Source organism: Methylomonas defluvii (assembly GCF_033949435.1).
In the GTDB taxonomy this organism is placed as follows: domain Bacteria; phylum Pseudomonadota; class Gammaproteobacteria; order Methylococcales; family Methylomonadaceae; genus Methylomonas; species Methylomonas defluvii.
Genome location: NZ_JAXARY010000001.1, coordinates 460616 through 518286 on the forward strand (window position 1 = coordinate 460616; position 57671 = coordinate 518286).

Below are 57671 nucleotides of genomic sequence, written 5' to 3' on the forward strand. Positions count from 1 at the left end.
AGAAGCGGTGATGGCGGTTTACAAGGAAATGGCTGCAGCCGGCAAGTTGGATGAGGCTGCGCCGCAAGAAGAGCGGGCGACGGCATAGCCCAATATTTCCTCTCCGGCCGGAGAGGGTAGGGCGAGGTGAATCAAAAAGCTTTTGCTTATTCAATTCTCCTCACCCCAGCCCTCTCTATCAGGAGAGGGAGATTGTTAGAACTGATTAACCATCGAATACAAAGGTAACGTCATGGCCTTACAAATCATTGAATCCTGCGTCAACTGTTATGCCTGCGAGCCGTTGTGCCCCAGCAAAGCCATCTACATGTCGGAAAAAGCCGGGCATTTCAGGATCAACCCGAAAAAATGCACCGAATGCGAGGGCGATTATAAAGACACGCAATGCGCCAGCATTTGCCCGATTGAAGGCGCGATTCTCGACGCACTGGGTGTGCCTATCAACCCGCCCGGCTCGCTGACCGGTATCCCGCCCGAAAAAATGGCCGAGGCGATGGCGGAACTACAAGCCCATTAACGGCTATGGCCACCGTGCATTTCTATGAAAAGCCGGGCTGCTTGAACAATACCCGGCAAAAGCAATTGCTGAGTGCCGCCGGCCATTTGCTGGTGGTTTACGATCTATTGCAGCAGCCGTGGGGCAGGGAACCGGGCAAGTTGCGCTCGTTTTTCGGCGACATGCCGGTGGCGGATTGGTTTAACCGCAGCGCGCCGGCTGTCAAACAAGGGTTGGTCGATCCGAATGCCGTCAGTGCAGACGAAGCAATCGCGCTGATGGTGGCGCAGCCGTTGTTGATTCGGCGGCCTTTGATGGAGGTCAACGAACAGCGCGTCTGCGGGTTCGACCAACAACAGGTCGATGCCTGGTTGGGCTTGGCTGCCTTGGCTTCGCAAAAGGATTTGGAAACCTGTCCCAAGCAGTCACGCTCTGAGGCCTGCAAGCCATGAACAGCGTCAGATTGGAGAGCGAAGACGGCGTACCGCTGGCGGTGGCCTTGTCGGAGCGCGTGCATTGGGTCGGTGCGCTGGATCCGAATTTGCGCACTTTCGACATCATCCTGAAGACCGCCAACGGCACCAGCTATAACGCTTATGTGATTCGCGGCAGCGAAGGTGTGGCGGTGATCGATACCGTCAAGGAAGGCTTTGCCAACGCCTTTTTCGCCCGCCTGGAAAGCGTTGCAGACTATTCGGAAATCAAAGTCATCGTCCTCAATCATTTGGAACCCGATCATACCGGCGCCTTGCCGGAGTTGATGAAACGGGCGCCGCACGCGCAGCTGTTCATTTCCCAAAAAGCTCAGTCCATGCTCAAAGGCCTGCTGAAGCAGGACGAGTTGAGCTTTACCCCAGTGCTGACCGGCGACAAGGTCTCGCTGGGCGACCGAAGTCTGGAGTTTTTGCACACCCCGTATTTGCATTGGCCGGACACGCAATGCACCTACGCGCCGGAAGAAGCGATGCTGTTTTCCGGCGACGTGTTTGGCTGCCATTTTTGCGATAACCGCTTGTACAACGACAAAGTCGGCGATTTCCGCTTTTCCTTCGAATATTACTACGCCCACATCATGCGGCCGTTCAAGGAATACGTGGTCAGGGCCTTGGAGTTGATCGAACCCTTGCCGTTGAAATTGATTGCACCGACCCACGGCCCGATTTTGCGCGACCGCCCGCAGCATTACATCCAGCGTTATAGGCAGTTATCCAGCCCTGCTTTGCATAACGAACTGCGGCCCAATCAAAAAACCCTGCTGATTTTTTACATTAGCTCTTACGGCAATACCCGGCGCATGGCGGAAGCGATATATCAAGGCGCGATGCAAGTCGAGGATGTGCGCGTATCGCTTTACGACCTGGAGGGTGGCGAGGTGGCGCCGTTTGTCGATTTGATCGAAGAGGCCGACGGTTTGGTGTTGGGTACGCCGACCATCAACGGCGATGCGGTCAAGCCGATATGGGATCTGCTCTCGTCGCTCGCGGTGGTAAATCTGAAAAACAAACTCGGCGGCGTGTTCGGTTCTTACGGCTGGACCGGCGAAGGCGTGCGCCTAGTGGAAGACCGCTTGCGCGGCTTGAAGTTGCGGGTGCCGATTCAAGGCCTGCGCGTCAAGCTGATTCCCACTGACGACGAGATACACGAGTGCAAAGCCTTTGGCCTTGAGTTGGCCCAGGAGCTTACCGGGGCCAGAGAGTCGCGGGTGATTAATTTTGCGGACCTGTAAACCGGATTAAACAGACGCTTGCTATTGAGTCTACAGCGGTATTCGTAGGCTAAACCGATCCACGGACGCATCGGTGAACTCATCGGCCGCAAGGCCGGTGAAAATCAGGAATCGTTTCGATTCCAAACCGGTTGGTCCTCAGATTAGAGGCTGCCGAGATGACTTTTAATACCTTATGGAGTTTTTACAATGGCCAAAGCGACCATTACATTTGAAGATATAAACGTGACGGTTACCGTCCCCGCCGGCACCCGGGTGATTGAGGTGTCCGAGAAAGTAGGTTCCGGCATTACTTACGGTTGCCGGGAAGGCGATTGCGGAACCTGCATCATGAAAGTGACTGCCGGTTGGAACAACTTGACCGAGCCGTCCGTACTGGAAGACAAAATTTTGCGGGAAAACATGGCCGGCAAACACAACCGTCTGGCTTGCCAAGCGCAAGTATTGGGCGGCGAAATTTCCCTTAAACCAGTTTAAAAGACGCAAAAGGAGTAACACATGGCATTAGTCACATTTACCAGTCCCGAATATCGGGATAAAACCGTTTACGCCGTTGCCGGCAGTCACACCCAGACTATTTTGAAGCTGGCATTGGAAAACAAGATCCCCATCAATTTCGAATGCGAAGATGGCGAATGCGGCACTTGCGTGGTCCGCGTCACCAGCATCGATAAAAAGCTGGAGCGCATGGGTGGCACGATGACCGAGAAGGAAAAAGCCCTGCTGAAACAAATCGGTAAAGTCACTACCGAACAGTTGGAGCAAATGATCGTCGACGACCTGCCGCCGGAATGGCGTCTGGCTTGTCAGATGATCGTTAGGGATGAAGATATTCGCGTCGAATATTAAGCGTCTGCGTCATCGTTAATAAGGCCGGAGAATCGAGTATGAGTTGCACACTTAGCATGGCATCGAATGATAGGGTAGAGCCCTTGGTTATGAAGTCGCGGCAACACATTTATGAGGATCTACTGGCCTGTGCCGACCAGTCGCCCAACAGCGTCTGGTTGGCGCAAATTATCGCCAGTTGGTGTGTCGGCGACGGCGTGCTTCCCGATAGCTTGGGCTTGAATCCAGAACAATTTCAGCGGTTGTTAGACCGCTACTTTCCCGGCTATTCCTTGGCGCCGAAAGCTTTTTCCGGTAGCAGTCTGGATTACAGCCGCATGTTGGAAAAACAGGATTTGGAAGTCCTGCTTGCGCAATTCGCCGCCAATCCCGGCGCGGAAACCGAATGGCTGATCGCGCTGATCGTCGCCGCCTGTTTGGGTAGCGATCATTTGTGGCAGGATTTGGGCTTATGGTCGCGCAGCGATTTGTCGGCCATGCTGGGCTACAACTTTCCGGAATTGCTGGTGCGCAACAGCAAAGACATGAAATGGAAAAAGTTTTTGTACAAACAACTCTGCGAAGCGGAAGGCTTATACGTTTGCCGGGCGCCGTCCTGCGAGGTTTGTAAGGATTACCAGCAGTGCTTTGGGCCGGAAGACTAAACGTTTTCGTTTGTTGGCATCCCCCGTTTTGATGTCAGTCAGCTTGGTTTCCTTGAGCCGATGATTTTAGATCACATCAAGCCCAAAATCCGATAAGCCCCTTTCGTATTTAAAACCACAGTAACCGGCGCGTTGGATTTGTTTTCCCAATACCAGCCGTGCGAGCCTTCAAAGGGCGCGCTTAACGAGCCGCTGGATTGGCTATCGGTCGTTTCTTTGTAACTTTTGAAATAGCCGGTTTTATCGCCTTGCGGCTCGCCGTGAAAATCAAAATATAGCGCCGCGCCGTTAGTGGACCACGAATATTCCAGGTTTGCGCCTTTGGCGAGATGAAATTTGTATTCCAGTCCTTCGCCAGCCGGCACCACGATTTTTACCGTATCCTGCCATTGCGAGGGCGCTGCCGGTTGCGCGGCGCTCACCGCCTGCACCGGCTCCGAGCAAGCGCTGCCTGTTTCACTTGGCGACGCCAAGCTAGTTAAACCGGTCATTTGCCCAAACCCGGTCGGATCTATGCCGTATTCAGCGGGCAACACCGCAGTGATCAGCACAACGCCCGCCAATAGCGTTGCCGACAGGCTGGCGATGGTCAGCGATTTAGTTGATTGGACTGGCGGATTGCGGTCTTGCATCGAGTTATCCATGGATGATGTAGCCCGTGATTTGGTAGCCGAACAGAATCAAGCCTCCGGACATTAACAGGGTGTTGGTGGCCGTGGAAAAGGTGTAATAACTGCGGTGGCGGCGCCAAAAGTCCAGCGCGATCAAGATAAACAGCAGGGCCAGAAATTGGCCGATTTCCACGCCCACATTAAACGCCAACAAGTTTTTCCAGAGCCCGGCTGCGGGTAGTGAAAAATCCTGCAATTTGGTCGCCAGGCCAAAGCCGTGAAACAGGCCAAAAATCATCACTGCCCATTTGGTATTGGGCTGAAACCCCAATAGGCGTTGAAAACCGCCCAGGTTGTCGAAGCCTTTATACACAATCGACAAGCCGATAATGGCGTCGATGAGAAACGGATTGACCGAGATGCTGCTTAACACGCCGAACAGCAGCGTCAAGCTATGTCCCAAGGTAAACAGGCTGACATAGACCAGCACGTCGCAAGTGCGGAATAAAAAGAAAATCACCCCCACCAAAAACAACAAATGATCGTAGCCGGTGACCATGTGCTTGGCGCCGATGTACAAAAACGGCCCGATGGCAACGCCTTGGTTGGCCAGCAAAAACCGTTCGGTATTGGCATCGACGCCGTGGGCGTAGACGGCGGGGCTGAGCAGCGTCAATAACGATAAACAGCCGATAACACAGGCATTGCGTGATATTGCGGAAAACATGTTTAAAGGGTTGGGTTTAATGTGGCAATGATTCCGCGCTGATACATACCAGCGCGAAGGCGGCAGAATACCCCGATTAAGCCGCTCGTGGAAAGGGGCGGCCTCTAAGATTAACTTCCGATACGGTTACTTCTTGGGTATGGCCGGATGCCGATTGCCCAAGTGATCGATGTCGTCCAAGCTCATAATAGGCGAATACATTAGATCGTTGATATCGCTGGAGCGTTCCCAACCCAAAACCATTTGACCGATGGCACGTTTGGTCATTTTCACGAAGCGCGATTCGAGATGCTGGCGGCTACCAGGCGAATTTTCGGGTTCCGGATGCATGCGCGCAGCCGAAACCACCGAACAGCGGCAGACCTTGTCGTGGAAGGAAAACTGGAAACGAAAATTCCGGGCGCGGCTGTTGATGTCGCGGTTGGTCAGAAATATGAAATAGGTGTTGCTGTCCGCTTCAGGCAAACGCTGTATCACGGTTTTCGCTTGCTCGAAGATGTCTTCCGCTGCGAATTGTTGACTGCCCGGCATCGGCATCAGGCCTTGTGGGCCCATCGCCACCGTGCCTTTAACACACAGGCCGAGCTCCTTACTCAAATCCCTGCCGATTTGCGCTGCAACATCTTCCGAGAAATCATTCAACGGAATCAGATAAACATTCACGGGACCGGTTTTTTCAGCCGCTGCTGGCGGGTAGAGCGAGGCGGTTGATAGGGATTTTGGCGTTGGCGCCGGGTCGACTGCGGCTAATGGCTGGGTATATCGAGAGCTTGTTGTGCAGGCGGCGAAAGTAGCCAACAAAATTATTGCTATTGATAAATGTTTCATTCGGATTGTCCTGAGCTCATATAAGTTGAATAGGATGAACGAAAATTAGTCAATAGACGCAGGATGATGTTTGGAGCCCAGACTAAGCCACTGCCTGAGGCGCTTGCTTAGGTGTTCAGCCTGATGAGTTTACCCAGTTGTCTACTTGCAACCCCGGTACTCGCACAAATTCTCGTTCGTTGTTGGTGACCAAAATCCAGCCTTCCGCTCTGGCGTGAGCCGCCAACCATAAATCGTTATTGCCGATGGGCTGCCCGATCTTTTGCAGCGCCGCACGTATCTGTCCGTAATGCTCGCCAGCTGCTTCCGGCAAGCCATACACCGGAATCAAACCGGTAAGTTCGTTAATGCCGGCTAACGCCCTTTCCCTGGCCTGACTTTTCTCCGCGCCGAAACGCAACTCGCCCAAGGTTATTACAGACATTGCCAATTCATCGGCTGCATGGCGAGCAAAACGCTCGCGCACCGCGGGCGGACTGTATTTGGCAATATAAATGCAGATATTGGTATCGAGCAGATAGTGAGCGCTCATCAAAGCGCCTCACGATCCTGGGGCGGCGCATCTTCGCGACCATCGCTCATAAAGTCGTCGGGCAATGCGGCTAAGGCGTCGAATATTAGAGCGGCGTTGGCGGGCGTTTCCCGCAATACGATTTCATCGCCCCGGCGGAAAATTTCCACTCGGTCAGTATTGAAGCGAAATTCCTTGGGTAGCCGCACTGCCTGGCTATTGCCGGATTGGAAAATACGGGCATAGGTCATAGGGGCACTCCATATGTAAAATGTAGTTACGTGAAGTATATACGTTTTCCGGTTGGTGTAAATGACCTGGATGAGTTTGGCTGAGCTCACGGCTAACTTCTTTGACGGATCAAAATGTCTCGCAAACTGACCGGCTGCACCTTTCCGATTTCCATGGCCGCGAACGTGATGGCTGGGATTCACGACAAATCACCGACGCACTTGTCTGTGATTTGAAGCAAATGCAAATAGAACATGGTTTGCGTCCAGACCTTATATTTTTCACTGGCGATTTGGTTTTCGGGGCAGTTTCGGGCGAAAGCATGGACGACCAATACCTGCTAGTCCGTGATTTTCTGGACGCTATTCGCAAGGCTTTTATTCCAGAAATTCCAATTCGCAGTCTTTATTTGGTACCTGGCAATCATGATGTAGATCGAAACGAAATTACTCCAGATCAAACAGCATGGATACGCCAACCAAATCTCAAACTCGACGATGTAATTACGATGATGAGGGATGAAAAAAATAAGCAATGGCAAAGGTTTATGGAAAGGCTGTTGAATTATCGGAACTTTCTTACCAGTTATAACCTTTTACATCTTTTACCTGGCAATCCTCACTTGATTTGGACTGATGCTTTGGAGATACACAATACTCGTGTTGGTATCGCTGGATTAAACTCCGCTTGGTCCCTGGGCGGATTCAAAATTGCGTTGAGATTAGCAGGTAGTCCAGAAATGCTTCCGTATATTCCGGCCAAAAAAATAAAGTTTTTGAGTATCAAACTAACCTGACCGGCCCCGGAATTTTGCAACCAGCGCATCGGCAGTTAAAAGCGTTATGCCTTCTACGTTGGCTTACGCAGCCAGGATACGGCCGAACGGGTCTTTGTGGATGGGTGGTAGACTTTCGATGAAAACCGCGTGATCGCTGCCGATGGGGATTTCGGTATAGCCGTTGTCCAGCAAACCGCGCCACAGCACTCTTGCGTCTACTTGAAAATCGTCACGGCCGATGCCGCGTTTGATGGCGATTTCCCAGAGGCTGGCGGCGCTGAAAAATAGCTGGTTTTGCATATCTTCCAGCATTCGGCGAGCTTGTTCAGGGAGCAAATCTGGCGAGCCAGCCGCCCAAAGCAGCAGATGGGTATCAAGCAGTAGTTTCATCGTCCGCGCCGAATAACTGTCCAATCTCTTCACTGCCCATTCTGTCGAAATCGTCAGGCACTTTGATATATCCGCTCAGGAACCCCAAACGTCGCATTTGATCGCCCGTTGGGCTGTCCAGCGCGGAAACCTTGACGAGCTGTTTACCCGCCTTGGCAATCACGAACGGTTCGCCTTTGGCGGCTTGTTCAACCAATCGAGATAAGTGAGTTTTTGCTTCGTGGATGTTGACGGTTTGCACGATGAGCTCCAGTAAACCAAGTTAACTTAGTTTAGCCTGTGATGAGTCTGTGTTGCTTGTCGTTAGAGGAGCCTGGAAAATGTATTAATCAGCCAGGATGCGCTGCAAACAACTCAGCGCATCCATTCCCAAACAAACCTACTCGTCGTCCTGGCAGCCAAAATGATATTGGTAATCCGCGATTGCGCGTTTGATGACTTCATGTGCTTCTTCGCGGCCGTAGACATGGGTAATTTCGCAGACACTTTTTTCGCTGGGTAAATGTTTGTAGGTCAGGAAGTAATGCTTCAAGCGATTGATGTACGATTCCGGGCAGTCGGAGACGTCGCGCCATTGCCGGTAGAATTCGTCGCCTTTCATCACTGCGATGATCTTGTCGTCGGCCTCGCCACCGTCCAGTAAACGGAAGCCGCCGATGGGAATGGCTTGTAACAGGATGTCGCCGTGAGTCACGCTACGTTCGCTTAATACACAAATATCCAATGGGTCGCCGTCGCCCTTGCTGACCGGTTTGCCGGATCGCGCGGCAGCGTATTCGGCGATTTTTTCTGCGCAATAACTGCGCGGAATAAAGCCGTAAAGAGTAGGGATCATGTTGGAGAATTTTTGCGGCCGGTCGATTTTCAAATAGCCGCTGTCTTTGTCGATTTCGTATTTCACCGTGTCGGACGGTACGATTTCTATGAAGGCGGTGACGATGTCCGGGGTGTTGTCGCCGGGCGAGATACCATGCCAGGGGTGGGCTTTGTGTTTTATATTCATCTAAGATTCAGTAGCTTTGGGGAATAAGGTTATAGGGATATTTACCAGGATGGGGGCAATCCGCAAGACAATCAAGCTTAATACTAGTATCTGATTGGGCTTGCGCTACACGCCGTTGCATGTGGTTATCGACATTACTCTTCGCTGGCCACTGTCGCCGGTTTGAGTTTCATGTCTTTATTCAGCCGTTGCAGGCGCTTGATCATTTCTTTTTTCATCTGTTCGCGGCCTATCGAGTGCTTCAGGCTACTGCCCATGCCCGCAACTTGATCGGTGGAGCTGCGGATGGAATAAAACACCAGCGTGCCGTCTTTATAAGGTAGGCCGCCGGCGACCACGTGGCTGGAGTTGTAGGAGTGGCCGACGTAAAACTGCCGGGAAACTATAAGGCCGCCGCCTTCGCCGATGGCGATTACCCGGTGATTAAGCACGGCGGTGGGACGGTCTTCCACGCGCCGATTCAACCATAAAAATTGTTCGCTGGTATTGGCCGGCAACGCGGCAGGGTAGTTTAACCAGGCTTGTTGCAATTCCGGAAAGTAACGCGCCCAGGCTTTGCTGTTCACGGCGTCGTTGCGCAGTTCCGCGGCCGGGTCGGCTGTGCCGCCATCTCGGCTGTAAGGGGCAATCCCGGCCAAGCCGCTTTTTTTATAGGCTTGCAGGCGTTGCAGTAAAAATTCGCGGTATTTTTGATTGGCGGTTTTCAGCAAGGTTTTGTTGTCGGCATCTTCCAGCCCGGCTTGCAGGCTTTTCAAGCTGTCCAGTTCGGCTTTGGACAGGTTGAATTCGTCACCCGGTTCCGCTTCCAGAAAGGCCTTGGCTTCGTCCAGTTGCTTTTCGGTAAAAGCAAACTTCTTAAAACTATCGACGCTGGCGTTATCGCCCAGCATGCCGGTGGCGACGATGTCGCTCTCGCCGGCATTGAGTTTGCCCTTTTTGATGTAGTCGGCCAGTTGTGGCAAGCCTACCGGTATGATCATCGCTACGCCAATCGCGAGTTCTTTTTGGCTGGTTTCGCTGACGTCGTAACCGACGATTTCGCCGCGTTCCAATGGCGGGATTTGCGCGGCGCTGATGCCGAAGTTCTGTAGCGCTTGCTGTGGGCTGGGGGCGTCTTGAGCGCATGCCGGTTGCTGAATTAGCGCAGCGGCGCTCAGTAAAATAATCGGAAAAGACAGTTTGTGGATCAGCATAAAAGCTCCGTTTCAAATAGGTATTCTGATAAAAGTATGAGGCTTTCGGCCGCAGATTGCCGAAAGCGTTCATTCTGAAAACGTGTGTGCATCGCCGCCTGCCGTTTATTTGTCCGAACCGAACAATTTAGAAATACTGGAATCGCCGCGTCCGGCTGGTTTTGCCGGTGTTGTTGCCCTTGAGGCGGACGCCGGCTGCTGATTTTTCGTATCGAACAGCCGCACAAACTCAGCAGCAGGCAGTGGTTTGGAAAACAGATAGCCTTGGCCGTAGTCGCAGCCGGCGGCAGTCAGCAACTCCAGTTGCTGCGCGGTTTCGATGCCTTCGGCTATCACTTTCAAGCCCAGTTTATGCGCCATCACAATAATCGCTTCGCACAGCGCCAGGTCGCTGGAATCGGCTTCCAGATTGCGTACGAAACTCTGGTCTATCTTCAGATAATCGATGTCGAATTTTTTTAGATAAGACAGTGACGAATAGCCGGTGCCGAAATCGTCAATAGCCACCTGGATGCCGGCATCTCGGTAAGCAAATAAATGGTCGCGGACAATATTGTCGACATCCAGCAATAGGCTTTCAGTAATTTCGATGACGACACATTGGCCGGATAAGCCCAGCTCATGCAAATAGTCTATCCATTTGCTGTCGCCCAGATTGCTGCGGGTAAATTGCACCGGCGATTTGTTAATACCCAGTTGCAAATCCGGGAGAAATTGGGCACGCCATTCGGCAACCTGTTTTGCCGCCATCCGAAATACCCAGTCGCCAATCTCCACTATCAGGCCGGTCTCTTCCGCCAACGGAATAAATTCCGCCGGGCTGATCATGCCGCGCGTGGGATGTTGCCAGCGGATCAGTGCTTCGGCTTTATGCATTTTGCGGCTGCTCAGTTCGATTATCGGTTGATAGAACAGGCAAAACTCTTGATTGGTCAGCGCTTGGCGCAGGTCGCTGGTCAGACGCATCCGGTTTTGCGCGGTTTGCTCCATCTCGCTGGTGAAGAAATTGTAGCGGTTGCGGCCTTGTTGCTTGGCGGAATACATGGCCTGATCGGCGTTTTTGATTAATTGTTCGGCTTCCTGTGCGTCTTGCGGATAGAAGGTGATGCCGATGCTGACCGAAATGTAAGCTAATTCATCGCCCAAGCGAAATGGTTCGGCAAGCTGGTGCAGGATGGCTTGCGCGACCCGGTCTATATTGGTTTCCGAGTCCAACTCGCCCAGGATGATAGTGAACTCGTCGCCACCGAGCCGAGCCACCGTATCCACATTGCGTACGCAAGCCAAAATGCGCCGGGCGGTTTCTTTTAGCAAAACGTCGCCCATGCCGTGGCCCAGGGTGTCGTTAATTTCCTTGAAACGGTCCAGATCCAGCAGCATGACCGCCAGACTGTTTTTGTCGCGCTGGGCTTTTTTGATTTCCTGGTTCAATCGATCCTGGAACATGCGCCGGTTGGCCAAATCGGTAAGCGGGTCGAAATTGGCTTGGCGCCAGATGGTTTGTTCGACATGTTTTTGCTCGGTAATTTCCGAGAACATCGCCACCCGGCGCTCTACTTCGCCGTGTTCGCCGTAGATGGTGTTGATCACTAGCCATTCTTGGTAAATATCGCCGTTTTTGCGTTTATTCCAAATTTCGCCTTGCCAGTGGCCGGTTTGTAACAGCGAGTGCCACATGGTTTGATAAAAATCCGGATCGTGGCGGCCCGATTTTAGAATGTCTGTGGACTTCCCTATCGCGTCTTCCGCGGTATAGCCGGTCAGGCGGGTAAACGCTTCGTTAATCGCGATGATGCGGTTGTCGGTGTCCGCGACCATCACCGCTTCGCCGATGGCTTGGTAAATCATCGCCATCAACTGCATTTCATGTTCTAGCCGCTTCCGTTCACTGATGTCCAAAACGGATACGAGTATGTAACGCCGGTTGTCTATATCGATAGGTGTCAAACTGATTTCGACCGGAAATTCCGTGCCGTCGCCGCGTATTGCGGTTAGGGAGCGGCTGGCGCTCATAGGCCGGGCTTTATTCTCTTGTAAAAATCGCGCGCGCTGTTCCGGGTGTTTGGCGCGGGCCCGTTCCGGTACCAGCGCTTCGACACTCAGACCTATCAACTCATCCAGCGTGTAGATAAATGCTTTCGCGGCGGGCGGGTTGGCGAGTTTGATGAGGCCGTTTTCGCCAACTAAAAACGTGGCTTCCGGCGAACCATCGACAATCTTGGACAATTGCAGCCATTGCAGCTGTTTGCGTTCGGTAATGTCGGTTTGGGTGCCGATCATCCGCAAAGCCTTGCCCTGGGCATCGCGGCTGATCACCAGACCGCGCGTTAAAATCCAGCGCCATTGGTTATCGCCGTGCTTTACCCGGTGTTCGTTGCTGAAGCGTGAGCTGCGATTTTCCAGATGCGTTTGCAAGTCGGCCATCATCCGGGCGCTGTCTTCCGGGTGTATCGTGGCTTCCCAATTCCGGTAATCGTTGTCTCTGTCTTGTTCGCTGAAATTCAGAATCTCCATGCAGCGTGGCGACAGAAACACTTTACCGTTGGTCAAATCCCAATCCCAGACGCCGTCACCGCCACTTTCCAGCGCAAATTTCCAGCGCAATTCGCTTTCCTGCAATAATTTTTCCGATAGCTTGCGCTCGCTGATGTCCGTGGAAATGCCGCATACCGCGTAGATTTCGCCTTGCCCATTACGTAGCGGAAACTTATGCGACAAATACGTATGAATATTACCGTCATGATGGGTGATCTTTTCTTCAAAAATCTGTGCCTGGCCGCTATTAGCGACCTCTAAATCGTTTTTCCACAGGAGTTCGGTGTCGTCGCCCGGAAATAAGTCGATATCCCGTTTGCCTCTGACAGTCTTATTGTCAACCGCGAACAGTTTTTCAAATTGGCGGTTGATCAGCAGGTATTGGCCTTGCAGATCTTTGCTGTAAATCACCGTGGGGGTATTGTCCAGGATGCTTTGAAACCGCAATTCGCTGACCGACAGGGATTTGCCGAACTCGACGTTTAAGGATTCGTCTTTGACCAGTTCGATAACGCCGACAATCCGCTCCTGGTCGTCGCGTATGGGCATTTGCATCGAACTGATCCAGCGGCCGTCGCCTGCGGTAAACGGGGTTTGATAGACCGTTTCGCCTTGCAACGCCTTTTGAATGCCGTCAGGAATTGGCGTTTGCGCCAGCCAGGGAAATATTTCAACAGGGTATTTTCCCAGGCAAGCGGCTTGCGGCCATCCCGTCAGGGTTTCCATATAACGGTTCCAGAGTTCGATACGGCCCTGCAGATCGTAAACAATCACGCCTTCCTGAACTGAACGCAGAATGTGTTTGTTGAAATCGCCTAGGGCTTTGCTGAATTGTTCCGAGCGCTGGTAGCGCTCGATAGCCAGCGCCAGGGAAATGCCGACGCTGGACAGCACCAGCAAAAACGACCATTGCAGCAATAGGCCGGTCTCACTGCTGTCGGCTGCAAAAAAGCCTACCTGAAAAATTGCACCGAATATGCTTTGCAGCATGACCATGCTGATTAGTAACAAGGTGCCATGCAAGCCAAAGTAGAGTGCGCCGTAAACCAGAAAAGCGAACATATAAAATGCTTTGTCGTAGTGGTCAAGATGCCACGGCCACTCCAGGAAAATCATTTGTCCCGCCAGAAACGCCGTTGTGACATAAAGTAACGCGCGCCAAACTTGATATGGGTTCCAGTCAAAACTTGGCGGCTGCCGCCAGACCAAAATAAGCGGCGTGACAATCGCAATACCCAAGACGTCGCCCATCCACCAATGCGCTAGACTGATCGGCCATTGCTGCGCCGTTATGGCGTTGAAATGTAACAGAATTAAGGAACCCGCTATGGCCGCAACGACCGAAGCCAAGGCGCCGGCAAACAGGATGCGTAAGTAGTCTTGCGGCTGTTGCAGTTTGCGAATCTCGCCCAGCAGATAGCAGCCGACAAGTGCTTCCACGGTATTGCCGCAAGCGATAGGCAAGGCTTGCTCCAGCGGGTTGCCTGCCCACAAATTGCCAAGTAATGCGCCCAGGAACACGCCGGGCCAGAGTTTTTTACCGCCGAGCAGCAAGGCTGCCAGTGCGATGCCGCTAGGCGGCCAGATGACGGATATTACGTGATTGGCGGCGAAAAACATCAACACCAGTTTGGCAACCAGCGCGTAGGCGACAGCCAAGCCGAAAACGTGGACTAGTGCTGCGGTGGAAAAGGTCGAAAAACGGCGCAAGAGATTACCTTGATGTATTGAAAGCAGGTGAAGGGACAAGCCCAATATCTTGGTTTATCTCACGAAATGCAAGGTTTTGTCACGGGCTAAGTACGGGGATTTTCGGGCATTCCTAACGGATGAAACGTGGTTTTATGCGGGTGATTTTCTTCGGTATCCGCTTAGGGTTACGCGCCCAGGTTTTCCACTTCCACCGCCACTTTCAATTCGTGGTTCTGGCCGCCGAAAATCACCCCTTTCAATGGCGTAACATCGCTATAGTCCCGACCCCAGGCGACGATGATGTGCCTGTCCCCCGGCAATTGGTTGTTGGTAGGGTCAAAGTCCATCCAGCCCAGATCCGGTAAATACACCGAGAACCAGGCGTGCGAAGCGTCGGCGCCCACCAGTTTTTTCTTGCCGGGCGGCGGCAGGGTTTCGATATAACCGCTGACGTAGCGGGCCGCCAGGCCTTGCGAGCGTATGCAACCTATGGCCAAATGGGCGAAATCCTGGCAGACGCCGCGCCGATGTTCCAGTACGGTGGTCAGCGGGGTGGCCAGGTTGGTGAATTCCGGGTCGAAGGTAAAATCGCGGTGAATGCGTTGCATCAGATCGTGTATCGCTTCAATCAGTGCCTTGCCGGGTGTGAATGAGGTTTGCGCGTAAGCGGCCAGCTCGGCGTCGGCGGCGATGAACGGCGAATCCAAGGCAAATTGCCGTGCCTCCAGTAGTGGTTCGCTTCTGTCGTTCCAGAGCGCTTCCTTGACCAGTTCCCAGCTCATGCCGTGGCTGAAATCCAACTGCACCGGTTGCGGAAAAATCTGTACTTCGCTGCTGGCGGTGACCACAAACTCCCGATGCGGCTCCCTAATCGAAAACCAGGCCACTTGATTGCCGAAAAAATCGGTACGGGTCCGATAGTCGCAGGGCAAGGGGGTAATTTTCAGCTGCGAGCTGAGCAGTTGCTGATTCGGGCAGGGGCGCGGCTGCATCCGCACTTCGTTGTAAGACAATCCCACCGGTTGTTGGTAGCGGTAGGTAGTGGTATGGGTAACCCGATAACGCATGGTGACTCCCTTAGGACAGCGATTGCGGCGCGTCCCCGTGGCGGAAATAATTGGCGGTCAAAGTATCGGACAACGCGGCCAATAGGGCGTAAATCTTGCTGAGCTGTTGGTCCAGCGCTTCGCGAATCCCGGATTCCGAGACGCTCAATAAGTCGTCGATATTGGCGATATTCAGCAGACAACTAGCCTCTAATAGCAAGCGCTCTTCGGCGCTAATCCGGCGGGTACTGGGTTCGCGCGGCAGTTTGCCGACATGCTCCTGCAAACGGGCGATTTGATAAGCTAGTGAGCGGGGATTGTTGGGGTCCATCAGCAGCAGTTCCAAAAACGAGGCTAACTCCAGGTTGCTACGATAATGTTGGCGGTAGCAAATCAGGTTGTCGCTGGTATCCAGCAGGGATTCCAGCAAGCGGGTTTCCGCCGCTTCGCTTTGCGGCATCGCAAACGCGGTTCTCAATACCGATACCAACTGCAAGCCGCGCTCCAGGCGCCGGCCGATGTCCAGAAACAGCCAGCCGTTGCCGCGCGTCATGCTCTCCATCACCAGGCCGCTGAATGCGGAGAGCGTGGTGATCAGCTGATCCATTTGCTCCTGCATCGACCACAAACCGACTTTGCCCAGGCGGCGCGCTTCGGAAACCTGTTCCTCGATTTCGTCAATGACCCGCCAGGTATCCGACGACCATAAATCGCGTACCGCATAACCGGATTGGGTCATCCTGTTTACCGTGTTGGCCAAGCTGCCTGCCCGGCTTTCGTCGGCGACCACTGCCAGTAATTCGGCTTCCGGCGACTGCAACAAACTTTCGTTATCCTCGGCAAAAAAACCGGGGTAGGTGCCGGTCATGCTGGTGACGCAGCGCAGCAGGGTTTCCAGGCTGAGCTGATAGTCCGGGCTATCGCGGTCAGGGTTGCTGAACAGTTTTTTGATCGTGGCGCGTAACAAGCGTACGCCGCCTTCCGCGCGTTCCGCGTTGCGGCCCACCCAGAAAATATTGTCTGCGGCGCGGCTGGGCAAGGCATTGCCGTGGCCGGCCAGACTGCTGCTGCGCTTAGCCGGAATGGCCGGATGCTGTGGTTCCGTGGCAACCACCCAGGTATCTTTACTGATGCCGCCGGTTTGGTTGCTGATCATCATGTTGCCATATTGCGGTGCGCTGCGACTCAAACCGCCAGGCATCAGTGTATAACCGTCCGCCCGCGCCACCATGAAGCAGCGCAGCACGGTTTGGCGCGGTTCGTAGCCACCCGCCACCAGCGCCGGCACGGTGGAAAAGCTCTCGTATTCCTGGCCGACGTAAAGCGCCGGGCGGGCCTTGATGCGCGCGCGCCAATCAGCGAGTTGTGCACGGCTGAGCTGATGGCCGAACACCGAACGTTCGCCGGGTTTGCGGTAGATCGGTTTGATGACCAGGCGTTCCAGATTGGCGAGGACGTAATTTAACTCGCGGGCTTGGCCGCACCACCAGGTGGCGATCGAATTTAGCTTTAGGGTTTGACCCAGGAAGTATTTGGCGATGCCCGGCAGGAACGGCATGATGCCGGGATTTTCCAATATGCCGCTACCTAGCGGGTTGGCAATCGCCACATTGCCGCGCCTGACCACTTCCAACAGGCCGGGGACGCCTAGCCGCGAGTCTTCGCGCAGTTCCAGAGGGTCGCAGTAATTGTCGTCCACTCGACGCAAGATCACATCCACCCGCTGCAAGCCGACCAGCGATTTCAGCCAGACATAGCCGTCGCGAATCGTCAGGTCGTCGCCCTGTACCAGGGGGTAACCCAGATAGGAGGCCAAATAGGCGTGTTCGAAGAAGGTTTCGTTCAGTGGGCCGGGGGTCAGGACCACTACACGCGGGGTGTCGGCGTCGCCGGGGGCGACGGCATTCAGGCCAGCGCGCAGGGATTGAAAGAAACGCGCCAAACGATGGACATGAGTGTCGCGGAACAAGCTGGGCAACACCCGTGACATGGCCAAGCGGTTTTCCAACGCATAACCGGCGCCGGATGGCGCTTGCGTACGATCACCGAGTACCCACATTTTTTTGTCCGGGCCGCGGGCCAGGTCGGCGGCGCACAATACCAATTGATGCTGGCCGGGCAAGCTTACTTGATCACAAACGCGCAGAAAGCCACCATGGTTGTAGATGAGTTCCAGCGGCAGCAGGTTTTTCTTGATCAGCTGGCGCGGGCCGTACAGGTCGGCCAAAATCAGATTCAACAGTTCGGCGCGTTGCAGCAGTCCGGCCTCAATGTCGAACCACTCGTCGCCGGAAAGCAATAGCGGTATCGGGTCGAGTTGCCAAGGGCGGTTAATACCGTCCGGGTCGTCATAAACGTTGTAGGTGACGCCGTTTTCGCGCAGCAGTCTTAGCGCTTCCTGGTGGCGTTCGCCGACTTCGCGGGGGCCAAGCTGTTGCAACGCCTGCATCAGGTGGGCCCAATGCGGTCTAACCCGGCCCGTCTCGTCCAGCATTTCGTCGTGGGCCCCCTTATCGAGGCGGTATCCCGGCGCGAAAGCTTCTGGTGTGCTTAAGGTTTTCATAGGTTTAGTTTGCCGGTTTACCGGGTATAGCGCAATTGATCAAAGCTAATCTCGTTTTTTTATGTTTTCTAAGCTGGTTTTTTAGTGCAGATGCCGATTCTGACGAGACTTTGGATAATGCGTAGTCTAAGAAACTCGCAAAAAGCATGCCGTTACGATCAGAAAGAGCGGAGTGCGGCATAGATCTTTTGGATTCGGTGGCTCTGCCTAGAGTCGTCCAATATAAAGCATTGGCTTGGCTTCAAGCTTCTGAACTAAAGGGTATTTGCCAGTGCTAAGGCACGATAAGTCGGTCACGGCCGAGCAAGTGATAGCCGTAGGCGCGCAACTTGGCATTGCTATTGCTTTATATCGGGTAAATCATTAGAACCGGTTTGCGTTGAAATGGTGCGGTCGTTTTTGCACCAATTTCGCGCGGACTTGCACCATAAAAGCAAATATCACGGATGCATACAGCATGGTTACTTCGACAATTTGGGCGGATTACAGCGCCGATAAGGCTTACGACGAGATGATTGCTGCGGGCGGCAAGCCGCGTGATACCTGCGCCAGTTTGAGTCAATACTTACAATCTTTGGGCATGGATGCAATTAAGGGCCGGTTGTCGGCGGCGGAGGCGGCCATCATGGAGATGGGCATCACCTTCACTGTCTATAGTGACGAGGGCAATATCGACCGGGCTTGGCCGTTCGACATCATCCCGCGGCTGATTGATTTCCAGGAGTGGCAAGCCGTGGAAGCAGGCCTGAAACAGCGTCTGAAAGCTTTGAATTGCTTTATCAACGATGTTTATAACCAGCAGCAGATTATCAAGGATGGTTTGGTGCCTGCTGATTTGATCAACAGTTCCAGCAATTTTCGTAAGGAATGTTTGGGCATGCAGCCCAAATTCGGTACATGGGCCAATATCTGCGGCAGCGATCTGGTGCGGGCTGGCGACGGCAAGCTGTATGTACTGGAAGACAATTTGCGGGTGCCATCCGGCGTGTCGTACATGATCGAAAATCGGGTAATTACCAAACGGATCTTTCCGGAGTTATTGGAAAATCTGAATATCTTACCGGTCGACGATTACCCCACCCAGTTGTTCGAAATGCTGGCGTCGTTGGCGCCGGACGCCGACGATACCCCGCAAATTGCCGTCTTGACGCCCGGTATCTATAACTCGGCCTATTTCGAACATGCGTTCCTGGCGCAGCAAATGGGTGCGGAATTGGTGGAAGGCGGCGACTTGCTGGTCAAGGACGACGATTGCGTTTATATGCGTACCATCAAGGGTTTGGAAAAAGTCGATGTGATTTATCGGCGCATCGACGATCTGTTTCTCGACCCTGAAGTCTTTCATAAGGATTCGGTATTGGGCGTGAAGGGCTTGATGCGGGCCTGGAAAGCCGGCAATGTGGCGCTGGCTAATGCGCCAGGCGCCGGGGTAGCGGACGACAAAGTGGTGTATGCCTATGTGCCTGAAATGATTCGCTACTATCTGAACGAAGAGCCGATTTTGCCGAACGTGCCGACTTATCTCTGTAGCGATCCGGAACAATGCGCCTACGTGCTGGCGCATTTGCCGGAGTTGGTAGTTAAGCCGGCCAACGAGTCCGGCGGCTATGGCATGTTGGTCGGCCCGCACGCCAGCCAAAAGGAAATCAAGCAATTTCATAAGCTGATTAAAAACAATCCGCGTAATTACATCGCCCAGCCAACTTTGGCTTTATCAACCTGCCCGACCTTGTGCGGTGATAGTCTGGAGCCCAGGCACATCGACTTGCGCCCCTTCATCCTGCAAGGTGAGAACAGCTTTGTCACCGCTGGCGGCTTGACCCGCGTGGCGCTCAGGGCCGGTTCGCTGGTGGTGAATTCATCGCAGGGTGGCGGCAGTAAAGACACTTGGATTATCAACAGGGAGCAATAAGATGTTATCGCGATCCGCCGAACGTTTGTACTGGATGGCCCGTTACCTGGAGCGAACCGAAAACACCGCCCGCCTGATCAGCGCCACGATGCATTTGATCTACGACTTGCCGTATGGTGTGGAATTAGGCTGGCGCAATTTATTAAATATTTGCGGCGTCGAAGAGGCGTTTTATCAACGCTTTAAAAATCCCAGCGAGCAGAACACCACCCGGTTTTTATTAGTCGATATGAGCAATCCCGGCTCCTTATTGGCGTCGTTGTCGTTTGCCCGTGAGAATATCCGCACCAGCCGCGAGCTGATGCCGGACGAAGCCTGGCAGCAGGTCAACGAAATGTATCTGTATGCTAATAACAATCTGGATAGCTTGTCCAATCGGCGGGGGCGGGCGCTGTTCTTGCAGGAAATCATGGCTGGTTGCCAGCGCTTTACTGGTTTTATGGCCGGGTCTATGAGCCGCAGCGACAGTGCCCGGTTTATTTGTATTGGCCGCAACCTGGAACGCGCCGATATGACCAGCCGGATCATGGATTTCGGCACCGTGCTGTTGGCGGAAAATCGCAGCACCAAAATGCGCGAGTACGAGACTATCCTGTGGATCAACGTTTTGAAGTCGTTGAGTGCGGTCTTGATGTACCGCAAGCACGTCCGCATCCGAATTAAAGGCGAGGATGTTTTGAACTATCTGTTAAAAAACCCGGATTTTCCCAGGGCCGTGGTGCATTGCATTGAGGAGATTACGCATTGCATCAAACGCTTGCCGCATGCTGTCGAACTATTCCCGCAGCTGGAACAATTGGAACAGCAGGTGCTGGGCATTGAGATTAAGCAGACTACCCCGGAGCAATTGCATCAGGTGCTGGACGGCTTGCAAGCGAAGTTCGACCATTTACACCAGCAAATCGCGGCCATGTGGTTTTTAAACAATCTTGGCGAGGCCGAAGCCGAGAAAAATTGACACTATTGCCGACAGGAAGATTTTCACCAGCCAGGCCTCTGCGGTGCTGAGCACCGGCTTGGTTGAGCGCAATCGCTCTGGGTCGAGGGCGCGCTGCTTGGATTGCTACTGACCCAAACCCCAAGTTTGCTATATCATGGAAGTATCGTTTTCTAAAACTAAAGGGGGAGGATTATGGATAAGCTAAGGGCGCTGGGTCTGGGGTCGGTGGGGCAAGACGAGCAAGCTGTTAAGCAACAGTTGCATCTTTATATCAATCTGAAACTGGCTTCATGCGGGCAGCCGACGTGTATCGATACCGAGTCGGCGCAGTTTATGGATACCGCCCAGGACTTGCTGAATAGCTATCTGGAAAAAAGCCGCTTGTTGGCCAGTTCCTCCCTTTATCCCGCCGATAGACGGATTCAAGATTTCCTGGAGCGCTATTGCGCGGATCTGGGCTTTGCCAAAATCCCCAGCTTGCCGACGATGACTTTCGAGTTGGATAAGCACGGCGTGGCGCGTGAATTATCGTTGCCTTTGGGCGAGGATGAATTTCGTTCCGAAATCGTCTCCAGCTTTCGGGTGAAGCAAGGCATTTTGCACAATCCAGCCAGCGACCGGCGTACCACGCAAGGCTCGTTTCATGTGGCCGAGGGTGGATTGCCGGTGCCCGGCGACAAGAAGCAGGTCCCCAAGCTGACGTTTGCTTTGATGCTGGGTGAGGCGTTAAATCCGCCTAATGATTTGATGGTCCTACCGTTTACCGCCCACCAACCCAAGCCGGCGCGGATGTTTGCATCATTATTGATGCGGCCGGTAGTCTGTCCGGAAATCCCGGGTGTTGCAGCCGAAAAATCCATGGAAATCCGCTTTTTTGCGCCGGGCAATCTGGTCAGCAATCTGGATTTTGTTGAGAGCATCTTCGGCAACGGCGGCAATCCTGCCTTGCCGGAATGCGATGCGGCCCTGGATGTCGAACATTGGTCCGGCCACAGCGGTTGCGTGATTCTGGCCCCGCATTTAACCAAGCTCACCAAAAAACAGCTGGGTCTACCGCATTGGGATGAAGCCACCGAACGCCAGCGCGCCGATGGCATGTGCTGGCAAGATCCCGAGGAACTGTATAACGACGGTCAGGCGTTTAAACTGACTGCGCGTGACACCAGCGGTGTCATTGTCACCTTGCTGGCCGACAACTACTACGGTTATTGCAAGAAGGAAGTCAAAACCCAGATCAGCTATGCCGCCAATTTGTTCGGTTTGGCAGAAGAGGAGCATGCCGGCGGAGCGTTGGCATTTCGTCGTGTCAATCACGGTGATGAATTTGGCATTGGCAGTCTGACCCGCGAGCCGGGCTACGATTTCGACGAGATGACCTATCACTACGGCGCGATTATGGATGTGCATCCGGAAGGTTATGCGGTGGACAGGCATTTTCCGGAGATTATTTATGTGCCGCAGGATTTGCGGATGAGTCTGGCGACGCAGAAAATTACCTGGATCAGAAACGGCCAAAGCCATAGCATTCGCTTGCAACCGGGCAAAATTTACGTGCAGCCCAACGGTTATAAAATCGAGATGTGCAAGCATCCCGGTGCGCCGTCCTGGCGCTTGATCGGCACCGTCGCGGAAGGCACTTTTTGTCATAAGCCCTGTACGGTGTCCGGCGGCGGCAAATCGGAAATTTCCAAATCCATAGAGGACGCGGCAATCTACGGCCCGTTGTTCGTGGACGATTTACAGCACGATCTGGATCGGGTGCAGGCGATTTTCGATAAAGACTATACCGGCCGCTTCTTGCCGGGCTTCGAGCGCGATGATCGCGGGCCTAGCCGGACCGTGCTCAGTTCGGAGCGCAGTCTGGGTTCCGTGATCAAGTTATTGACGCCTTCTCCCAACCATGTGCCGGAATTTAACGATTGGCTGCGCTCCATTCCGCCCAGTATTCTGGCTTTGGTATTTTTGATCAAGCGCTTTTACCGGCCGGAATGGGGCAACAATTGGCGCGACAATTTGTCGGTGGATATTATCGATGGCGCCCCCGGTCACGAGTTGAAACTGAACCAGCGCAAGATCGTCGCCACTTATTTACGGGTAGGTTTTGACCTAGACGGCGGCTGGCGCACTTTCAAAGTGCGGCAAGACTATATCGCTTGCGAGAAAGTGCAGATGGAAGACGACATCAGTGCCTCGGTGGTAGTGCCGACCGCTGCGGTACGCGCATGGCTGCCGGACGATGGCTACGAAACGAGTCTGAAGCTAGTCAGCAACTGCGAATACCGGCTGTTTCAACGTCCGGACGATGCGATTATTCCCGGTTACGACAAACAAACCGAGCTGAACATGTCCGGGCCGGGTAACTTCATGGCCAATTTCGAGCCTTTGGATCACGAGCAGTTATCGGCGGTGGTCGAAGATGTGATGACTTTTTCCAAATTCACCGCGCCCATGCAAAAGCTATTGAGCGATGCTTACCAGGACGGGAAAGGCTATGTGGTGTGTTCCGCGCATCCGCGTTTGGTGAACGGCAAACCGTCGAAAAACCCGCGCTACCTGGAAACCCGTGTCGATGTGGTGAAACCCTTACGGAAATACGTGGCCGAAGTGGGCGCGCGTTTACATCGCAAGATTCCGCTCAATCAACCGCTCTGTCATCCGGTGGACGCGGTGTTGACCGGTCGCCGCAACAATCCGCCCGAACCGGGCATCCGCGCGCTGGCGGTTTACAATCCGATTCATTATCAAGAGTTGCCGGAACTGTTCATGGATTTTGTCTGTTCCTTGACCGGCAAATCGCCGTCTACTACCGGAGCGGGTAGTGAGGGGGCGCTGACTAAAGGGCCGTTCAATGCCTTGCGCGGTACCGCCGATTTGAACAATGCCCTGGTCTCGTTCATTTTGACCGGCTATCCCGGTTTTTCCAGTTCGGCTGGTTTTATCGGTCCGGATACCCGCGTCGATCACGATATTAGTTTGTTGATTCCGGAGATTTGGGCGCGGCTGTCGCGCGAAGAGCGCCACCCGGCATTTTTGTTGGAACATGGCTATCTGGAACCGTTAACCGATTTTGAACACAAGGGGCAAATTGTCTTGGCCAGCCGTTTGGGTTATCGCATCACCAGTCATTTCGTGCACGGCTTGATGGGTAAGATCTTCGATAACCCGTATGCGGTTTTTACCGACGAGATTTTGCAGCCCGAGCGCCAGGATCTGGAGGTGTTTGTCGACGGCATCAATAATATCGTCGAAACCCAGCAGCGCGTGGCCCAGCAATATATCGAGGACGGCAGCATAGAAGATGCCTGTCCGCCGCTGTATGCGCTGCTGCATATCATGGCCGATGGTCATTATCAGGGTAAGGATGCGCATCATCCGGAGATACGGGCGATGTTTACCCGCGATTACTTGTTGGCTTCGGATTGGTATCAGGAACGGCTGCGGATCAAGCAGCAGCGCGACATCGCGTTATGGCAACGGCATGTCGATTATTTGGGCAGGTTCTTGCACGAAAGCAGTCACCAGACTTTGATCGACGAGCTGAAGTTGGTCGAACGGCATAGGCAGGCGCAACAGAAACTGGTGGAACTGGCCTCGCCGGAATATTTGCAGTCTTTGGTGGGTACTTTGGGCGCCGACCCTTTAGGGCCATACTCCGCGGGCGCAGTTTAGATTCGGCTATACCTAAAAAAAACAGGGATACCGGTCTTGTGGCCGGTATCCCTGTTTTTATATGGGGCAAGCCCGCTTGATTTAACCTTTGCGTTTGGCTTTGGTCTTGCCTTTGGGATTTTCGTGGGCGATCAGCGAACGGGCTAGCTTCCGCAAGCCGTTGGAGGATACTTCCAGCCCAAGTGGCGAGCCTATCGATTCCAACTCGTACATCAAGTCCGTCGCGGCAATCAACGTCACATAGCGCAGGCTGCTATTACCCGGTAACTGGGTTGAAGCGTCACGTAGTAGAGGGGCTAGCACGTCCCAGGAACTGTTGAAGAACTTGCGCACCGGATCGTTTTCCGCCACATATTCCGCCGTCAGACCTTGTTCAAAGGCGACGCCGGCTTTTTGCAGGACATCGCGCAAGCTTGCCCGGCTGGCGTCAGCGTTGGTGGCGATAGGGGCTTTCTCAATATTCTTTTCCAAAGACATCTGCCAACCTTGCCAGAGCTTGCGCCATTGGTTCAATTCCGCTTCGTTCAATACCGGGGCCGCTTTTAAGCCGCCGGCATTTTGGTTGGTAGCGCTGTAGCCCACGTTGATTAAAATACCTTTCTCATCGGCTTTGACTTGATTGAAGCGCAGGCTGTTGATGGTGTCGTGCAACTCTTCGCTGTCTTCGGCGGCGATGAAGGGAAGCAGCGTTTTAGTAATGTCCGGGCGGGATTGGTTTAAATCGATTTTCAGGGCGGCCAGCTTAGGTTCGGCGGCTTTTTTGATCAGCGATTGCAGTTGGGCGATATTTAATGGCTGGCCGTTGCGATCAAACGCATTCAGTTGGGTGACCGGGAAGCTCAGTACATTGCCGGAGGCATCCAAGGTCGGTTGTTGCAAGGTTTGCAAAATGCCGGACCATTCGATCAATGTCATGCATTTGCCGCCCAGCGCGGTGCCGACTCGGGCTTGAACATTGTTCTGAATTTTGACCTGGCCTTGCTCGCCGCTGATTTGCGGATGGTCTAGATCCAGAAAACTGCATTGTTTGCCGTCTTTCCAGGCTCTTACCGATTCATTCGGGCCGTCGTACAGCTCGCTAACCAGCACACTTTTGATTAAACCGTACTCCATTGGCACCGGAATATTGATTTCGCGGGCCATACCGGTCTGTGCAGTCAGCAGCAAGCCGGTGGTAAGTAACAGGGTACGCATTTTTGACATGATTTACTCCTTAACGTTGTCGGGCGCCGGTTGATTAAGCGCGGCCGTGCCGCGATAAGCGGATGAAATAGGGTAGCGGCGGTCACGGCCAAACGCTCTGGGCGTGATGCGGATACCGGGCGGCGATTGCCGGCGTTTATATTCGTTTCTATCCACCAGCGAAATCGCTCTATGCACATCGGCAACCGTGAAGCCATGTGCTACGATCTCGGCGGCGGATTTGTCCTGTTCCACATACAAAGCAAGTATAGGATCCAACACAGAATAGGGCGGCAGGGAATCTTCGTCCTTTTGGTCCGGCGCCAGTTCCGCCGAGGGCGCACGGGTGATGACCCGTTGCGGAATGACTGGTGACAGAGTGTTGCGGTATTCGGCGAGTTGGTAGACCAGTAATTTCGATACGTCTTTCAACGGCGCAAACCCGCCGGCCATGTCTCCGTAAAGTGTGGCATAACCCACGCTCATTTCGCTTTTGTTGCCAGTAGTCAACAACAGCTTGCCTTGTTTATTGGAAATTGCCATCAACAACACGCCACGGCAGCGGGCCTGGATGTTTTCTTCGGTGGTGTCTTTTTGACTGCCGGCAAACAGCGGGGCCAGCATGTCATTAAACGCAGTCACCGCAGGCTCGATGGGCAGTATGTGATATTTGACGCCCAAGGCTTCGGCTTCCTGGATTGCGTCTCGGTTGCTCATGTCTTGCGTATAGCGCGATGGCATCAACACCGCTTCGACATGATCGGCGCCCAGTGCATCAACCGCCAACGCCAATACCAGCGCGGAGTCGATACCGCCGGACAAGCCGAGAATCGCGCCGTGAAAGCCGTTTTTGCGTACGTAGTCTTGAATGCCCAACACCAGCGCCTTGTATTCGCTGACCACGGGTTGATACAAGTCGGCGATGGTGGATATTTGCGGTTGTTGATCGACAAATTCGACGATATCGAGTTGCTCTGCAAATTCCGCCGCTCGAAATACTACGCTGCCGTTAGAATCAGCGACAAACGAGGCGCCGTCAAAAATTAACTCGTCCTGGCCGCCGATTTGATTGACATAAACCAACGGTATCTGTTCGGCCTTAATTTGCGAACAAATAATATCCTCGCGCTGCTGCATTTTGCCGGCATGAAATGGTGAGGCGTTCAGGGTCAGGATGATTTCAGCGCCGGCTGCGCGGTTTTGGGCAATGATGCCGGGCTGCCAGATGTCTTCGCAAATCGTCAACGCCAACTGGCTGTCTTTAACCGTAAACAGACAGGTTTGTGCGCCGGCGGTAAAGTAACGCTGTTCATCGAATACACCGTAGTTAGGCAGGGCTCGCTTATGGTACTCGGCAAGCATTCGGCCGTCACGTAAGGCTATTGCGGTATTGTAGAGGCTGTCGTCCCGCTGTTCGGGATAACCGATCACCACCGTTATGCCGGAGACCTTCTCGGCAATTTCGGCAACGGCTTGTTGCGCCTGGTGAATAAAATCCGGTCGAAACAGTAAGTCTTCAGGTGGATAACCGGTGACACATAGCTCCGGAAACACGACCAGATCGGCCTGCCGCTGTTTGGCTTGTTCAGCGGCGGCCAGAATCTTGCCGGTGTTGGTCTGAATATCGGCAACTGTTAAGTTCAGTTGGGCTAGCGCTATTTTTATCGACATTATGCTTTGGAAAAACAATCCCGCATCGCTACACCAATATCCGAAGGCGAGCTGACCATGCTGACGCCGGCTGCTTGCATCGCCGCAATTTTGCCAGCCGCTGTGCCTGCGCCGCCGGTGACAATTGCACCGGCATGGCCCATACGTTTGCCGGGCGGTGCGGTTTGGCCGGCGATGTAGCCGACCACCGGTTTGGTGACTTTTGCCTTGATAAATTCCGCAGCTTGTTCCTCGTCACTGCCGCCGATTTCACCGACCATGACAATGCCATGGGTGTCCGGGTCGTCTTGGAAACGGCTCAGTACATCGATGAAGTTCATGCCGTGGATCGGGTCACCGCCAATGCCGACGCAAGTGCTTTGTCCCAAACCTTCGCGGGTGGTTTGATGCACGGCTTCGTAGGTCAGGGTGCCGGAGCGGGAAACGATGCCGATTTTACCGGGCAGATGGATGTGGCCGGGCATGATGCCGATCTTGCATTGCCCTGGCGTAATCACGCCGGGGCAGTTGGGGCCGACCAGTAATGAACTCGTGCCTTGCATTGCGGCTTTGACCTTTAACATTTGCAGCACCGGGATGCCTTCTGTGATGCAGACGATCAGCTCGATGCCGGCGTCGACCGCTTCCAAAATCGCGTCGGCGGCAAAAAACGGCGGTACGTAGATCATCGTTGCCGTGGCGCCGGTGGTTTTAACGGCTTGTTCGACGGTGTCGAATACCGGTAAATCCAGATGCTTGGAGCCGCCGCGGCCCGGTGTGACGCCGCCCACTAGTTGCGTGCCGTAGGCGAGCGCTTGTTCGGAGTGAAATGTACCTTGTTTGCCGGTGAAGCCTTGGCAAATGACTTTAGTCTGTTTGTCGATCAAAATAGACATTAAGCTACCTCTTGCGCCAGTTTTACCGCCAATTCGGCAGCATGATTTAGATTATCCGCAGCTACCAGGCCCAGTCCCGATTGGCTTAGCATGGCTTTGCCCTGTTCGACGTTAGTCCCTTCCAGGCGTACCACGACCGGTATGGTCAAATGCATTTCCTCGACGGCCGCCAGGATGCCGGCAGCAATCACGTCGCATTTGACAATGCCGCCGAAAATATTCACCAGTACCGCTTTGGTGGTGCCGTCGGACAAAATCAATTTAAACGCGGCTTTAACTTTATCTTTATTGGTGCCGCCACCCACATCCAGGAAGTTGGCTGGCGCGCCGCCTTTCAGTTTGACCATGTCCATCGTTGCCATGGCCAAGCCGGCGCCGTTGACCATGCAGCCAATATTGCCGTCCAGCGTGATGTAGTTAAGATCGAACTGTTTGGCTTCCGCTTCCTTGGCGTCTTCTTGCGAGGCATCGCGCATCGCGGCTATGTCAGGATGTAAGGCGATGGCGTTGTCGTCGAAATTGATTTTGCCGTCCAGCGCTACGAGTTTGCCGTCATCGGTTTGGATCAGTGGATTGATTTCGATCTGGCTGGCGTCCTTGGCTAAAAACAGTTGATACAGGCCGGTCATAATGGTTTGTAGCTGACTTTGCTGTTCCTTGCCCAAGCCTAGTGCAGCGGCTACTTGGCGGCATTGATAAGGGTGTAAACCTGCTGCGGGGTGCACTGGCACCTTGACTATTTTTTCAGGTGTTTCAGCAGCCACCACTTCGATGTCCATGCCGCCTGAGGCCGAGGCAATAAATATCAGCCGTTCACTTTCCCGGTCCAGCAACAGGCTCAAATAATATTCTTGATTGATTGCAGAAGCCTCTTCCACCCAAACGCTATTGACCGGCAGGCCGGCGGCATCGGTTTGATGCGTCACTAAACGTGTACCCAGCATCGCCGCGCTGTAAGCCTTTACTTCCTCCAGGGTCCGGGCAACTTTTACGCCGCCGGCTTTACCTCGGGCGCCGGCATGAATTTGGGCCTTTACCACCCAGGCAGAGCTGCTTAAGGACTGTGCGGCTTGCTGCGCTTGTTCGGCTGTGGACGCCACGGCGCCTTGTGGCGCGGGGATCGAAAACGCTTTAAAGAGTTGTTTCGCCTGGTATTCGTGAATATTCATTTAGTGCTCCATGGATGGCTTAAATCGCGTCTCAAGTTGGTGCTATGATTGAACTGACAAACATTCTAACTAACTCTGCATAAAAACTCGGGCAATGCTTTCTTCATCGGTCGATACTATTTATCCCTGCCCTTTTTCCAAGGGGTACGGCATTCCCGTTCGGCAAGCATGGTTGATGTTGAAGATTTTCGCCCTCTATCGGTTTGTTACCGCCTGCCTGTTTGTAATGCTGTTTTATTTGCGCTTTGGGCCGTCGTTATTGGGTTCCTACGACGCATCATTGTACCAGTTCACCAGTGTTGCCTATCTGGGGATTTCGCTGATTGCCGCGCCGGTCGCATTTAGACCGCGTTGGGCTTATGCCAGTCTGGCACAGTTATTTATTTTTACCGATATAGTCTTCATTACCTTGCTGATGCACGCCAGCGGTGGGATTGGCAGCGGCATTGGCATCTTGCTGGCTATCTCGATAGCGGCGGGTGGTTTGTTAATTGGCGGGCGCTGCGCGATGTTGTTTGCGGCCTTGGCTAGTCTGGCAATTCTTGCTGAAGAGGTGTATGCGATAGAAACGCATGCCTTCGAAAATACTACCTTGACTTATGCCGGGATGCTGGGCGTGGCTTTTTTTTCGATAGCGTTTTTATCGGTAATCCTGGCACAGCGTGCCGAACAATCAGCGGTGTTGGCCAGACGGCACGAGCATACTATCGCCAGACTGGAGAGTCTTAACCGCTATATCATCCAGCATTTGCAATCGGGCATCATGATCGTCGATGAGCGGCAGGTGACTCAACTGTCCAATCAATCGGCGTTGCGTTTGCTGGGCTTGGTCTTGCATCCGGAGGAACTGGCCGAGGTGGCGCCGGAGCTGAGGCAGGCTTTTGAGTTGTGGCGCGCCAATCGGGATCAGGATTTTGCCATTATCCAATTAGCCAATCGCAACGAAGTGCAAGTGCGATTTTCCGAATTAAGTATGGATGACGAAGCGTTGTACATGCTGATCTTCGAGGACATCGCCTTGTATAACCAACGCCTACAACAGAGCAAGCTGGCGTCTCTGGGCCGGTTGACCGCCAGTATTGCCCATGAAATTCGCAATCCGCTCAGCGCCATTAGCCATGCCGGGCAATTGTTATCCGAAGCACCGGACTTAGATGTGCAAGAGCTACGTTTGACGGAAATCATCCAGCACCATTGCCAGCGGGTAAACAGCATCATCGAGGACATTCTCAAGTTGTCTCGGCGCAACCCGTCGCAGAAACAAAAAATCGCTTTGGACCAGTGGTTGCCGGCCTACCTTGACGAGCAGAAATTGAATCTGGGCGAGCGGGCGGAGTGTTTTAAATTGACTTTTAAAGCGCAAGGCTTGAATGCCTGTATCGACAGCGGCCACTTGAAGCAAATTCTCGATAATCTCTGCGCCAATGCTTTGCAATACGGTAAGCCTGAGCTAGGGGCCATCGTGCTTGAAGTGTCGCAGATGCAGGAGGCGCCGTGCATTAAAATTATCGATAATGGCGCCGGAATTGCCGCAGAGCACCGGCAGCATTTGTTCGAACCGTTTTTTACCACTTCCCACCAAGGTACCGGGTTAGGGTTGTATATTTCCAGGGAATTGGCCGAACTGAATCAAGCGGAGTTAAGTTACGCCGCCCATTCCGGAAAACTTTGTTTCACTTTGTTGCTGGCTAATGCCGATCACGCCGTCATTGAAATATGAATATGCCTGTCACCCTGGTTGTCGATGACGAACCCGACATCCGAGAATTACTCGAAATAACCCTGAACCGCATGCACATTCAAACCCGCTGCGCGGCTAATTTGGCCGAGGCCAAACAGCTACTGGCCGTTGAGGTGTTTGATTTGTGTCTGACCGATATGAAACTACCGGACGGCGACGGGTTAGACTTGGTCGATCATATTCAATTGGCCGGTTTGCAATTGCCGGTGGCGGTGATTACTGCGCATGGCAGCATGGATATTGCGATAAAAGCCATGAAAAAAGGCGCCTTCGATTTCCTGTCTAAGCCGGTCGATTTGGGGGTATTGCGGCAGCTGGTCAGTCATGCGCTGCAAGCCTCGCTGACCCGGGTTTCCGACAAGGAGCGCCGTACCCGCGACATCTTGCTAGGCGAATCGGCATTAATGTGCGCTATTCGCTCGAAGATCGACAAGGTGGCGCGCAACCAGGCGCCGGTTTATATCAGCGGAGAGTCCGGTTCGGGCAAGGAGTTGGTGGCCAGATTGATACACCAGCAAAGCCCGCGCGGCGAGAAACCGTTTATTGCGATTAACTGCGGAGCGATTCCGCCTGAATTGATGGAAAGCGAATTCTTCGGGCATAAAAAAGGCAGTTTCACCGGCGCGGTAGCCGACAAGCAAGGCTTGTTTCAGGCGGCCGATGGCGGCACCTTGTTTTTGGATGAAGTGGCCGATTTGCCTTTGCCCTTGCAAGTTAAATTGTTGCGGGCGATTCAGGAGAAAAAAGTCCGCCCGGTCGGCGAACAGCGGGAAGTGCCTGTCGATGTGCGCTTATTGAGTGCAACCCACAAGGATTTGAGCAAGATGGTCCAAGAAGGCAGTTTTAGGCAGGATTTGTACTACCGGATCAATGTCATCGAGCTGAGTTTGCCACCCCTGCGCGCCCGGCCTGCTGATATTCCTCAGCTTACCGAACACTTATTGGCGGGCTTGGCTAATGCCAACGGTATGGATTTGCCCAAACTCAGCGACTCTGCGCTAAATGCGTTAAAGCACTACTATTTTCCCGGCAATGTTCGGGAGCTGGAAAATATATTGGAGCGGGCGCTGGCCTTGCACGATGGCGGCGTGATTGAAGCCGACGATCTGAACTTGCCGTTGGGCATGGAATTGGCTGCGGTCGAAGATTTCGACGCCGAGAAAATGTCGCTGGAAGCCTATCTCGAAGACATAGAGAAAAAAGCCTTGAGTGCGGCGCTGGAAGAAAATCGTTGGAACAAAACCGCTACCGCTAAATACTTGGGCCTAAGCTTCCGTTCGCTGCGGTATCGCTTGAAAAAGTTGGGTCTTGAATAACAGAAAATAAACTGAAGCGAGTAGGGGCGTGCTACTCGCCTAAATATCCACAGGCATGCTTATTGATACTTGCTCATGCCTTTCAATTGTTGCAGCGCGGCTTGAATTTTGGCGTTTGCGGCATCGTCTAGTTCGTTGTTTTTATACACTTTGTCCAACAGGCCTTCTTCTACCAACGCATCTTTGATCCAGCGTTTGGCAAAGGCATAACTCGCTGGGATTTTGGCGACTTCACCTGTTTTTGGATTTTTCAGACTATCGACTGGCGCTGCTGGCGCAGGGGCGGCGGCTTTTTTGGCCGGGGCGGATTTACTGGCTTTGGGGGCGGCGGGTTTGGGTGTGGCGGCTTTGGCTGGAGCGGATTTTTCGGCGGTTTTTACAGCTGCGGGAGGAGGCGGTGTCAGTTCGGTTTGGATGGCCGGTTTACTCGCTTCCGGCTTGGCGGGCTCGGGTTTACTAGTTTCCGGTTTTTCCTTTTTGCCACCCATGACTACAAATACTACATAAGCTACAAAAATAGTTGTCGCTATAAAAAGCAATTCAGCCATAACCCTTCCCCTTTTGTTTGTTTTATTTATTAAGATTCAGAACAATGTGATGACACGTTTTAAACACCGCGAGCGAATATACCAGAGCTAATCAAGTCGGTAAACTAATACCCCAATTGCTAAAAAATTCGCGAATTACGTTTAATCCGTTTCAAGTGATTAGACTGGTCACCTGATTGCTGCCCAGCAAAAGGTTAAGCGAAACCTTCTGACCATCCAGTAGATTCTGCTCGGGTTTGCCGAATGCGTAGCCCTGGCCGAAGTTTACGCCGATTTCCTTCAGCTTTACCGCTGTACCTGCCGATTCGACGAATTCGGCGATGGTTTTCTTGCCGAGTTTTGAGGCAATTTCCACCATGGATTTGACAAGTATTTGATCGGTTTCGTTGTCGAGCAGGTTTCTGATGAATTGACCGTCGATTTTCACGTAATCGACCGGAAAGGTTTTGAGATAGTTGAACGAACAAAAGCCGGCGCCGAAATCGTCTAGCGCGAATTTGCAGCCTAAGGCTCTGATTTTGTTAATCATGTGCCGGGTTTTTTCAAAATTGTCCACGGCGGCTGTTTCGGTGATTTCGAAGGTCAAACGGTTGGCGTCTATCCAGGTCATTTCCAGTTTATCCTTAATAGTGGATAGTAAATCCGGATACTGAAACGCGGTACTTGAAAGGTTCACGGCCAGGGAAATATAAGACATGTAAGTGGGCAGTGCCGCCAGAAAGTCGATGGCATTTTCCACGACCCATAGGTCTATCGCGTGAATCAAGCCGGTTCTTTCAGCTACCGGAATAAACTGATCCGGCGTGATGACTTCATTGCCTTCGCCGCGCATACGCAATAACACTTCATAGTGCGAAACATTGCCATCAGACAGCTGTACCACCGGCTGGAACACCAGAAATAGCTGGTTATCCCGCAAGGCCTTGCGGATCAGCGGCACCCAGTAAATGTCGCGGCGTCTTTCCTTGACGATGAGATCATCGCTGTTGTAAACGCAGATTTTGTCTCTGCCGGTGCTTTTTGCAAAGTTGCAGGCTTGGCGGGCATGTAAAATCATTTCGCCCGGATGAAACGCGGAAACGGTATTGTCCAGCGCGGCAATGCCGATGGAAACCGAGGCGCTGTAAGACACTTCGCCGGTGAAGAACCGGAAATTATCCACGGTGGTTTTGATGGTTTCCGCGAGAATCTGTGCTTGCTTTTTGGTTTTGTTTTCCAGGAATAAACAAAACTCGTCGGCGCCGATACGGGCGAATAAACTGCCGGCTGGTAATAGCTTTCGGACCAGAATGGCCATTTCGACCAGTAAACGATCACCTACTTCAAAGCCTTCCAGTTCGTTAATCAGGCTGAAGCGGTCCACATCAATGAATAATAGAGACCCGTCTTTTTGCGTTTTATTGCTGTGATTTAATACCAATCTCAGCTGACGTTCGAAACTGCTGCGATTGAATAAGCCGGTTAATTCGTCGTGGGCAACCAGAAACTTGAGTTTGGCATCAATAACGTTTTTGGCGGCCAATTCATTGATCAATTGTTCTTCCTGACGGTGGCGCAGTTGGCGTTCCTGTTTCAGGCTCAGCAAAAATTTTACTGCCAGTATTAATTCCTGGGTATTGACGGGGGTGTTGATTTTGTAAGTTAGACAATTGTCCTGTTGCGGTTGACAACTGTCGAGCTCACAGGCAAAGCTGTCGTCGTTCAGAATTACTACCGGAATGACCGATACCGAATTGGCGCTGGATAAACTCTGGCACATTTCCCGAGCTTGGCAAAGCGGCAGCCTTGCGTTCAGCACGATCAGACCGATCCTGTCGGGTTGATCGGCGTAAGGCTTTAATATCTCGTAAATTTGTTCGCCATTTTCAGCTACACGAATATCGGTAAAACCCTTCGTTTTCAATGTGGAAACGATTTTTTGAGCGGAGACTTCATTATGCTCCGCAACGACAATCAGTTTTTCTTTGAGCGCGTCATTGGCAATCATCTAATACCATCCAGGTATTGGCATAAAATCGGGAGCAGTCGGCATAAGGTCAGGAGGAGGGCAGCATTTAATAAGCTTGTATTTTCATATAATTGGTCTAGGTTTAAGCGCAGCCTTTAATGCTATTTCTATGCTATTGGTTTTCAGTATAGGTGTAAATTTAATTTTTTAGAATTATTGATGATAGCTTACTCACCGTCCACATTAACTGTTGCCGATTTGCTGAGAGGTGATTTGCAACTCGCCTCGCCGCCGAATGCCTATTTTTTGTTGAAAAAAATAGTCGAAGACCCGAATAAGACCGCGAAAGACGCGGCTGTGGTGCTAGAAGCCGATGCGGCATTGGCGGTAAAGCTGCTGAAGATAGTGAATAGTGCTTTTTATGGTTTTCCGTCCCAAATCAGTTCGATTACCAAAGCCATCACCATGATTGGTACCCGTGAGTTGCAGAACCTGGTGCTGGGTACCTTGATTGTCGAACGCTTTTCCGATTTACCCGGACAACATTTCTCCATTCACGATTTTTGGGCCAGAAATTTGCGTTGCGCGTTGATTGCACGCGAATTGGATATTCATTTCGGCAAGCACTATGCCGACACCGCATTTCTGTGCGGTTTGGTCCACAACATCGGACAATTGGTGTTTTATCGGCGGATTCCGGTATTGGCCCGGGAAGTCGACTTATTACTGCAATCGCAAACCCCGCTCGCGGTGGACGAAGAGGTCACGGTAGAGCAGAACGTGATCGGTTTCGACCATTTTCAAGCCGGTGCCGAGTTGTGCAAGCAATGGATGTTACCGGACGTTATTGTGGAAAGTATTCGCTTGCATTGCTTTCCTGATTTGATCGGGCCTTACGCCGATTTGGCCGCCATGGTCAGACTGGCGAACTGCTTGAGCCGAATCGAAAACCCCTACGATGCCCACGCTGTCAATGCTTTGAATCTGACGCCCGAACAAATCAGTTTCATCCTGGACAAAATCAGCGACGAGTTCGAAGTCATTTTTAAATTGTTCTATCCCACTGTCTAAGCCCGCTTGGGTTCTTATCATTATCGGAATATCTGTTGCTTAAAGGTGACAGGGGCCGAGCTCGACTATCCCATCATCAAGCTGCCGATACGCTAACGACTTGTATCGAATGCGGTTTTTGTCGCAAAAAAACAACGGATAGGCCAACTAAATTCGTTTTGTCATAAAGTTGTCATATTGCCTCCATACAATGCGATCAAGCTTTTTGGTCATCGTGATCATTGAGTTAACGCATTGATTTATATAATTATTGGAGAAATTTGATGAGACTTTCTAAGCTGAGCCTGGCAGTGGTCGCCATTATTGGCTCGGGTATTTGCGCCGAGGCGATGGCGCTGGATTTGTATGTTGATGCCAAAACCAAGCAGATTTTTGCCGAACCGGGTCCAGGTCGCACTAAGTTGGGTTCATTTGAAAAAGTCGAAGATACGGTTGCTAAAAAAGTTGAAGCCGACAATCAAACACAAAAAGCTGAGATCGACAAAATCAAGCAGGATCTCGAGCTGAAAACCAACGAACTGAAAGCGCTCGACGAGCATATCGTTGCGCAGCGCGAAGACAAAGCCAAGAACGACGAAAAATGGTTTAATAAAATCAATGTTCGCGGCTATACCCAGTTGCGGTATAACCAAGCACTATCCGGCGATAGAACAGCGGGCGAGCCGGAGTTGAAATCGGTGGGTGATGGCTCGATAGGTAACAATCAAGGTTTTTCTTTGCGTCGAGTGCGTTTGGTATTTTCCGGCGACATCAACGAGTATATCTCCTTGTATCTGCAACCGGATTTCGCAACCACCAACGGTGATTTGAACTTTGCGCAGTTGCGGGATGCCTATGCCGACTTGGCGTTCGATAAGGCTCACGAATATCGAATCCGTGCCGGTCAATCCAAAGTCCCGTTCGGTTGGGAAAACCTGCAATCCTCGCAAAACCGCCTGACGTTGGATCGTGACGACGCATTGAACAGCGCGGTGCCCAGCGAACGTGACCTGGGTTTGTTTGCCTATTGGTCGCCTAGCGATGTGCAAAAACTTTGGAAAGACCTAGCCAAGAAAAATCTGAAAACCTCCGGTGATTACGGCGTCTTGGGTTTGGGTGTTTATAACGGTCAAGGCATTAACAAAGCGGAAGCTAACGACAACTTATATTTGGTCGCTCATTCGACTTATCCGTTTGACTTAGGTTTCATGGGCTTGCGTGGGCAAGTCATCGAAGTAGGCGCGGATGCAATGTCTGGAAGATTCAACCGGTCCACCAGTGCCTATACCAGCAGATTTGGGTCAGGCACGCCGACCGCAAGAGATAATAGCGAAGATAGAGTTGGCGTTCATGCCGTGTTGTTCCCGCAACCGTTTGGTTTGCAGGCGGAATGGAATTGGGGCGCAGGCCCTACGCTTAATCCATCTGCCAACCGTATTGAGAGACAAAATCTGGAAGGTGGCTATGTACAAGCGATGTATAAAATCGATAACGTATTCGGTACTAAAGGTAGCATGATGCCTTATGTCAAATGGCAAACCTATGATGGTGCCTGGAAGGGTGTCGCCAACGCTCCAAGAGTCAATGTGGACGAGGTTGAGGCCGGTGTTGAGTATCAAATCAACAAGGCGTTGGAGTTAACCGTGGCTTATGCGACGATGAATCGTACTCAAATTCAGACGCAAACAACGGCGGCTGGATTCTTGCAACAAGCCAGCGGCGATTTGATCCGTACCCAGTTGCAGTTCAACTATTAATTGATGGCGGAGCGCTGATTCTCGGCGCTCCAAAAGAATTTCTGGTTTAAAAATAAAAGCCCCGTTTCTTGCGAATCGGGGCTTTTTTGTTATCACTATATTCTCGAGTACTCATGTTGACCCTGATTATCGCGGAGCGACGTGAATATATCCGCACAAGGTGAGTGCTGAGTCAGACAGTCTGCTAGACTGATCAGCCTATCAAAAAAACTCCGAAAGTTATGAGTGAACACTCTCTAGCCCGTTACGGTTGGCTCTCTATTGCTGCCGCAATCAGTACTATCGCATTAAAAAGCTACGCCTATTGGTTGACCGGCTCCGTGGGCTTGCTGTCCGATGCGTTGGAGTCGCTGATCAATTTGGTGGCGGCGATCATCATGCTGGTGGTGCTGACTATTTCGGCGCGGCCGCCGGACGATACCCATGCCTACGGCCACGAAAAAGTCGAATATTTCTCCAGCGGTGCGGAAGGTATCATGATTCTGTTGGCGGCTTTTAGTATCGGCTATGCGGCCTGGGAACGGTTGTGGAACCCGCTGCCGCTGCAGCAACTTGATCTGGGTATTGCGGTTTCGGTGTTTGCTTCGTTGATCAATTTGGCGGTTGCCCGAGTTTTGATTGGTGTCGGCCGGCGCCGGCAGTCGATCACGTTGGAAGCCGACGGTAAGCACTTAATGACCGATGTCTGGACGACGGTCGGGATTTTGGTCGGTATCGCCATCATCTCGGTGGCAAACCGTTTCGAGCCGAGCCTGGCGTTTGCCAAGCAATTGGGCCTGAACGGCTGGGAAATACTCGACCCGATTATTGCCATCGGCGTGGCGTTCAATATCGTCTGGGCCGGCTTGCAATTGATTCGCCGGACCGTGTCCGGTTTATTGGATGCGGCCTTATCGCAGGAGGAAATTGCGGAAATCGTCGCTGTGTTGGATGAATATGTGGCCGGCCAACGTATTGCTTATCATGCGTTACGGACTCGTTACGCCGGCGCCAGACGTTTCATGTCGGTGCATGTGTTGGTACCTGGGAGTTGGACAGTGCAGCAGGGTCATGATTTGCTGGAAGCCATCGAGCAGCGAATCAAGGACAGGTTCGACAACATCGACATCGACACGCATCTAGAACCTATCGAAGATGCCGCGTCTTGGGAGCATTGAGCACGCGGTTAGGGATGCAACGGCTTGGATTAAGCTTCAATCAGATTTAATTCCACTTCTTCCGCGCTGTCTCCGGCAATTTTAAAGCCGCGCATTTCCAATACGCCCTTGGTATTTAAGGAAATGATCAAATGCAGTGCGTCCGGATAGCTGGCTTCCTGGATGTCGGTCGCTGACGGTTGGGCCGGCGTGTGCGGGTGCGAGTGGTAGATAGCAAATAGCGTTTCGCCTTTTTCGCGGATTTGGCGCATCGCCTCGATTTGCTGGCTGGCGTCTAATAAAAATCGGGTCTGCGGCGTGGCGGCGCTATTTTCCACTGGATAACAACTCGCCGGCATACCGGTACTGTCCGCGCCGATTAGACCGCAAACCTCGGTATCCGGGGATAGTTGCGCCAAGTGCAGTAACTGGTTGGTGAGCTTGCGCGGTAGAGAAATTTCTTTGTGGTTCATAGTGGTTTCCATATTCCCGATGTCACTCGTGGATTGCCGGATAAATCAGCATGGGTGTTGACCTGCTGGTAGCCAAATTCGTGAAAAATGGCTTGTACCTCGGATTGCTGATTGTAGCCGTGTTCGACCAATAATTGGCCATTGTCTTTTAAATGCAGACGCGCTTGCTCGGCAAGCTGATGAATGTCTTGCAGGCCGTTGTTGGGGCTGATCAACGCGCTGTCAGGCTCAAAGCGCACGTCGCCGATGGTTAGATGCGGGTCGTTATCGGCAATGTAGGGCGGATTGCTAACGACCAAATCAAAGTCTGTTTCTTCGATGTTTTTGAACCAATTAGAATGCACAAAACACAGATTGCCAGCCTTGAGTTGCTGCGCATTATAGCGGGCGACGTCCAAAGCCGCCGAGCTGAGATCGCTGGCAAATACTTGGGCCAATGGACGTTCGGCGGCCAGTGTGACGGCAATAATCCCGGAGCCGGTGCCGAGATCAATGATTTTACAGGGCTGGTCGGCAGGTAATAGCGACAGGCTGAGCTCTATAAGCAATTCGGTGTCGGGTCTGGGGATCAAGACATCCGGGTTGACTTTGAAATTGCGCGACCAGAATTCGCGTTGGCCGGTTAAATAGGCAACCGGCGTGCCTTGCGCGCGCTGATTTACCAGCAATTGAAATTGCGCGATTTGTTGCGGGCCGGGCTGATGTTCTGGCCAGGCTCTGAGAAACGAGCGGGTTTTGTTTAGGCAGTGGCAAAGCAGAACTTCAGCGTCCAGTACTGCGGTTTCGGATGTGGCGCTTAGCTTTGCGCTTGCAGTGGCTACCAGGCTATGAATCGTATTGCTGGTATCTGTCCATACAGGTTGCTTAGACATTACCCAGCTGAGTCAACAATTCTGCCTGATGTTCATGAATCAGCGGTTGAATCACATGCTCCAATCCGCCTTCCATGATTTCTTCCAGCTTATAAAGCGTCAGGTTGATGCGGTGATCGGTGAGTCGGCCTTGCGGGTAGTTATAGGTGCGGATACGCTCGGATCGGTCGCCGCTGCCCACTTGTAATTTGCGGCTTTCCGATTGTTCCGCGTGTTGCTTTTCCTGGGCCGCCGACATCAAACGGGCTTGCAATACCGACATGGCGCGGGCGCGGTTTTTATGCTGCGAGCGTTCATCCTGGCACTCGACGACCACGCCGGATGGGATGTGGGTAATGCGGATGGCGGACTCGGTGCGGTTAACGTGCTGGCCGCCGGCGCCGGACGCGCGGTAGGTGTCGATGCGCAGATCGGCCGGATTGATGTCGATTTCGTCTACAGCATCGACTTCCGGCATGATCGCCACGGTACAGGCTGAGGTGTGCACGCGGCCTTGCGACTCGGTTTCCGGTACCCGTTGCACGCGGTGCGTGCCGGATTCGAATTTTAGTTGCGAATACACGTTTTGGCCGGCTACTCGCATGATGACTTCTTTAAAGCCGCCGTGTTCGCCGCGATTTTCGTTGATGATCTCAGTGCTCCAGCCTTGTCGTTCTGCATAGCGTTGATACATGCGCGCCAGATCACCGGAAAAGATCGCCGCTTCGTCGCCGCCGGTACCGGCGCGTACTTCCAAAAACACATTGCGATTGTCATTCGGGTCTTTCGGTAGCAGCAGGATTTGCAATTGTTGTGTCAATTCCTCGCGTTGGGCTTCGGCGGCCTGGATTTCTTCTTTGGCCATTTCCCGTAACTCCGGGTCGCTGTCTTTAGCCATTTCCTGGGCTGATTCGAGATTGGCTTCGTTTTCCTGATAGATTTTGTAACAGGCGACCAGCGGCTCGATTTGCGCGTATTCCTGGCTCAGGCTGCGGAATTGGTTTTGATTGCTTTGTACTTCCGGTTGTGACAGTAGGGCGGTGATTTCTTCGAAGCGTTCGCCGAGGTTTTCCAGTTTGGTTTGTATCGAGGGTTTCATTCAGTGGCTTATCGTAATTTGAAAATTTCGCGGGAAGCCGCGATCAGGTCGTGGCGTTCATTGGCGCCGGCTTCGCGTAGTTGTGCGCAGGGGGTGTGAATCAGTTTATTGGTCAAGGTGTGCGCTAGGCGCTGTAATACTTCGTCGGCCGCTGCACCGCTGTTGAGTTGGGCTAAAGCCTTTTGCAAGGCTTCGTCGCGGGTCTGCTCGGCCTGAGTGCGGAAATCGCGGATGGTTTCTTGCGCGCCTTGAGAACGTAGCCAGGCCATAAAGTGTTCGACTTGAGTGTCGATGATTTCCTCAGCCTGCTCGGCGGCGCGGCGGCGCGAGTCCATGTTTTGATTGACGGTGTTTTGTAGATCGTCGACGGTGTAAAGATAAACATCGCGTAGCTGCGCAACCTCGGCCTCAATGTCGCGCGGCACGGCCAAATCGACCATGAACATCGGTTTGTGCTTGCGGATTTTGATCGCGCTTTCTACGCGGCCTTTACCGAGGATCGGCAATTGGCTTGCGGTGGACGACACCACAATGTCTGCTTCTGCTAAGTGATTTGGCAACTCGGCGAGGTTGATCGCGTAGCCGTTGAACTGCATCGCCAAGGCATGGGCTTTGTCGTAAGTGCGGTTGGCAATGATGATACGGCCGATGCCGTGTTGGTATAGATGGCGGGCGGTGAGTTCTATCGTTTCGCCGGCACCTATCAATAAAGCGGTTTGTTCGCTGAGTTTGTCGAAAATTTGTTGTGCCAGTTGCACGGCGGCAAATGCGACAGACACCGGGCTGGAGCCGATAGCGGTGTCGGTGCGGACTTTTTTGGCTGCGGAAAAGGTGTGTTGAAATAATTTGCTGAGATTTCTGCCCAGCGTGCCGGCTTGTGAAGCGGCATGGTAGGCGGTTTTCATTTGGCCGAGAATTTGCGGTTCGCCCAGGATCATCGAATCCAGTCCGCAGGCCACGCGGAACATATGTCTTATCGATTGGCTATCTTTGTAGCTGTAAAGATAAGGAATGAAGTCGGCGGGTTTGATCTGTTTGGTGTCGGCTATCCAATTTACCAACGAGGATTGGTTGTCGCTGTCGGCCTGGTAGTAAAACTCGGTGCGATTGCAAGTGGATAGAATGGCCGCCTCGCTGATTTCGCGAAGATTCCACAAGTTTTTCAGCGTGTTATCGAGCATGTCCGTCGGGAACGCCAAGCGTTCGCGGATGGCGACCGGCGCTGTATTGTAATTTATCCCTACGGCAAGAAGAGTCATTGGTTGCGAACAATAGCACAAGAAAAGTGCACTATTTTAAGGAATGCGCTGTTTTTGTCCAAACACAATGAAACGACAGTCTGATTCAGGGGCTTTTTCTGGTAATCTATCGTCAATAGTTTTTCAAAAGTGGGTCAATTGATTGCATGAAAAAATGGATAGCCATCGCAATGTTTTTATCGATGTCAGGATGTGCGGTTTCTCCTGAGAAAGAGCCTGAGGCAGAAGGTTTGCCAGTCAAGCCTGAGGGTTTGGAAAGCAGAGTTAATCGCAACACGGTGATCGACGAAGAGGTGCTGTATTTGCTGATGGCCGCGGAATTGGCAGGGCAGCGTAATCAGTACCATTTGGCCATGGATGCTTATTTGCAGGCCGCTAAGCGAGTGGATGATCCGCGGATTGCGGAGCGGGCAGTCAAAATCGGTTTGTTTTTAAAAGACGAGCAGCGTACCCGTGAGGCCTTGACGGTTTGGTTGTCCAAGGACGGAAAGAATTTAGCGGCGAGAAAGTTTGCCGTGTTGCTGGCGATTAAAAACTCAGATCAAAAGGCGGCTGTCGAAAATCTCAATGCCATGCTGGCAGATGATCCGGCCGGTTTTGAGGCTGGTGTGCTGGAAATGACCAAGTTGATGGAAAAAGAAGGTCGCACACAATTTACCTACGACGTGTTGGAAGAGTTGGCTGTTGAGCATCCTAATCAAGCCAGTGTGTTTTTCTTGCAGGCAGTTTTGGCGTCGGTTCTGCAAAATAACGAGTTGGCCCAGCAGAAAGTTAATCAAGCATTGTTAATCCAGCCTGATTGGAATAAGGCAGTGATCTTGCAGGCACAGCTGGCCGGACGCTCCGGCGACTTGACCAAGGCGCGCGCCTCTTTGGAAAAAGCGCTTAAGGCTGCGCCGGAAGATAAAATGCTGAGAAAGATGTTGTTAGAGGTGTTGGTTAACGGTCACGACTATGACGATGCGATAAAGCTTTGCCAGAATGTGTTGGAAGACAAGCCGGATGATGCTGAAACGCTGTTTACCATGGCTTTGGTGTATATGCAGCAAGGTCAGATCGATAAGGCTGAAAACGTACTTGAGAAGCTGCTGAATAATCCCGAGTGGGAAGGGCAGGCCAGTTTTTACCTGGGCAAGATTGAAGTTGATCAACAGCATCCGGATAAGGCGTTAAATTGGTTTGATCGGGTGAGCGACGGCAATTACGCATTCGACGCGGATATGGCGGCGGTGTCTTTGTTGATGAATCAAAAACGCTTCGACGAGATTGAGGCGCGCATCAAACGCATGGATAACAAATATCCTGAGCAGCATTTGCGGGTCTTGATGGTTAAGGCAGAGCTTTACAATCAATTGGGTAAATACCAGGAAGCTTTTGATGTTCTGACACTGGCTTTAAAAGACATGCCCGATAATCGCGAAGTACTATATGCACGGGCATTGGTTGCCGAACGCTTGGATAAGCTGGATGTGCTTGAATCCGACCTGCAGAAAATTTTAGAGAAAAAGCCGGACGATGTGGGGGCGCTGAATGCGTTGGGTTATACCTTGACCGATAGGACACAGCGCTATGAGGAGGCGGCCAAATATTTGGAGCGCGCTCTCAGTTTGCAGCCCGATGAGGCAGTGGTAATAGACAGCTACGGATGGTTGCAATTTAAGCTAGGAAAGCCCGAGCGGGCGCTGGAGTTTTTGCGTAGAGCCTACGAGAAGCAGCCGGAAAATGAAATTGCCGCGCATATTGCCGAAGTGCTTTGGTCTTTAGGTGAGAAAAAGGAAGCTAAAGAGCTTTTCGACAGTGTTTATAAAAAATCTCCTGATGACGAATATTTGTTGGAGTTTAAAAAACGCTTTTTGCAAAACGGGCAATGATTTTTAAGGGCGGTGTGTTCTTGTTGGCTGTGGCGTTCTTGTCCGGCTGTTCTTTATTGTCAGAAAAGCCGAGCGAAGCCTACCGTTTGCAAGATATGAGGGTGTTGCAACAGCAACAGCAATGGTATTTTGAGGGGCGATTGGCTCTGGCTGATGAGAAGGATTCGTTTTCTGCGTCGGTGAGTTGGCGGCATCGCTCTGGGAGAGATGATATTGAGCTTTCGGGGCCATTGGCTCAGGGTAAGCTGATGATCACTGTCGAAGCTGATTTCGTAGCGGTGGATGACGGCGACAATCACAAAGAATTTCGCGGGCCTGCAGAAGAGGTGCTGGCGGAGCAGTTAGGTGTCGCGATTCCTGTGAGTGCTTTTAGGTATTGGGTGCTTGGCTTGCCTGATCCGGAGCAGTCGTTTGTCGAGCAGGTTGATGGATTTTTTCAGTCTGGGTGGCGGGTTGGTTTCAGAGAAATCCAGCATGTTAACGCCTTAGTACTGCCGAGAAAAATCAATGCGGAAAAAGATAAGACAAGAATCAAATTAATAGTGGATCAATGGGATTTGTCGTGACGGGAATGCAAGAACAGGTGGTGGGTTGGCGTGAGAAATGGCCTGCGCCGGCTAAGTTGAATCTAATGCTGAGAATCACCGGGCGTCGCCCAGATGGCTATCATTTGCTGCAAACAGTATTTCAGATTATTGATTTGTGTGACTGGATAACATTTTATCCAGCGGAAAATGGCCGGGTTTATTTGCGTCATCCGATTCCTGGTGTCCCGGAACACGAAGACTTAACCGTTCGCGCCGCCAACTTATTGAGACAATATACTGGGTGCTCATCCGGGGTGTGTATCGATGTCGAAAAGAATCTGCCTATGGGTGGTGGCTTGGGTGGTGGTAGTTCCGATGCTGCTACTACGCTGGTGGTGCTGAATAGGTTGTGGAATCTGCATTTACCCTTAGAAGCGTTGATGGAGTTGGGCTTGCAGCTTGGTGCCGATGTGCCTGTTTTTGTCTATGGATACACCGCTTGGGGTGAGGGGGTTGGTGAGGAATTAAAGCCCATAACGATTCCGGAACAATGGGTCGTGGTAATCAAGCCGGATTGTCATGTGAACACGAAACAGATTTTTTTGACGGAAGAGTTGACAAGAGATAGCAAACCCATCACAATGCGCGACTTCATTGCAGGCGATTGGCGGAATGATTGCCTTCCAGTCGTTAGCAAGTTATATAAGCCGGTGAGTAATGCATTGGATGCATTATCTCAATATGCAGAAGCAAGATTGACGGGGACTGGGGGTTGTGTGTTTGCCCAGTTCGATTCGGAAGAGTCGGCGCGTGAGGCATTTTCTGTGTTGAGTCAGAGTTGGTTAGTTTATTTGGCTCGAGGACTTAATGTTTCGCCTCTGCATGAAAAATTAAGACAAGGATCTGTTTAATCAATTTAATGGGCTGTCGCCAAGCGGTAAGGCACGAGGTTTTGATCCTCGCATACCAAGGTTCGAATCCTTGCAGCCCAGCCATAATCTCCACACAATAGTTCCTTAGGAGTGCTTGAATGCGTGAGGCCTCGGTAATGGTATTTTCCGGGAATGCCAATAAGGCGTTGTCTGAAGGTATTGTGAAGAAGCTCAATATGCGCCTCGGCATGGCCACGGTTGGTCGTTTCAGTGATGGCGAGATTTTTGTTGAGATAGAAGAAAATGTTAGAGGTAGAGATGTATTTGTCATACAGCCTACCTGCGCGCCTACCAACGAGAATCTAATGGAATTGTTGGTAATGATTGATGCTATGAGGCGAGCGTCTGCGGCGAGAATAACAGCTGTTATGCCGTATTATGGTTACGCGCGGCAAGATAGGCGCTCGAGGTCGGCTAGGGTGCCCATTACTGCAAGATTGGTTGCGGATATGATAGGTAATGCTGGGGCTGACAGGGCGTTGACTGTTGACTTGCATGCAGATCAAATCATGGGATTCTTTGGGATTCCGGTTGATAATGTGTATGCTTCGCCAATTTTGCTAGGTGATATTTGGCGGCAAGAATACGAAGATTTGATTGTGGTTTCGCCGGATGTTGGTGGTGTTGTGAGGGCTAGAGCCATTGCAAAGCGTCTAGGTGATGCTGATTTGGCGATAATCGACAAGCGAAGGCCGCGTCCGAATGTGTCGGAGATAATGCATATCATCGGCGATGTAGAGGGGCGTACCTGTGTCATGGTGGATGACTTGGTTGATACGGCGGGTACTTTGTGTCACGCGGCAGGCGCGCTCAAGAAAAATGGTGCCAAAAAGGTTGTTGCATACTGTACTCATCCGGTGTTGTCTGGTGCGGCCGCGGAAAATGTTAAAAATTCCGTTCTTGATGAATTGGTAGTTACGGATACGATACCGTTAACTACAGAATTGTCCGGGATTGATAAGATTAGGCAGCTAAGCGTTGCGGAAATGTTGGCAGAAACAATACGTCGAATAGCGGTGGGCGAGTCTGTAAGCTCGCTTTATGTTGACTGATAAGAATTAAAGTAGTGCTTGTGGAACAAGCTTTTGGAGAAAAAAATGGCTAACGTGTTTGAATTTGTTGCAGAAGCTCGCAGTGCCTCGGGCAGTAGCGCTGCCAAAGTTGTTCGTCGTCAGGGTAAGGTCCCGGCAGTAGTATATGGTGGTAGTGGTGCTCCTGAGATGTTATTGCTGGATCATAATGAAGTGGTTAAGCATTTGGTGCATGAGGCGGTTTATTCCCATGTGCTTGATCTTAAAATCGACGGCAAAACAGAAAAAGCTGTTCTTAAGCATATACAAAGGCACCCTGCAAAGCCGATAGTCCTACATATGGACTTTATGCGTGTTGATGATACGCATAAATTGAAAGTTCATGTTCCTTTGCATTTTATCAATGAAGCTATTTCGGTAGGCGTTAAAAAAGGTGGTTTGGTCAATCATGCAATGGTTGATGTGGAGGTGTTGTGTATGCCTTCTGCTTTGCCGGAATTCATTGAAGTAGATTTGGCTAGTGTAGATGTTGGTTCGACAATACATTTGTCTGATTTGATTTTGCCGGCTGGTGTTGAGATTGCAGCGTTGCAGCATGGTGCTGAGCATGATCATCCGGTTGCTCAAATAGTCAAGCCAAGATCTGTGGAATCTGCTGACTAATAGTGTTTGAATGATTAAGCTGATTGTTGGTCTGGGTAATCCTGGGCGACAGTACGAAAAAACCCGGCACAATGCCGGGTTTTTGTTTGTGGAGTATCTGGCGGGGCTTGCTAGTGCTGGTTGGTCGAGCAGTAGTCAGTTTTCCGGTGAGGTGGCTGAATGCAATATTGGCGGATACGGGCTTGTATTGCTAAAGCCGATGACTTTTATGAATAAAAGCGGCTTGTCTGTCGGTAAGTTTTTGCGATATTACAAGTTTAAGTCCGAAGAAATGCTTGTGGTTCATGATGAGCTTGAGCTTCCCGAGGGCGTTGTCAAGATGAAAAAAGGCGGGGGGCATGGTGGGCATAACGGGTTGCGTGACATCATTGCTCATATCGACACTCGTGATTTCTACAGGTTGAGAATTGGTATAGGTCGTCCTGTCGCGGGGGTGGGTGTGGCGGACTATGTGTTGTCCAGTTTGTCTTGTGATGGTCAGGCTCGAATGCTGGGTTTGTTTGGCGAGTTAGCGAAAAGCATGGATGCGTTGGTTTTGGGTGATTTGAATTCAATTGGAGTTTGATTGTTACTTCAGCTGAATTAAAAAACACTTGACTGGGGTTTTTGAAACAAGGATAATTGATCGAATAAGTAACGGAGGGGTTCCCGAGCGGCCAAAGGGATCAGACTGTAAATCTGCCGGTTCTACCTTCGGAGGTTCGAATCCTCCCCCCTCCACCACCAAATTTATGGGATCTGCGGGTGTAGTTCAATGGTAGAACTCCAGCCTTCCAAGCTGATTGCGTGGGTTCGATTCCCATCACCCGCTCCATTTCGGGGTAAATTACTCGCTCATATAGCTCAGTAGGTAGAGCACTTCCTTGGTAAGGAAGAGGTCACCGGTTCAAATCCGGTTATGAGCTCCAGATTTAGGTTTGTTTTTGTCGTAGTTAGGGTGTTCCAAAATGGCTAAAGAAAAATTTGAAAGAAAGAAACCGCACGTAAACGTAGGCACCATTGGTCACGTTGACCACGGTAAAACCACATTGACAGCGGCATTAACAAAAGTCATGGCGGAGCTGCAAGGCGGCGAAGTTAAGGCTTTTGATCAAATCGACAACGCCCCGGAAGAACGTGCGCGCGGTATAACGATTTCTACGTCACACGTAGAGTACGAATCAGCCAACCGTCACTATGCCCACGTTGACTGCCCTGGTCACGCTGACTACGTTAAAAACATGATTACCGGCGCTGCCCAAATGGACGGCGCGATTTTGGTTTGCTCTGCTGCGGACGGTCCTATGCCGCAAACGCGCGAGCACATTCTGTTATCACGTCAAGTCGGTGTGCCTTACATTGTTGTGTTCTTGAACAAGGCCGATATGGTAGATGACGCTGAGTTGATTGAGCTGGTTGAAATGGAAATTCGCGAGTTATTGAATCAATACGAATTTCCAGGTGACGACACTCCCATTATCGTTGGTTCCGCATTGAAAGCTTTAGAAGGCGAGCAAAGCGAAATTGGTGTACAATCCGTAGTTCGCTTGGTTGAAGCTTTGGACAGTTACATTCCTGAGCCAGAGCGCGCGATCGACGGCAAATTCTTGATGCCTATCGAAGACGTGTTCTCAATTTCAGGTCGCGGTACCGTAGTAACCGGACGTGTTGAGCGGGGCATCATCAAAGTAGGCGAAGCCGTCGAGATCGTCGGCATCAAAGATACCGTTCAAACAACCTGCACAGGTGTGGAAATGTTCCGCAAACTGCTTGATCAAGGTCAAGCGGGCGATAACGTCGGTGTGCTGTTGCGTGGTACTAAAAGAGAAGACGTGGAACGTGGTCAAGTACTGGCGCACGTTAACTCCATTAAGCCACACGCTCATTTCAAGGCGGAAATCTACGTCCTGTCTAAAGAAGAGGGTGGCCGTCATACTCCATTCTTTAATGGCTACCGTCCGCAGTTCTACTTCAGAACGACTGACGTAACCGGTGCGGTAGATTTGCCAGAAGGCGTGGAAATGGTTATGCCTGGCGATAATATCGCCGTTACCGTAAAACTTATCTCACCGATTGCGATGGAAGACGGCTTGCGTTTTGCGATTCGCGAAGGTGGTCGCACCGTGGGTGCGGGTGTTGTTGCTTCTATTATCGAGTAATAGCCGTTTTTGATTCAAAAAATATTTTCTGAATAGGTCAGTAGTTCAATTGGTAGAGCAGCGGTCTCCAAAACCGCAAGTTGGGGGTTCGAGTCCCTCCTGGCCTGCCATTCAGAAAATCTTCATAATTTAATTCAAGTTGACTAAATGAACGCACAGGCAGAAGAGGTCTCCTCAGTGGTGGACATCGTAAAGTTGGCTTTATCTTTGGTTTTTGTTGTTGTCGGCATATCAGCGTTCTATTATTTTTCTGATTTGCAGCTTCTTTACCGCGTTTTAGTTTTGGTGGCTGTTTTAGTGGCTGCTATAGCTGTTGCTTTTACTACTGCTAAGGGTCGCGGTCTATGGGGCTTTATGCTGGAGTCCAAGCAGGAATTCAAAAGGATAGTGTGGCCCACTAAAGACGAGGCGGTTCGTACTACGCTGATGGTGTTTTTGATGGTATTCATAGTCGGCTTAATACTGTGGTTGCTAGATATGTTTTTGTTTTGGGGTGTTCAGCTTTTGATGAGCCAGGGGATTAAATAATGTCGCTTCGCTGGTATGTCGTTCATGCGTATTCCAATTTTGAAAATAAAGTCAAGCAGGCTCTTGAAGAGCGTATAAGACGCGAAGGGCTGGAAGAGTTTTTTGGAAAAATTCTGGTCCCTACTGAAGAAGTTGTTGAAATGCGCATGGGTCAGCAGCGTAAAAGTGAAAGGAAATTCTTTCCCGGATACGTGCTTGTGCAAATGGAATTGAATGACGAAACGTGGCATTTAGTAAGAAATGTTCCTAGGGTATTGGGCTTTATAGGCGGGGCATCAGATAGGCCGTCACCAATCTCAGAAAAGGAAGCAATGGCAATATTAAATCGTGTCGAAGAGGGTGTGAATAAGCCACGGCCCAAAGTACTGTTCGAAGTTGGGGAAGTTGTTCGGATTACTGATGGCCCATTTAAAGACTTTAACGGCAATATAGAAGAAGTGAATTACGAGAAAAGCCGGTTGCGTGTATCGGTTCTTATTTTTGGTCGATCTACGCCGGTTGAATTAGAATTTGGACAGGTTGAAAAAGTCTAGACTACAATTTGAGATTTTTACGAATCCCTGTCATTTGCATGGCCGGGATTTTTGTTTGTTGGGGAGCTGAAAAGCGTTTGCACCCGTTAGGAGTATAAAATGGCAAAAAAAATTGATTCGTACATCAAGCTGCAAGTTAAAGCAGGTGAGGCTAATCCTAGTCCACCAATTGGTCCTGCATTGGGTCAGCGTGGTGTCAATATTATGGAGTTCTGCAAGGCGTTTAATGCAAGAACTCAAGAAGTTGAGAAAGGCCTGCCTTTGCCTGTTGTTATCACCGTCTATAGTGATAAAAGCTTTACTTTTATTACCAAGACGCCACCTGCTTCGGTTTTGTTGAAAAAAGCAGTGGGTATTAAAAGCGGAAGCAGCAAGCCTAATTCTAATAAAGTGGGCACCGTTTCGCGTGCGCAGCTGGAAGAAATCGCTAAAACCAAAATGGAAGATTTGAACGCAGCAAATTTGGAGGCGGCGATAAGAATTATTGCGGGAAGCGCTCGCAGCATGGGCTTGAACGTGGAGGGCGTGTAATGGCAAAAGTAACTAAAAAAGCAAAGGCTATCAAAGAAAAGGTAGTTAGAAGCAAACAATATACGGTTGCCGAAGCTGTAGCACTATTAAAAGAGTTTGCCAATAGCAAGTTCGATGAGTCTGTGGATGTGAGTGTTAACTTGGGTGTTGATCCTCGTAAATCTGATCAGAACGTTCGTGGCGCTTCCGTGTTACCGAACGGTACCGGCAAAACAGTAAGAGTTGCTGTATTTACGCAAGGCCCAAATGCAGATGCGGCTCGCGAAGCGGGTGCCGACATCGTCGGTATGGACGATTTGGCTGAGCAAGTAAAACGTGGCGAAATGAACTTTGATGTGGTCATTGCCTCGCCTGATGCAATGCGTGTAGTGGGTCAATTGGGTCAAATCTTAGGTCCAAGAGGCCTGATGCCAAACCCGAAAGTAGGTACCGTGACGCCTGACGTTGTAACAGCAGTTAAAAATGCCAAATCAGGGCAGGTCAGATACCGCACAGATAAATCAGGCATTATTCATTGCTCTATCGGTAAAGTATCTTTCGATGAAACTGCGCTCAAACAAAATTTGGAGTTTTTGATTTCAGATCTTAAAAAAGCTAAACCGACGGCTGCCAAAGGCGTCTATTTGAAAAAGATTGCATTGTCCTCGACCATGGGTCCTGGCTTGTGGATCGATCAAGGCAGTATCGACATTTAAGAATTTAACAAGTTGTAAGGCTTTGGGTTGCCGAGTTATCGGCAACCGTCAAAGACCGTAGGTGCGAAAGCTTAATTTTCCTACGCAGACGGGAGCTGGAGCCGCAAAGCTGGTGAAAGGGACCGTGAAAGGGGCATCGTAAGATGCGTTTCATAGATTCCGATGGATAATCGGAAAGTACCGGAGGTAGATGTGGCACTCAATTTAGATAGCAAAAAAGTTGTCGTAGAGGAAGTTGCTGAATTCGCCGCTAAAGCCCATTCCGCCATCGCGGCGGAATATCGGGGTTTGACAGTTACCGAATTAACGGAGCTGCGTAAAACCGCGAGAGAAACGGGCGTTTATTTGCGCGTAGTCAAAAATACACTGGCTAAACGTGCTGTCGCTGGGACTGAGTTTGAATGTATGCAGGAAGGGCTGGTCGGTCCTTTAATACTGGCATTTTCCATGGAAGATCCAGGCTGCGCTGCACGGCTCATCAGCGAATTCTCCAAGGGCCATAACAAACTGATCGCGAAAGTAGTGGCAATCGGTGGTCAGGCTTTTGACGGATCGGAGTTGGATAGATTGGCAAGATTGCCAACCCGTGATCAAGGTATCAGTATGCTGATGTCGGTCATGAAAGCACCGGTTGAGAAACTCGCACGTACTCTGGCTGCAATCAGAGACGAGAAAGAAGCGGCATAATCTCGCGTTAACCAGTTAAAACTCATTAATTTTAGAGGAATATACAATGGCAATTTCACAACAAGACATCTTGGAAGCAGTCTCTAACATGACTGTGATGGAAATCGTTGATCTGATTTCAGCGATGGAAGAAAAGTTTGGCGTTTCTGCTGCTGCGGCAGTAGCGGTTGCAGCTCCTGTAGCGGCGGCTGTTGTTGAAGAGCAAACCGAGTTCGATGTTATCTTGACCGGTTTCGGCGAAAACAAAGTAGCGGTTATTAAAGCGGTTCGCGGTTTGACAGGCTTGGGCTTGAAAGAAGCGAAAGACGCTGTTGAAGGCGCACCTACTACTGTTAAAGAAGGTGTCAACAAAGCCGAAGCCGAAGCGGCGAAAAAAGAGCTTGAAGAAGCTGGCGCAACTGCCGAAATCAAATAAGCATCTTGACTGCATACCAGGCATAAGCCTATCAAACCGGGCTGACGGCATTTTGCCGTCGGCCTTTTACTGTTTCTAAAACAGTAGTAAATAATCTCTGACGACGAAGGTATAGAAGCAATATGGCCTATTCTTTTACCGAAAAAAAGCGTATCCGTAATAATTTTGGGAAGGGTTCCGAAGTATTGGAAGTTCCCTATCTTTTGGCAACACAAATTGATTCGTATGCAAATTTTTTGCAGTCCGGCATAGATCCGGATAAACGGCGCAATCAAGGGCTGCATGCCGCATTCTCCAGTGTTTTTCCGGTAGTAAGTCATTCAGGCTATGCCGTATTGGAGTATGTTAAATATCGCTTGGGGGAACCCGCATTCGATGTAAGAGAGTGTCAACAGCGTGGCGCTACATTTTCAGCGCCGTTGCGTGTTTTAGTGCGTCTAGTTATTTATGATAAAGACGCGCCTGCTAATACCAAAGTCGTTAAGGATATTAGAGAGCAGGAAGTTTACATGGGTGAACTGCCTCTGATGACCGACAACGGTACGTTCGTGATTAACGGCACTGAACGGGTCATTGTGTCGCAGTTGCACAGATCGCCCGGTGTATTTTACGACCATGACAAAGGTAAAACCCATTCGTCCGGTAAGTTGCTGTTCAACGCACGAGTAATTCCTTATCGTGGTTCATGGTTGGATTTCGAATTTGATCATAAAGACGCCGTTTACGTGCGTATAGACAGACGGAGAAAAATTCCGGCGACTATTTTGTTACGGGCTTTGGGATATGAAAACGAAGAAATGATCAAAATTTTCTTCGAAACCAACAAGTTCTCATTGAGCGCCGAAAAATTAATGTTTCACGTGATCCCGGATAGGTTGCGCGGTGAAATGGCTGTTTTCGATATTAAGCACGACGGTAGCGTCGTTATCGAAGAGGGGCGCAGAATTACTGCCAAACATGTTCGCCAACTGGAAAAGTCCGGCGTCACTGAAATCGAAGTGCCTAGGGACTATTTGTACGGAAAAATTCTAGGCCACAATGTTGTCGATACATCCACCGGCGAGTTGTTGGCCAGCGTTAATGACGAGATCACCGACAATTTATTACAGAAGTTGATCGATGCGGGTGTTCGCGAGATCGATACACTGTATGTTAACGATTTGGATAGAGGACCTTACATTTCCAATTCGATGCGTTTGGATACCACCACAAATCGCCTGGAGGCATTGGTGGAAATCTACAGAATGATGCGTCCTGGCGAGCCGCCTACCGTAGAGTCTGCGGAAAACCTATTCGAAAACCTTTTCTTTACCGACGAACGTTACGACCTATCCGCCGTTGGCCGGATGAAATTCAATCGTCGATTGGGGCGTGAAGAAACCGAAGGCCCGGGCACGCTAAGCAAAGAAGACATCATCGATGTTTTGAAAGAACTGATCAAAATCAGAAATGGTAACGGTACCGTGGACGATATCGACCATTTGGGTAACAGACGTGTACGATCTGTTGGCGAAATGATCGAAAACCAGTTCCGCATCGGTTTGGTTCGAGTCGAACGGGCTGTCAGAGAACGTTTGACCTTGGCGGATTCCGAGGGCTATATGCCGCAGGAAATCATCAACGCTAAACCTGTTTCTGCGGCAGTCAAGGAATTCTTTGGTTCCAGCCAGTTGTCGCAATTTATGGACCAGAACAATCCGTTATCGCAAGTTACCCACAAGCGTCGGGTTTCGGCACTGGGTCCTGGCGGTTTAGCCAGAGAGCGCGCTGGATTCGAGGTTCGTGACGTTCACACCACTCACTATGGTCGAGTTTGCCCTATCGAAACGCCAGAGGGGCCGAACATTGGTTTGATTAACTCATTGTCTGTCTACGCCAGAACCAACGAATACGGCTTCTTGGAAACTCCGTACCGGAAAGTGGTCGACGGTAAAGTAACCGATCAGGTCGATTACATTTCCGCAATCGAAGAAGGCGAATACGTTATCGCGCAGTCCAGCGTGGCGGTTGACGAAAACGGCAAATTGGTTGAAGGCTTGGTGTCTTGTCGTTACAAAGACGAATTCACCTTGGCTTCGTCCGAAACCGTGCAATATATGGACGTATCGTCCAAGCAGATCGTATCCGTGGCGGCATCCATCATCCCGTTCTTGGAACATGACGACGCGAACCGGGCGCTGATGGGTTCGAACATGCAACGTCAAGCGGTTCCCACATTGCGTGCAGAGAAGCCTTTGGTCGGTACAGGTATGGAACGTGTCGTCGCAAAAGACTCGGGTGTAACCGTGGTAGCAACTCGTGGTGGTCGTATCGAAGCGGTTGATGCCGGGCGTATCGTAGTACGTGCGAATGACGAAGAGACCGTTGCGGGTGTGCCAGGCGTGGATATCTACAACTTGATTAAATATACCCGTTCCAACCAAAACACCTGTATCAACCAAAAACCACTGGTTAAACTCGGCGACATCGTCAGAGCCGGCGATATTTTGGCGGACGGCCCTTCGACCGACATCGGCGAATTGGCCCTGGGTCAAAACATGTTGATAGCCTTCATGCCCTGGAATGGCTATAACTTCGAAGACTCCATTTTGGTGTCTGAGCGAGTAGTAAAGGAAGATCGCTTTACGACTATTCATATCGAAGAAAAAACCTGCGTAGCTCGCGAAACCAAGCACAGTCCGGAAGAAATTACTGCGGATATTCCAAACGTTAGTGAAGAAGCCTTATCCAAATTGGATGAATCCGGGATTGTATACGTCGGTGCGGAAGTGAAGGGCGGTGACATTCTAGTGGGTAAAGTGACGCCGAAAGGTGAAACGCAATTAACGCCAGAAGAGAAATTGCTGAGAGCCATCTTCGGCGAAAAAGCAGCCGATGTGAAAGACACGTCGCTACGTGTGCCGGGCAATGTTCGCGGTACTGTAATCGATGTTCAGGTTTTCACTCGTGATGGTGTGAAAAAAGACAAGCGAGCTCTGGAAATCGAAGACGCGGAAATTAAGCGTTACCGGAAGGACTTGGATGACCAGCTGAAAATCGTCGAGCACGATATTTTCGCTCGGGTAAAAACCTTGTTAGCGGGTAAAAAAGCCGAAAAGGGTCCGAATGGCTTGAAAAAAGGCGAAGAAATTACCGCTGATTATCTGGATGGCTTGGTGCCTTCCGAGTTGTTGAAAATCCGCACACAAGACGAAGATGTCAACGTGCAATTGGAGACCGTTGCCGAGCATGTAGAGCAGCAACGTAAAGAGTTCGACGAGCGTTTCGAGCAGAAAAAGAAAAAAATCACCATGGGCGACGACTTGGCGCCGGGTGTGTTGAAGATGGTCAAAGTTTATTTGGCTGTTAAAAAACGTATTCAGCCGGGCGATAAGATGGCCGGTCGTCACGGTAACAAGGGTGTTATCTCCCAAATCGTGCCGATTGAAGACATGCCGTATACCGCTGACGGTAACCCCGTCGACATTTTGTTAAATCCTCTTGGCGTACCATCGCGGATGAACGTTGGTCAGGTGTTGGAAACGCATTTGGGTTGGGCATCTAAAGGCTTGGGTATCAAGATCGGTAAGATGCTGGAAGCTCAAGCAAAAGTCGCGGAAATACGTGGTTTCATGGAGAAAATTTACAATTGCAGCGGCCGAAAGGAAGATCTGAATTCGTTTACCGATAAAGAAATTCTAGAGATGGCGGTCAACTTGGTTGCCGGTGTACCGATGGCGACCCCGGTCTTCGACGGGGCTTCGGAAGAAGATATTCGTACCATGTTGCGTTTGGCCGATTTACCGGAGCACGGGCAAACCGTACTGTACGATGGCTTAACAGGCGAACCGTTTGAGCGTGAAGTTACTGTGGGTTACATGTATATGCTGAAACTGAATCACTTGGTGGACGACAAAATGCATGCGCGTTCGACCGGCCCTTACAGTTTGGTAACGCAGCAACCGTTGGGCGGTAAAGCGCAATTCGGTGGTCAGCGTTTTGGTGAGATGGAGGTCTGGGCTCTGGAAGCTTATGGCGCCGCGTACACATTGCAAGAAATGTTGACTGTCAAATCCGATGACGTGACAGGCAGAACCAGAATGTATAAAAACATTGTTGATGGCAACCATTCAATGGAAGCCGGCATGCCGGAATCATTCAATGTCTTAGTGAAAGAGATTCGTTCGCTGGCAGTGAATATCGAAATGGAACAAGACTAATTCTGTTCTTTGCGAGATAGATTCTGGACAATATCGGATAACATTTAAAGGGGATAAGCTCTTGAAAGATTTAATGAATTTCTTAAAACGTCAAGGTCGAGCAGATGATTTTGACAATATCCGGATTGGATTGGCTTCGCCGGACATGATTCGTTCATGGTCTTATGGTGAAGTGAAAAAGCCTGAGACAATCAATTACCGTACCTTTAAACCGGAACGTGACGGTCTTTTTTGCGCCAAGATTTTTGGACCCATCAGCGATTACGAGTGCTTGTGCGGTAAATACAAGCGCCTAAAGCATCGCGGCGTCATCTGCGAAAAATGCGGCGTCGAAGTTACCTTGTCTAAAGTTCGCCGCGAACGAATGGGCCATATCGATTTGGCCAGCCCGGTGGCGCATATTTGGTTTCTGAAATCACTGCCTTCCCGGATTGCTTTGCTGTTGGATATGACATTGCGTTCGATAGAGCGGGTGTTGTATTTCGAAACATTCGTCGTGATC

Annotated in this window: 53 protein-coding genes and 5 tRNA genes (2 of these 58 running past the window's edge); 36 read left to right on the top strand and 22 right to left on the bottom strand. The window is 51.3% G+C overall.

The genetic code is table 11. The annotated features are described in order from the left end of the window. The 7 genes from nifB to QLH52_RS02095 all read left to right on the top strand — a co-directional run. Nucleotides 1-88, top strand: partial view of a nitrogenase cofactor biosynthesis protein NifB gene (gene nifB, locus QLH52_RS02065; RefSeq protein WP_171696544.1) — the 3' portion only. Its footprint begins 1409 nt before the window's first position; 88 of the gene's 1497 nt are visible here — the last part of the coding sequence; its start codon lies off the left edge, out of view; it ends in the stop codon at nt 86-88. A 144-nt stretch (nt 89-232) separates the two neighbouring features. Then, the gene (locus tag QLH52_RS02070; protein ID WP_020484742.1) at nt 233-517 is read left to right on the top strand and encodes a 4Fe-4S dicluster domain-containing protein; all 285 of its coding nucleotides are present in this window, start codon (nt 233-235) and stop codon (nt 515-517) included. 5 nt (nt 518-522) lie between these two features. Further along, on the top strand, nt 523-948 hold the full coding sequence (locus tag QLH52_RS02075) for an ArsC/Spx/MgsR family protein (RefSeq protein ID WP_033156078.1): 426 nt from the start codon (nt 523-525) through the stop codon (nt 946-948). Further along, the gene (locus tag QLH52_RS02080; protein ID WP_033156079.1) at nt 945-2222 is read left to right on the top strand and encodes an FprA family A-type flavoprotein; all 1278 of its coding nucleotides are present in this window, start codon (nt 945-947) and stop codon (nt 2220-2222) included. The genes QLH52_RS02075 and QLH52_RS02080 overlap by 4 nt, the downstream gene beginning before the upstream one ends. A 189-nt stretch (nt 2223-2411) precedes the next feature. Continuing rightward, complete coding sequence (locus QLH52_RS02085; protein WP_020484745.1) at nt 2412-2699, top strand: 2Fe-2S iron-sulfur cluster-binding protein; 288 nt, start codon at nt 2412-2414, stop codon at nt 2697-2699. Between the two features lie 21 nt (nt 2700-2720). Further along, on the top strand, nt 2721-3071 hold the full coding sequence (locus tag QLH52_RS02090) for a 2Fe-2S iron-sulfur cluster-binding protein (RefSeq protein WP_033156080.1): 351 nt from the start codon (nt 2721-2723) through the stop codon (nt 3069-3071). A gap of 38 nt (nt 3072-3109) precedes the next feature. Beyond that, a complete protein-coding gene (locus tag QLH52_RS02095; RefSeq protein ID WP_319960393.1) occupies nt 3110-3715 on the top strand; it encodes a nitrogen fixation protein NifQ in 606 nt (201 codons plus the stop codon). A 71-nt stretch (nt 3716-3786) separates the two neighbouring features. Here the strand turns inward: QLH52_RS02095 and QLH52_RS02100 are convergent, their stop codons facing one another. The 5 genes from QLH52_RS02100 to QLH52_RS02120 all read right to left on the bottom strand — a co-directional run bounded on the left by QLH52_RS02100 (nt 3787) and on the right by QLH52_RS02120 (nt 6643). After that, nucleotides 3787-4347 (bottom strand): hypothetical protein, encoded by a 561-nt coding sequence (locus QLH52_RS02100; RefSeq protein WP_319960394.1) that lies wholly within the window; start codon nt 4345-4347, stop codon nt 3787-3789. 4 nt (nt 4348-4351) lie between these two features. Next, nucleotides 4352-5053 (bottom strand): HupE/UreJ family protein, encoded by a 702-nt coding sequence (locus QLH52_RS02105; protein ID WP_319960395.1) that lies wholly within the window; start codon nt 5051-5053, stop codon nt 4352-4354. Nucleotides 5054-5179: 126 nt separating this feature from the next. Next, complete coding sequence (locus tag QLH52_RS02110; RefSeq protein WP_319960396.1) at nt 5180-5881, bottom strand: hypothetical protein; 702 nt, start codon at nt 5879-5881, stop codon at nt 5180-5182. Nucleotides 5882-5996: 115 nt separating this feature from the next. Further along, on the bottom strand, nt 5997-6413 hold the full coding sequence (gene vapC / locus QLH52_RS02115) for a type II toxin-antitoxin system tRNA(fMet)-specific endonuclease VapC (RefSeq protein ID WP_319960397.1): 417 nt from the start codon (nt 6411-6413) through the stop codon (nt 5997-5999). Beyond that, nucleotides 6413-6643 (bottom strand): antitoxin, encoded by a 231-nt coding sequence (locus QLH52_RS02120; protein WP_319960398.1) that lies wholly within the window; start codon nt 6641-6643, stop codon nt 6413-6415. The genes vapC and QLH52_RS02120 overlap by 1 nt, the downstream gene beginning before the upstream one ends. A gap of 101 nt (nt 6644-6744) precedes the next feature. Between QLH52_RS02120 and QLH52_RS02125 the strand changes: the two genes are divergently transcribed. Then, nucleotides 6745-7419 carry a metallophosphoesterase family protein gene (locus QLH52_RS02125; RefSeq protein ID WP_319960399.1) on the top strand — a complete coding sequence of 225 codons (675 nt, stop codon included), beginning with the start codon at nt 6745-6747 and terminating at the stop codon, nt 7417-7419. A 63-nt stretch (nt 7420-7482) separates the two neighbouring features. On the opposite strand, the gene QLH52_RS02130 is transcribed toward QLH52_RS02125, so the two are convergent. The 7 genes from QLH52_RS02130 to QLH52_RS02160 form a co-directional block, all read right to left on the bottom strand. Next, nucleotides 7483-7791, bottom strand: coding sequence for a type II toxin-antitoxin system VapC family toxin (locus tag QLH52_RS02130; RefSeq protein ID WP_319960400.1), 309 nt, complete (start codon nt 7789-7791; stop codon nt 7483-7485). Further along, nucleotides 7775-8032 (bottom strand): type II toxin-antitoxin system Phd/YefM family antitoxin, encoded by a 258-nt coding sequence (locus QLH52_RS02135; RefSeq protein WP_319960401.1) that lies wholly within the window; start codon nt 8030-8032, stop codon nt 7775-7777. Before QLH52_RS02135 ends, QLH52_RS02130 begins: the two co-directional genes overlap by 17 nt. 138 nt (nt 8033-8170) lie before the next feature. Beyond that, nucleotides 8171-8794, bottom strand: coding sequence for an inorganic pyrophosphatase (locus QLH52_RS02140; protein ID WP_033156087.1), 624 nt, complete (start codon nt 8792-8794; stop codon nt 8171-8173). 134 nt (nt 8795-8928) lie between these two features. Next, a complete protein-coding gene (locus QLH52_RS02145) occupies nt 8929-9987 on the bottom strand; it encodes a transglycosylase SLT domain-containing protein (protein WP_319960402.1) in 1059 nt (352 codons plus the stop codon). 105 nt (nt 9988-10092) lie between these two features. Then, a complete protein-coding gene (locus QLH52_RS02150; RefSeq protein WP_319960403.1) occupies nt 10093-14232 on the bottom strand; it encodes an EAL domain-containing protein in 4140 nt (1379 codons plus the stop codon). Between the two features lie 167 nt (nt 14233-14399). Then, entirely contained in the window at nt 14400-15281 is an 882-nt protein-coding gene (locus QLH52_RS02155; protein WP_319960404.1) for a transglutaminase family protein, read from the bottom strand. A gap of 10 nt (nt 15282-15291) precedes the next feature. Further along, nucleotides 15292-17823, bottom strand: a complete 2532-nt coding sequence (locus QLH52_RS02160) for a circularly permuted type 2 ATP-grasp protein (RefSeq protein ID WP_319960405.1) — start codon at nt 17821-17823, stop codon at nt 15292-15294. A 457-nt stretch (nt 17824-18280) separates the two neighbouring features. Here QLH52_RS02160 and QLH52_RS02165 point away from each other — a divergent pair, with 457 nt between their 5' ends. The 3 genes from QLH52_RS02165 to QLH52_RS02175 all read left to right on the top strand — a co-directional run bounded on the left by QLH52_RS02165 (nt 18281) and on the right by QLH52_RS02175 (nt 24344). Then, nucleotides 18281-19735 (top strand): circularly permuted type 2 ATP-grasp protein, encoded by a 1455-nt coding sequence (locus tag QLH52_RS02165; RefSeq protein ID WP_319960406.1) that lies wholly within the window; start codon nt 18281-18283, stop codon nt 19733-19735. 1 nt (nt 19736) lies between these two features. Next, complete coding sequence (locus tag QLH52_RS02170; RefSeq protein ID WP_319960407.1) at nt 19737-20693, top strand: alpha-E domain-containing protein; 957 nt, start codon at nt 19737-19739, stop codon at nt 20691-20693. Nucleotides 20694-20867: 174 nt separating this feature from the next. Beyond that, on the top strand, nt 20868-24344 hold the full coding sequence (locus QLH52_RS02175; RefSeq protein WP_319960408.1) for a PPi-type phosphoenolpyruvate carboxykinase family protein: 3477 nt from the start codon (nt 20868-20870) through the stop codon (nt 24342-24344). 81 nt (nt 24345-24425) lie between these two features. On the opposite strand, the gene QLH52_RS02180 is transcribed toward QLH52_RS02175, so the two are convergent. From QLH52_RS02180 to sucC, 4 genes are read right to left on the bottom strand one after another with little or no spacing between them, the layout of a single operon-like run. Beyond that, the gene (locus tag QLH52_RS02180) at nt 24426-25547 is read right to left on the bottom strand and encodes a hypothetical protein (protein ID WP_319960409.1); all 1122 of its coding nucleotides are present in this window, start codon (nt 25545-25547) and stop codon (nt 24426-24428) included. Between the two features lie 3 nt (nt 25548-25550). Next, entirely contained in the window at nt 25551-27197 is a 1647-nt protein-coding gene (locus tag QLH52_RS02185; protein WP_319960410.1) for an NAD+ synthase, read from the bottom strand. Continuing rightward, complete coding sequence (sucD, locus tag QLH52_RS02190) at nt 27197-28072, bottom strand: succinate--CoA ligase subunit alpha (protein ID WP_319960411.1); 876 nt, start codon at nt 28070-28072, stop codon at nt 27197-27199. Before sucD ends, QLH52_RS02185 begins: the two co-directional genes overlap by 1 nt. Further along, nucleotides 28072-29241: an ADP-forming succinate--CoA ligase subunit beta gene (gene sucC, locus QLH52_RS02195; protein ID WP_319960412.1), complete on the bottom strand. Its 1170-nt coding sequence runs from the start codon at nt 29239-29241 to the stop codon at nt 28072-28074. The genes sucD and sucC overlap by 1 nt, the downstream gene beginning before the upstream one ends. 94 nt (nt 29242-29335) lie before the next feature. On the opposite strand from sucC, the gene QLH52_RS02200 reads away from it, so the two are divergent. After that, nucleotides 29336-30961, top strand: coding sequence for a sensor histidine kinase (locus QLH52_RS02200; RefSeq protein ID WP_482194183.1), 1626 nt, complete (start codon nt 29336-29338; stop codon nt 30959-30961). Then, nucleotides 30958-32298: a sigma-54-dependent transcriptional regulator gene (locus QLH52_RS02205; RefSeq protein WP_319960414.1), complete on the top strand. Its 1341-nt coding sequence runs from the start codon at nt 30958-30960 to the stop codon at nt 32296-32298. Before QLH52_RS02200 ends, QLH52_RS02205 begins: the two co-directional genes overlap by 4 nt. A gap of 59 nt (nt 32299-32357) precedes the next feature. On the opposite strand, the gene QLH52_RS02210 is transcribed toward QLH52_RS02205, so the two are convergent. Together QLH52_RS02210 and QLH52_RS02215 are read right to left on the bottom strand one after the other, a co-directional pair. Beyond that, entirely contained in the window at nt 32358-32846 is a 489-nt protein-coding gene (locus tag QLH52_RS02210) for a hypothetical protein (RefSeq protein WP_319960415.1), read from the bottom strand. A gap of 151 nt (nt 32847-32997) precedes the next feature. Further along, on the bottom strand, nt 32998-34833 hold the full coding sequence (locus QLH52_RS02215) for a GGDEF and EAL domain-containing protein (RefSeq protein WP_171696525.1): 1836 nt from the start codon (nt 34831-34833) through the stop codon (nt 32998-33000). A gap of 180 nt (nt 34834-35013) precedes the next feature. Here QLH52_RS02215 and QLH52_RS02220 point away from each other — a divergent pair, with 180 nt between their 5' ends. The 3 genes from QLH52_RS02220 to QLH52_RS02230 all read left to right on the top strand — a co-directional run bounded on the left by QLH52_RS02220 (nt 35014) and on the right by QLH52_RS02230 (nt 38758). After that, nucleotides 35014-35865 (top strand): HDOD domain-containing protein, encoded by an 852-nt coding sequence (locus QLH52_RS02220; RefSeq protein ID WP_033156101.1) that lies wholly within the window; start codon nt 35014-35016, stop codon nt 35863-35865. 263 nt (nt 35866-36128) lie between these two features. Continuing rightward, nucleotides 36129-37601, top strand: a complete 1473-nt coding sequence (locus QLH52_RS02225) for a porin (RefSeq protein WP_051669833.1) — start codon at nt 36129-36131, stop codon at nt 37599-37601. A gap of 221 nt (nt 37602-37822) precedes the next feature. Continuing rightward, the gene (locus tag QLH52_RS02230) at nt 37823-38758 is read left to right on the top strand and encodes a cation diffusion facilitator family transporter (RefSeq protein ID WP_319960416.1); all 936 of its coding nucleotides are present in this window, start codon (nt 37823-37825) and stop codon (nt 38756-38758) included. Between the two features lie 29 nt (nt 38759-38787). On the opposite strand, the gene QLH52_RS02235 is transcribed toward QLH52_RS02230, so the two are convergent. Genes QLH52_RS02235 through hemA form a run of 4 tightly spaced genes read right to left on the bottom strand, consistent with a single transcriptional unit; the run spans nt 38788 to nt 42419 of the window. Then, nucleotides 38788-39210, bottom strand: a complete 423-nt coding sequence (locus QLH52_RS02235; RefSeq protein WP_319960417.1) for a M67 family metallopeptidase — start codon at nt 39208-39210, stop codon at nt 38788-38790. Next, nucleotides 39207-40082 (bottom strand): peptide chain release factor N(5)-glutamine methyltransferase, encoded by an 876-nt coding sequence (gene prmC, locus QLH52_RS02240; protein ID WP_319960418.1) that lies wholly within the window; start codon nt 40080-40082, stop codon nt 39207-39209. Before prmC ends, QLH52_RS02235 begins: the two co-directional genes overlap by 4 nt. Then, nucleotides 40075-41160, bottom strand: coding sequence for a peptide chain release factor 1 (gene prfA, locus QLH52_RS02245; RefSeq protein ID WP_033156105.1), 1086 nt, complete (start codon nt 41158-41160; stop codon nt 40075-40077). The genes prmC and prfA overlap by 8 nt, the downstream gene beginning before the upstream one ends. A gap of 8 nt (nt 41161-41168) precedes the next feature. After that, a complete protein-coding gene (gene hemA / locus QLH52_RS02250) occupies nt 41169-42419 on the bottom strand; it encodes a glutamyl-tRNA reductase (RefSeq protein WP_319960419.1) in 1251 nt (416 codons plus the stop codon). 146 nt (nt 42420-42565) lie between these two features. On the opposite strand from hemA, the gene QLH52_RS02255 reads away from it, so the two are divergent. From QLH52_RS02255 to rpoC, 20 genes are all read left to right on the top strand, one after another. Then, entirely contained in the window at nt 42566-44290 is a 1725-nt protein-coding gene (locus tag QLH52_RS02255; RefSeq protein WP_319960420.1) for a tetratricopeptide repeat protein, read from the top strand. After that, entirely contained in the window at nt 44287-44856 is a 570-nt protein-coding gene (gene lolB / locus QLH52_RS02260; RefSeq protein WP_319960421.1) for a lipoprotein insertase outer membrane protein LolB, read from the top strand. The genes QLH52_RS02255 and lolB overlap by 4 nt, the downstream gene beginning before the upstream one ends. Nucleotides 44857-44861: 5 nt before the next feature. Then, entirely contained in the window at nt 44862-45728 is an 867-nt protein-coding gene (ispE, locus tag QLH52_RS02265; RefSeq protein ID WP_319960422.1) for a 4-(cytidine 5'-diphospho)-2-C-methyl-D-erythritol kinase, read from the top strand. Between the two features lie 9 nt (nt 45729-45737). Beyond that, nucleotides 45738-45812 (top strand) — tRNA-Gln (locus QLH52_RS02270). Between the two features lie 35 nt (nt 45813-45847). Next, complete coding sequence (locus tag QLH52_RS02275) at nt 45848-46801, top strand: ribose-phosphate diphosphokinase (protein ID WP_033156109.1); 954 nt, start codon at nt 45848-45850, stop codon at nt 46799-46801. 45 nt (nt 46802-46846) lie between these two features. After that, nucleotides 46847-47443 carry a 50S ribosomal protein L25/general stress protein Ctc gene (locus tag QLH52_RS02280; RefSeq protein ID WP_033156110.1) on the top strand — a complete coding sequence of 199 codons (597 nt, stop codon included), beginning with the start codon at nt 46847-46849 and terminating at the stop codon, nt 47441-47443. 10 nt (nt 47444-47453) lie between these two features. Then, a complete protein-coding gene (gene pth / locus QLH52_RS02285; RefSeq protein WP_319960423.1) occupies nt 47454-48008 on the top strand; it encodes an aminoacyl-tRNA hydrolase in 555 nt (184 codons plus the stop codon). Between the two features lie 73 nt (nt 48009-48081). Then, nucleotides 48082-48166 (top strand) — tRNA-Tyr (locus QLH52_RS02290). A 17-nt stretch (nt 48167-48183) separates the two neighbouring features. Beyond that, nucleotides 48184-48257: transfer RNA gene (locus QLH52_RS02295), tRNA-Gly, on the top strand. An 18-nt stretch (nt 48258-48275) separates the two neighbouring features. After that, nucleotides 48276-48351: transfer RNA gene (locus QLH52_RS02300), tRNA-Thr, on the top strand. A 39-nt stretch (nt 48352-48390) separates the two neighbouring features. Next, nucleotides 48391-49581 (top strand): elongation factor Tu, encoded by a 1191-nt coding sequence (gene tuf, locus QLH52_RS02305; protein ID WP_020484790.1) that lies wholly within the window; start codon nt 48391-48393, stop codon nt 49579-49581. A 34-nt stretch (nt 49582-49615) separates the two neighbouring features. Next, a tRNA-Trp gene (locus QLH52_RS02310) sits at nt 49616-49691 on the top strand. Nucleotides 49692-49728: 37 nt separating this feature from the next. Next, nucleotides 49729-50109, top strand: a complete 381-nt coding sequence (gene secE, locus QLH52_RS02315) for a preprotein translocase subunit SecE (RefSeq protein ID WP_319960424.1) — start codon at nt 49729-49731, stop codon at nt 50107-50109. After that, on the top strand, nt 50109-50642 hold the full coding sequence (gene nusG / locus QLH52_RS02320; protein WP_319960425.1) for a transcription termination/antitermination protein NusG: 534 nt from the start codon (nt 50109-50111) through the stop codon (nt 50640-50642). Before secE ends, nusG begins: the two co-directional genes overlap by 1 nt. Nucleotides 50643-50741: 99 nt before the next feature. Then, a complete protein-coding gene (rplK, locus tag QLH52_RS02325; RefSeq protein WP_020484793.1) occupies nt 50742-51173 on the top strand; it encodes a 50S ribosomal protein L11 in 432 nt (143 codons plus the stop codon). Then, complete coding sequence (gene rplA / locus QLH52_RS02330) at nt 51173-51868, top strand: 50S ribosomal protein L1 (RefSeq protein WP_319960426.1); 696 nt, start codon at nt 51173-51175, stop codon at nt 51866-51868. Before rplK ends, rplA begins: the two co-directional genes overlap by 1 nt. A gap of 192 nt (nt 51869-52060) precedes the next feature. Beyond that, a complete protein-coding gene (gene rplJ, locus QLH52_RS02335; RefSeq protein WP_026147170.1) occupies nt 52061-52555 on the top strand; it encodes a 50S ribosomal protein L10 in 495 nt (164 codons plus the stop codon). Between the two features lie 46 nt (nt 52556-52601). Beyond that, nucleotides 52602-52970 (top strand): 50S ribosomal protein L7/L12, encoded by a 369-nt coding sequence (gene rplL / locus QLH52_RS02340; RefSeq protein WP_020484796.1) that lies wholly within the window; start codon nt 52602-52604, stop codon nt 52968-52970. Between the two features lie 122 nt (nt 52971-53092). Then, the gene (gene rpoB, locus QLH52_RS02345; RefSeq protein ID WP_171696513.1) at nt 53093-57169 is read left to right on the top strand and encodes a DNA-directed RNA polymerase subunit beta; all 4077 of its coding nucleotides are present in this window, start codon (nt 53093-53095) and stop codon (nt 57167-57169) included. 73 nt (nt 57170-57242) lie between these two features. Next, nucleotides 57243-57671: the beginning of a DNA-directed RNA polymerase subunit beta' gene (rpoC, locus tag QLH52_RS02350; protein ID WP_482194184.1), read on the top strand. The gene runs 3771 nt beyond the window's last position; the window shows 429 of its 4200 coding nt (coding positions 1-429); it begins with the start codon at nt 57243-57245; its stop codon lies off the right edge, out of view.

Excerpts from the sequence above, each read along its gene's own strand:
- secE (WP_319960424.1), top strand. The coding sequence starts at position 49,729 with ATGAACGCACAGGCAGAAGAGGTCTCCTCAGTGGTGGACATCGTAAAG.
- QLH52_RS02070 (WP_020484742.1), top strand. The coding sequence starts at position 233 with ATGGCCTTACAAATCATTGAATCCTGCGTCAACTGTTATGCCTGCGAG.
- QLH52_RS02170 (WP_319960407.1), top strand. The coding sequence starts at position 19,737 with ATGTTATCGCGATCCGCCGAACGTTTGTACTGGATGGCCCGTTACCTG.
- QLH52_RS02275 (WP_033156109.1), top strand. The coding sequence starts at position 45,848 with ATGCGTGAGGCCTCGGTAATGGTATTTTCCGGGAATGCCAATAAGGCG.
- lolB (WP_319960421.1), top strand. The coding sequence starts at position 44,287 with ATGATTTTTAAGGGCGGTGTGTTCTTGTTGGCTGTGGCGTTCTTGTCC.
- nusG (WP_319960425.1), top strand. The coding sequence starts at position 50,109 with ATGTCGCTTCGCTGGTATGTCGTTCATGCGTATTCCAATTTTGAAAAT.
- pth (WP_319960423.1), top strand. The coding sequence starts at position 47,454 with ATGATTAAGCTGATTGTTGGTCTGGGTAATCCTGGGCGACAGTACGAA.
- rpoB (WP_171696513.1), top strand. The coding sequence starts at position 53,093 with ATGGCCTATTCTTTTACCGAAAAAAAGCGTATCCGTAATAATTTTGGG.
- QLH52_RS02205 (WP_319960414.1), top strand. The coding sequence starts at position 30,958 with ATGAATATGCCTGTCACCCTGGTTGTCGATGACGAACCCGACATCCGA.
- QLH52_RS02220 (WP_033156101.1), top strand. The coding sequence starts at position 35,014 with ATGATAGCTTACTCACCGTCCACATTAACTGTTGCCGATTTGCTGAGA.
- QLH52_RS02215 (WP_171696525.1), bottom strand. The coding sequence starts at position 34,833 with ATGATTGCCAATGACGCGCTCAAAGAAAAACTGATTGTCGTTGCGGAG.
- QLH52_RS02120 (WP_319960398.1), bottom strand. The coding sequence starts at position 6,643 with ATGACCTATGCCCGTATTTTCCAATCCGGCAATAGCCAGGCAGTGCGG.
- QLH52_RS02105 (WP_319960395.1), bottom strand. The coding sequence starts at position 5,053 with ATGTTTTCCGCAATATCACGCAATGCCTGTGTTATCGGCTGTTTATCG.
- rplA (WP_319960426.1), top strand. The coding sequence starts at position 51,173 with ATGGCAAAAGTAACTAAAAAAGCAAAGGCTATCAAAGAAAAGGTAGTT.
- rplK (WP_020484793.1), top strand. The coding sequence starts at position 50,742 with ATGGCAAAAAAAATTGATTCGTACATCAAGCTGCAAGTTAAAGCAGGT.
- QLH52_RS02075 (WP_033156078.1), top strand. The coding sequence starts at position 523 with ATGGCCACCGTGCATTTCTATGAAAAGCCGGGCTGCTTGAACAATACC.
- QLH52_RS02100 (WP_319960394.1), bottom strand. The coding sequence starts at position 4,347 with ATGCAAGACCGCAATCCGCCAGTCCAATCAACTAAATCGCTGACCATC.
- tuf (WP_020484790.1), top strand. The coding sequence starts at position 48,391 with ATGGCTAAAGAAAAATTTGAAAGAAAGAAACCGCACGTAAACGTAGGC.
- QLH52_RS02230 (WP_319960416.1), top strand. The coding sequence starts at position 37,823 with ATGAGTGAACACTCTCTAGCCCGTTACGGTTGGCTCTCTATTGCTGCC.
- QLH52_RS02200 (WP_482194183.1), top strand. The coding sequence starts at position 29,336 with ATGCTTTCTTCATCGGTCGATACTATTTATCCCTGCCCTTTTTCCAAG.
- QLH52_RS02225 (WP_051669833.1), top strand. The coding sequence starts at position 36,129 with ATGAGACTTTCTAAGCTGAGCCTGGCAGTGGTCGCCATTATTGGCTCG.
- QLH52_RS02085 (WP_020484745.1), top strand. The coding sequence starts at position 2,412 with ATGGCCAAAGCGACCATTACATTTGAAGATATAAACGTGACGGTTACC.
- sucD (WP_319960411.1), bottom strand. The coding sequence starts at position 28,072 with ATGTCTATTTTGATCGACAAACAGACTAAAGTCATTTGCCAAGGCTTC.
- QLH52_RS02175 (WP_319960408.1), top strand. The coding sequence starts at position 20,868 with ATGGATAAGCTAAGGGCGCTGGGTCTGGGGTCGGTGGGGCAAGACGAG.
- rplL (WP_020484796.1), top strand. The coding sequence starts at position 52,602 with ATGGCAATTTCACAACAAGACATCTTGGAAGCAGTCTCTAACATGACT.
- QLH52_RS02155 (WP_319960404.1), bottom strand. The coding sequence starts at position 15,281 with ATGCGTTATCGGGTTACCCATACCACTACCTACCGCTACCAACAACCG.
- QLH52_RS02080 (WP_033156079.1), top strand. The coding sequence starts at position 945 with ATGAACAGCGTCAGATTGGAGAGCGAAGACGGCGTACCGCTGGCGGTG.
- QLH52_RS02255 (WP_319960420.1), top strand. The coding sequence starts at position 42,566 with ATGAAAAAATGGATAGCCATCGCAATGTTTTTATCGATGTCAGGATGT.
- QLH52_RS02130 (WP_319960400.1), bottom strand. The coding sequence starts at position 7,791 with ATGAAACTACTGCTTGATACCCATCTGCTGCTTTGGGCGGCTGGCTCG.
- QLH52_RS02165 (WP_319960406.1), top strand. The coding sequence starts at position 18,281 with ATGGTTACTTCGACAATTTGGGCGGATTACAGCGCCGATAAGGCTTAC.
- sucC (WP_319960412.1), bottom strand. The coding sequence starts at position 29,241 with ATGAATATTCACGAATACCAGGCGAAACAACTCTTTAAAGCGTTTTCG.
- QLH52_RS02140 (WP_033156087.1), bottom strand. The coding sequence starts at position 8,794 with ATGAATATAAAACACAAAGCCCACCCCTGGCATGGTATCTCGCCCGGC.
- ispE (WP_319960422.1), top strand. The coding sequence starts at position 44,862 with ATGCAAGAACAGGTGGTGGGTTGGCGTGAGAAATGGCCTGCGCCGGCT.
- QLH52_RS02110 (WP_319960396.1), bottom strand. The coding sequence starts at position 5,881 with ATGAAACATTTATCAATAGCAATAATTTTGTTGGCTACTTTCGCCGCC.
- QLH52_RS02235 (WP_319960417.1), bottom strand. The coding sequence starts at position 39,210 with ATGAACCACAAAGAAATTTCTCTACCGCGCAAGCTCACCAACCAGTTA.
- QLH52_RS02095 (WP_319960393.1), top strand. The coding sequence starts at position 3,110 with ATGAGTTGCACACTTAGCATGGCATCGAATGATAGGGTAGAGCCCTTG.
- QLH52_RS02185 (WP_319960410.1), bottom strand. The coding sequence starts at position 27,197 with ATGTCGATAAAAATAGCGCTAGCCCAACTGAACTTAACAGTTGCCGAT.
- QLH52_RS02210 (WP_319960415.1), bottom strand. The coding sequence starts at position 32,846 with ATGGCTGAATTGCTTTTTATAGCGACAACTATTTTTGTAGCTTATGTA.
- QLH52_RS02180 (WP_319960409.1), bottom strand. The coding sequence starts at position 25,547 with ATGTCAAAAATGCGTACCCTGTTACTTACCACCGGCTTGCTGCTGACT.
- QLH52_RS02090 (WP_033156080.1), top strand. The coding sequence starts at position 2,721 with ATGGCATTAGTCACATTTACCAGTCCCGAATATCGGGATAAAACCGTT.
- prmC (WP_319960418.1), bottom strand. The coding sequence starts at position 40,082 with ATGTCTAAGCAACCTGTATGGACAGATACCAGCAATACGATTCATAGC.
- QLH52_RS02145 (WP_319960402.1), bottom strand. The coding sequence starts at position 9,987 with ATGCTGATCCACAAACTGTCTTTTCCGATTATTTTACTGAGCGCCGCT.
- QLH52_RS02160 (WP_319960405.1), bottom strand. The coding sequence starts at position 17,823 with ATGAAAACCTTAAGCACACCAGAAGCTTTCGCGCCGGGATACCGCCTC.
- prfA (WP_033156105.1), bottom strand. The coding sequence starts at position 41,160 with ATGAAACCCTCGATACAAACCAAACTGGAAAACCTCGGCGAACGCTTC.
- hemA (WP_319960419.1), bottom strand. The coding sequence starts at position 42,419 with ATGACTCTTCTTGCCGTAGGGATAAATTACAATACAGCGCCGGTCGCC.
- vapC (WP_319960397.1), bottom strand. The coding sequence starts at position 6,413 with ATGAGCGCTCACTATCTGCTCGATACCAATATCTGCATTTATATTGCC.
- QLH52_RS02280 (WP_033156110.1), top strand. The coding sequence starts at position 46,847 with ATGGCTAACGTGTTTGAATTTGTTGCAGAAGCTCGCAGTGCCTCGGGC.